Origin of the sequence: Streptomyces sp. NPDC051173 (assembly GCF_040689515.1) — a bacterium.
GTDB lineage: Bacteria > Actinomycetota > Actinomycetes > Streptomycetales > Streptomycetaceae > Streptomyces.
In genome coordinates, this window is record NZ_JBFBBD010000040.1 from 1 (window position 1) to 57,671 (window position 57,671).

At 71.5% G+C, this 57,671-nt stretch carries 49 protein-coding genes, 1 tRNA gene and 1 pseudogene (1 of these 51 running past the window's edge); 16 read left to right on the top strand and 35 right to left on the bottom strand.

From position 1 onward, the window contains the following. Window positions 1-133 precede the first annotated feature (133 nt). Together meaB and AB0435_RS20855 are read right to left on the bottom strand one after the other, a co-directional pair. Window positions 134-1,090: a methylmalonyl Co-A mutase-associated GTPase MeaB gene (gene meaB / locus AB0435_RS20850; RefSeq protein ID WP_366003380.1), complete on the bottom strand. Its 957-nt coding sequence runs from the start codon at window positions 1,088-1,090 to the stop codon at window positions 134-136. Between the two features lie 50 nt (window positions 1,091-1,140). Next, complete coding sequence (locus tag AB0435_RS20855; protein WP_366003384.1) at window positions 1,141-2,316, bottom strand: acetyl-CoA C-acetyltransferase; 1,176 nt, start codon at window positions 2,314-2,316, stop codon at window positions 1,141-1,143. A 175-nt stretch (window positions 2,317-2,491) separates the two neighbouring features. Here AB0435_RS20855 and mce point away from each other — a divergent pair, with 175 nt between their 5' ends. The 8 genes from mce (at window position 2,492) to AB0435_RS20895 (ending at window position 14,118) form a co-directional block, all read left to right on the top strand. Continuing rightward, the gene (gene mce, locus AB0435_RS20860) at window positions 2,492-2,932 is read left to right on the top strand and encodes a methylmalonyl-CoA epimerase (RefSeq protein WP_366003379.1); all 441 of its coding nucleotides are present in this window, start codon (window positions 2,492-2,494) and stop codon (window positions 2,930-2,932) included. A 178-nt stretch (window positions 2,933-3,110) separates the two neighbouring features. After that, window positions 3,111-7,832, top strand: a complete 4,722-nt coding sequence (gene scy / locus AB0435_RS20865) for a polarized growth protein Scy (RefSeq protein ID WP_366427642.1) — start codon at window positions 3,111-3,113, stop codon at window positions 7,830-7,832. Between the two features lie 114 nt (window positions 7,833-7,946). Next, window positions 7,947-8,885 (top strand): cellulose-binding protein, encoded by a 939-nt coding sequence (locus tag AB0435_RS20870; RefSeq protein ID WP_087926230.1) that lies wholly within the window; start codon window positions 7,947-7,949, stop codon window positions 8,883-8,885. A 167-nt stretch (window positions 8,886-9,052) separates the two neighbouring features. Next, window positions 9,053-10,042: an ATP-binding cassette domain-containing protein gene (locus AB0435_RS20875; RefSeq protein WP_366003377.1), complete on the top strand. Its 990-nt coding sequence runs from the start codon at window positions 9,053-9,055 to the stop codon at window positions 10,040-10,042. Window positions 10,043-10,046: 4 nt separating this feature from the next. Further along, on the top strand, window positions 10,047-10,820 hold the full coding sequence (locus AB0435_RS20880; RefSeq protein ID WP_366003376.1) for an ABC transporter permease: 774 nt from the start codon (window positions 10,047-10,049) through the stop codon (window positions 10,818-10,820). Between the two features lie 228 nt (window positions 10,821-11,048). Continuing rightward, on the top strand, window positions 11,049-11,921 hold the full coding sequence (locus tag AB0435_RS20885; protein WP_366427643.1) for a hypothetical protein: 873 nt from the start codon (window positions 11,049-11,051) through the stop codon (window positions 11,919-11,921). An 89-nt stretch (window positions 11,922-12,010) separates the two neighbouring features. Next, window positions 12,011-13,237, top strand: coding sequence for an ATP-binding cassette domain-containing protein (locus AB0435_RS20890; protein ID WP_366427644.1), 1,227 nt, complete (start codon window positions 12,011-12,013; stop codon window positions 13,235-13,237). Continuing rightward, window positions 13,234-14,118, top strand: coding sequence for an ABC transporter permease subunit (locus tag AB0435_RS20895; protein ID WP_366003373.1), 885 nt, complete (start codon window positions 13,234-13,236; stop codon window positions 14,116-14,118). The genes AB0435_RS20890 and AB0435_RS20895 overlap by 4 nt, the downstream gene beginning before the upstream one ends. Before the next feature lie 76 nt (window positions 14,119-14,194). Here AB0435_RS20895 and AB0435_RS20900 read toward each other — a convergent pair whose 3' ends face one another. Further along, window positions 14,195-14,527 (bottom strand): ATP/GTP-binding protein, encoded by a 333-nt coding sequence (locus AB0435_RS20900; RefSeq protein ID WP_366003371.1) that lies wholly within the window; start codon window positions 14,525-14,527, stop codon window positions 14,195-14,197. Between the two features lie 204 nt (window positions 14,528-14,731). Here AB0435_RS20900 and AB0435_RS20905 point away from each other — a divergent pair, with 204 nt between their 5' ends. After that, window positions 14,732-15,757 carry an LLM class flavin-dependent oxidoreductase gene (locus AB0435_RS20905; RefSeq protein WP_366003370.1) on the top strand — a complete coding sequence of 342 codons (1,026 nt, stop codon included), beginning with the start codon at window positions 14,732-14,734 and terminating at the stop codon, window positions 15,755-15,757. 285 nt (window positions 15,758-16,042) lie between these two features. Here the strand turns inward: AB0435_RS20905 and AB0435_RS20910 are convergent, their stop codons facing one another. Beyond that, window positions 16,043-16,435 (bottom strand): SCO5389 family protein, encoded by a 393-nt coding sequence (locus AB0435_RS20910; RefSeq protein ID WP_366003369.1) that lies wholly within the window; start codon window positions 16,433-16,435, stop codon window positions 16,043-16,045. 230 nt (window positions 16,436-16,665) lie between these two features. Between AB0435_RS20910 and nucS the strand changes: the two genes are divergently transcribed. Continuing rightward, complete coding sequence (gene nucS, locus AB0435_RS20915; protein WP_116213924.1) at window positions 16,666-17,328, top strand: endonuclease NucS; 663 nt, start codon at window positions 16,666-16,668, stop codon at window positions 17,326-17,328. A gap of 226 nt (window positions 17,329-17,554) precedes the next feature. On the opposite strand, the gene AB0435_RS20920 is transcribed toward nucS, so the two are convergent. The 3 genes from AB0435_RS20920 to AB0435_RS20930 all read right to left on the bottom strand — a co-directional run bounded on the left by AB0435_RS20920 (window position 17,555) and on the right by AB0435_RS20930 (window position 21,854). Continuing rightward, window positions 17,555-20,209: an ATP-binding protein gene (locus AB0435_RS20920; RefSeq protein WP_366427645.1), complete on the bottom strand. Its 2,655-nt coding sequence runs from the start codon at window positions 20,207-20,209 to the stop codon at window positions 17,555-17,557. A 336-nt stretch (window positions 20,210-20,545) separates the two neighbouring features. Next, on the bottom strand, window positions 20,546-20,869 hold the full coding sequence (locus tag AB0435_RS20925; RefSeq protein WP_361527260.1) for an STAS domain-containing protein: 324 nt from the start codon (window positions 20,867-20,869) through the stop codon (window positions 20,546-20,548). Window positions 20,870-21,005: 136 nt separating this feature from the next. After that, window positions 21,006-21,854 carry a 3-hydroxyacyl-CoA dehydrogenase family protein gene (locus AB0435_RS20930; protein ID WP_366003366.1) on the bottom strand — a complete coding sequence of 283 codons (849 nt, stop codon included), beginning with the start codon at window positions 21,852-21,854 and terminating at the stop codon, window positions 21,006-21,008. 283 nt (window positions 21,855-22,137) lie between these two features. Here AB0435_RS20930 and AB0435_RS20935 point away from each other — a divergent pair, with 283 nt between their 5' ends. After that, window positions 22,138-22,710, top strand: coding sequence for a cob(I)yrinic acid a,c-diamide adenosyltransferase (locus AB0435_RS20935; protein WP_366003364.1), 573 nt, complete (start codon window positions 22,138-22,140; stop codon window positions 22,708-22,710). A gap of 82 nt (window positions 22,711-22,792) precedes the next feature. Here AB0435_RS20935 and AB0435_RS20940 read toward each other — a convergent pair whose 3' ends face one another. After that, a complete protein-coding gene (locus AB0435_RS20940) occupies window positions 22,793-23,338 on the bottom strand; it encodes a hypothetical protein (RefSeq protein WP_366427646.1) in 546 nt (181 codons plus the stop codon). An 809-nt stretch (window positions 23,339-24,147) separates the two neighbouring features. Here AB0435_RS20940 and AB0435_RS20945 point away from each other — a divergent pair. Next, a pseudogene (locus AB0435_RS20945) lies at window positions 24,148-24,495 on the top strand (response regulator transcription factor); the annotation flags it as partial. Between the two features lie 139 nt (window positions 24,496-24,634). Then, a complete protein-coding gene (locus tag AB0435_RS20950) occupies window positions 24,635-26,692 on the top strand; it encodes a glycoside hydrolase family 18 chitinase (protein WP_366003358.1) in 2,058 nt (685 codons plus the stop codon). A 21-nt stretch (window positions 26,693-26,713) separates the two neighbouring features. On the opposite strand, the gene AB0435_RS20955 is transcribed toward AB0435_RS20950, so the two are convergent. The 25 genes from AB0435_RS20955 to AB0435_RS21075 all read right to left on the bottom strand — a co-directional run bounded on the left by AB0435_RS20955 (window position 26,714) and on the right by AB0435_RS21075 (window position 52,717). Beyond that, window positions 26,714-27,160, bottom strand: coding sequence for a DUF2550 domain-containing protein (locus tag AB0435_RS20955; RefSeq protein WP_366003357.1), 447 nt, complete (start codon window positions 27,158-27,160; stop codon window positions 26,714-26,716). A 118-nt stretch (window positions 27,161-27,278) separates the two neighbouring features. Then, window positions 27,279-27,653, bottom strand: coding sequence for a F0F1 ATP synthase subunit epsilon (locus AB0435_RS20960; protein WP_366003356.1), 375 nt, complete (start codon window positions 27,651-27,653; stop codon window positions 27,279-27,281). Window positions 27,654-27,764: 111 nt separating this feature from the next. Then, on the bottom strand, window positions 27,765-29,207 hold the full coding sequence (atpD, locus tag AB0435_RS20965; protein WP_366003355.1) for a F0F1 ATP synthase subunit beta: 1,443 nt from the start codon (window positions 29,205-29,207) through the stop codon (window positions 27,765-27,767). Window positions 29,208-29,212: 5 nt separating this feature from the next. Next, window positions 29,213-30,130: a F0F1 ATP synthase subunit gamma gene (locus AB0435_RS20970; RefSeq protein WP_366003354.1), complete on the bottom strand. Its 918-nt coding sequence runs from the start codon at window positions 30,128-30,130 to the stop codon at window positions 29,213-29,215. 23 nt (window positions 30,131-30,153) lie between these two features. Further along, on the bottom strand, window positions 30,154-31,746 hold the full coding sequence (gene atpA / locus AB0435_RS20975) for a F0F1 ATP synthase subunit alpha (RefSeq protein ID WP_366003353.1): 1,593 nt from the start codon (window positions 31,744-31,746) through the stop codon (window positions 30,154-30,156). A 140-nt stretch (window positions 31,747-31,886) separates the two neighbouring features. Beyond that, complete coding sequence (locus AB0435_RS20980; RefSeq protein WP_366427647.1) at window positions 31,887-32,702, bottom strand: F0F1 ATP synthase subunit delta; 816 nt, start codon at window positions 32,700-32,702, stop codon at window positions 31,887-31,889. Then, window positions 32,699-33,253, bottom strand: a complete 555-nt coding sequence (locus tag AB0435_RS20985) for a F0F1 ATP synthase subunit B (RefSeq protein WP_366003382.1) — start codon at window positions 33,251-33,253, stop codon at window positions 32,699-32,701. The genes AB0435_RS20980 and AB0435_RS20985 overlap by 4 nt, the downstream gene beginning before the upstream one ends. Window positions 33,254-33,310: 57 nt before the next feature. Next, entirely contained in the window at window positions 33,311-33,562 is a 252-nt protein-coding gene (gene atpE, locus AB0435_RS20990) for an ATP synthase F0 subunit C (protein ID WP_087926250.1), read from the bottom strand. A gap of 76 nt (window positions 33,563-33,638) precedes the next feature. Beyond that, window positions 33,639-34,448: a F0F1 ATP synthase subunit A gene (gene atpB / locus AB0435_RS20995; RefSeq protein ID WP_301892291.1), complete on the bottom strand. Its 810-nt coding sequence runs from the start codon at window positions 34,446-34,448 to the stop codon at window positions 33,639-33,641. A 264-nt stretch (window positions 34,449-34,712) separates the two neighbouring features. Next, window positions 34,713-35,150: a hypothetical protein gene (locus AB0435_RS21000; protein WP_366003351.1), complete on the bottom strand. Its 438-nt coding sequence runs from the start codon at window positions 35,148-35,150 to the stop codon at window positions 34,713-34,715. A 252-nt stretch (window positions 35,151-35,402) separates the two neighbouring features. Further along, window positions 35,403-36,728, bottom strand: coding sequence for an MraY family glycosyltransferase (locus tag AB0435_RS21005; protein WP_366003350.1), 1,326 nt, complete (start codon window positions 36,726-36,728; stop codon window positions 35,403-35,405). 112 nt (window positions 36,729-36,840) lie between these two features. Beyond that, entirely contained in the window at window positions 36,841-38,151 is a 1,311-nt protein-coding gene (glyA, locus tag AB0435_RS21010; RefSeq protein WP_366003349.1) for a serine hydroxymethyltransferase, read from the bottom strand. Window positions 38,152-38,312: 161 nt separating this feature from the next. Further along, entirely contained in the window at window positions 38,313-38,972 is a 660-nt protein-coding gene (locus AB0435_RS21015; protein WP_366003348.1) for a protein-tyrosine-phosphatase, read from the bottom strand. Continuing rightward, on the bottom strand, window positions 38,969-39,616 hold the full coding sequence (locus tag AB0435_RS21020) for an L-threonylcarbamoyladenylate synthase (RefSeq protein ID WP_366003346.1): 648 nt from the start codon (window positions 39,614-39,616) through the stop codon (window positions 38,969-38,971). The genes AB0435_RS21015 and AB0435_RS21020 overlap by 4 nt, the downstream gene beginning before the upstream one ends. Window positions 39,617-39,669: 53 nt before the next feature. After that, window positions 39,670-40,515 (bottom strand): peptide chain release factor N(5)-glutamine methyltransferase, encoded by an 846-nt coding sequence (gene prmC / locus AB0435_RS21025; RefSeq protein ID WP_361527223.1) that lies wholly within the window; start codon window positions 40,513-40,515, stop codon window positions 39,670-39,672. 83 nt (window positions 40,516-40,598) lie between these two features. Further along, on the bottom strand, window positions 40,599-41,678 hold the full coding sequence (prfA, locus tag AB0435_RS21030; protein WP_366003345.1) for a peptide chain release factor 1: 1,080 nt from the start codon (window positions 41,676-41,678) through the stop codon (window positions 40,599-40,601). A 100-nt stretch (window positions 41,679-41,778) separates the two neighbouring features. Continuing rightward, window positions 41,779-41,988 carry a 50S ribosomal protein L31 gene (gene rpmE / locus AB0435_RS21035; protein WP_361527219.1) on the bottom strand — a complete coding sequence of 70 codons (210 nt, stop codon included), beginning with the start codon at window positions 41,986-41,988 and terminating at the stop codon, window positions 41,779-41,781. Between the two features lie 157 nt (window positions 41,989-42,145). After that, window positions 42,146-43,264, bottom strand: coding sequence for an LCP family protein (locus AB0435_RS21040; protein ID WP_366427648.1), 1,119 nt, complete (start codon window positions 43,262-43,264; stop codon window positions 42,146-42,148). Window positions 43,265-43,559: 295 nt separating this feature from the next. Further along, window positions 43,560-45,611 (bottom strand): transcription termination factor Rho, encoded by a 2,052-nt coding sequence (gene rho, locus AB0435_RS21045; RefSeq protein WP_366427649.1) that lies wholly within the window; start codon window positions 45,609-45,611, stop codon window positions 43,560-43,562. Window positions 45,612-46,029: 418 nt separating this feature from the next. Next, window positions 46,030-46,944, bottom strand: coding sequence for a homoserine kinase (gene thrB / locus AB0435_RS21050; RefSeq protein ID WP_366003342.1), 915 nt, complete (start codon window positions 46,942-46,944; stop codon window positions 46,030-46,032). Between the two features lie 298 nt (window positions 46,945-47,242). Further along, the gene (gene thrC / locus AB0435_RS21055; RefSeq protein WP_366003341.1) at window positions 47,243-48,331 is read right to left on the bottom strand and encodes a threonine synthase; all 1,089 of its coding nucleotides are present in this window, start codon (window positions 48,329-48,331) and stop codon (window positions 47,243-47,245) included. Between the two features lie 16 nt (window positions 48,332-48,347). Beyond that, a complete protein-coding gene (locus tag AB0435_RS21060) occupies window positions 48,348-49,640 on the bottom strand; it encodes a homoserine dehydrogenase (protein WP_366003340.1) in 1,293 nt (430 codons plus the stop codon). A gap of 145 nt (window positions 49,641-49,785) precedes the next feature. Beyond that, entirely contained in the window at window positions 49,786-51,177 is a 1,392-nt protein-coding gene (lysA, locus tag AB0435_RS21065; RefSeq protein WP_366003339.1) for a diaminopimelate decarboxylase, read from the bottom strand. Between the two features lie 13 nt (window positions 51,178-51,190). Next, window positions 51,191-52,036, bottom strand: a complete 846-nt coding sequence (nrtL, locus tag AB0435_RS21070) for an ArgS-related anticodon-binding protein NrtL (protein ID WP_366003338.1) — start codon at window positions 52,034-52,036, stop codon at window positions 51,191-51,193. A gap of 141 nt (window positions 52,037-52,177) precedes the next feature. After that, entirely contained in the window at window positions 52,178-52,717 is a 540-nt protein-coding gene (locus AB0435_RS21075) for a response regulator (protein WP_366003337.1), read from the bottom strand. Between the two features lie 154 nt (window positions 52,718-52,871). Here AB0435_RS21075 and AB0435_RS21080 point away from each other — a divergent pair. The 3 genes from AB0435_RS21080 (at window position 52,872) to AB0435_RS21090 (ending at window position 55,789) form a co-directional block, all read left to right on the top strand. Continuing rightward, window positions 52,872-52,943, top strand: a tRNA-Arg gene (locus AB0435_RS21080). Window positions 52,944-53,229: 286 nt separating this feature from the next. Beyond that, on the top strand, window positions 53,230-54,153 hold the full coding sequence (locus AB0435_RS21085) for a hypothetical protein (protein WP_366003300.1): 924 nt from the start codon (window positions 53,230-53,232) through the stop codon (window positions 54,151-54,153). Between the two features lie 100 nt (window positions 54,154-54,253). After that, window positions 54,254-55,789 carry an amino acid permease gene (locus AB0435_RS21090; RefSeq protein WP_366003299.1) on the top strand — a complete coding sequence of 512 codons (1,536 nt, stop codon included), beginning with the start codon at window positions 54,254-54,256 and terminating at the stop codon, window positions 55,787-55,789. Window positions 55,790-55,880: 91 nt separating this feature from the next. Here AB0435_RS21090 and AB0435_RS21095 read toward each other — a convergent pair whose 3' ends face one another. Together AB0435_RS21095 and AB0435_RS21100 are read right to left on the bottom strand one after the other, a co-directional pair. Continuing rightward, a complete protein-coding gene (locus AB0435_RS21095; protein WP_366427650.1) occupies window positions 55,881-56,696 on the bottom strand; it encodes a polysaccharide deacetylase family protein in 816 nt (271 codons plus the stop codon). A gap of 150 nt (window positions 56,697-56,846) precedes the next feature. Beyond that, on the bottom strand, window positions 56,847-57,671 hold the 3' portion of the coding sequence (locus AB0435_RS21100) for a ferritin-like domain-containing protein (RefSeq protein WP_366003297.1). The gene runs 309 nt beyond the window's last position; only the last 825 of its 1,134 coding nucleotides appear in the window; its start codon lies beyond the right edge, outside the window — the gene reads right to left on this strand; its stop codon occupies window positions 56,847-56,849.

The window sequence follows — 57,671 nt, forward strand, 5'->3', positions numbered from 1 at the left end:
GGTCCGCACCATCCAGCCCGTCCGGCGTTTGAGGACAGCGCGCGAAGCGTGCTTCGGGGGCCTGGGGGCTCGCCCCCAGTTCGGGAAGGGGCGGGTAGGGGAAAAAGCCCGCCGCAGGCGCAAGCAGCCCGCGTCAGCCCTCCGTCAGGCCCGCGACCAGTTCGTCCGCCGCCGCGTACGGGTCAAGAGAACCGTTCACGATGCGCTCCGCCAGAGCGGAGAGCCGGCGGTCGCCGTGCAGGTCACCGATCCGCTCACGCAGCGCAGTGACGGCGATCGTCTCCACCTCACGCGCCGCGCGGGACGCGCGCCGCTCCGCGAGGACACCCCGCTCCTCCATCCACGCCCGGTGCTTCTCCAGGGCCTCGACCAGCTCGTCCGTGCCCTGGCCGCGGGCGGCGACGGTCTTGACGATGGGCGGCCGCCAGTCGCCGGGGCCGCGGGCCTCGCCGAGGCCCAGCATGTGGTTGAGCTCGCGGGCGGTGGCGTCGGCGCCGTCGCGGTCGGCCTTGTTGACGACGTAGACGTCGCCGATCTCCAGGATCCCGGCCTTGGCCGCCTGGATGCCGTCGCCCATGCCGGGGGCGAGCAGCACCACGCTGGTGTCTGCCTGGGAGGCGATCTCGACCTCGGACTGCCCGACGCCGACGGTCTCCACGAGGATCACCTCGCAGCCGGCCGCGTCGAGGACGCGGATGGCCTGGGGGGCGGCCCAGGCGAGGCCGCCGAGGTGGCCGCGGGTGGCCATGGAGCGGATGTAGACGCCGGGGTCGGAGGCGTGGTCGGACATCCGCACGCGGTCGCCGAGCAGGGCGCCGCCGGAGAAGGGCGAGGAGGGGTCGACGGCGAGCACGCCGACCCGCTTCCCGGCCTTGCGGTAGGCGCTGACCAGGGCCGAGGTGGAGGTCGACTTGCCGACGCCGGGCGAGCCGGTGAGGCCGACGACGTAGGCCCCGCCCGTCAGCGGGGCCAGCGCCGCCATCACCTCGCGCAGCTGCGGGGACGCCCCCTCCACCAGGGAGATCAGCCGGGCGACGGCGCGCGGCCGCCCTTCCCGGGCCTGCTCGACCAGCGCGGGGACGTCCACCATGTCTGCTCCGTTCCGAGGGGTGCTCCGAAGGTCCCGGGGGTGGGTGGGCGTCAGTTGCCGGGGACGCGGATGATCAGGGCGTCGCCCTGACCGCCGCCGCCGCACAGCGCCGCCGCGCCGACCCCGCCGCCGCGCCGCTTGAGCTCCAGGGCGAGGTGGAGGACGGTGCGGGCACCGGACATGCCGATGGGGTGGCCCAGCGCGATGGCCCCACCGTTGACGTTCACCTTTTCGGGGGAAACGCCCAGATCCTTGATCGACTGCACCAGAACGGCGGCGAATGCCTCGTTGATCTCGATCAGGTCGAGGTCGTCGACGGTCAGCCCCTCCTTGCGCAGCGCGTGCTGGATGGCGTTGGAGGGCTGCGAGTGGAGGGAGTTGTCGGGGCCGGCCACATTGCCGTGGGCGCCGATCTCGGCGATCCAGTGCAGGCCCAGCTCCTCGGCCTTGGCCTTGCTCATCACGACCACGGCGGCGGCGCCGTCGGAGATCTGCGAGGAGGTGCCGGGGGTGATCGTGCCGTCCTTGGCGAAGGAGGGGCGGAGCTTGCCGAGGACCTCGACGGTGGTGTCGGCGCGCACGCCCTCGTCCTTGCTGAAGAGGACGGGGTCGCCCTTGCGCTGCGGGATCTCCACGGGGGTGATCTCCGCCTCGAAGAGGCCGTTCTTCTGGGCGGCGGCGGCGCGCTGGTGGGAGCGGGCGCCGATCTCGTCCTGCTCGGCGCGGCCGATGCCGAGGCGGGTGTTGTGCTTCTCGGTGGACTCGCCCATGGCGATGCCCTCGTAGGCGTCCGAGAGGCCGTCGTGGTGCATCGAGTCGAGCATCTCGATGGAGCCGTACTTGTAGCCCTCGCGCGACTTGGGCAGCAGGTGCGGGGCGTTGGTCATCGACTCCTGGCCGCCGGCCACCACGATGTCGAACTCACCGGCGCGGATGAGCTGGTCGGCCAGCGCGATGGCGTCGAGGCCGGACAGGCAGACCTTGTTGACGGTGAGGGCGGGCACGCTCATGGGGATGCCGCCCTTGACGGCCGCCTGGCGGGCCGGGATCTGGCCCGCGCCGGCCTGGAGCACCTGCCCCATGATCACGTACTGCACCTGGTCGCCGCCGATGCCGGCCCGGTCGAGGGCGGCCTTGATGGCGAACCCGCCGAGCTCGGCCGCGGAGAAGGAGCGCAGCGAGCCGAGCAGCCGGCCCATGGGCGTACGGGCGCCCGCGACGATCACGGATGTGGTGCCGGTCGAACCGTTCGTACCAGTCATGAGGCGCGGCCCCTTCGAGGCGGAGAGGTTAACGATGGTTCCCGTCAATGTACTGAGCGGTAGGCGCCCGGGTCACCGGGCCGAAGGTGTGATCGCGCGCACGTTGCGTAACCACGGCGGCGGGCGGTGCACTGGTTCCATGCTGACGCGTATCGACCACATCGGGATCGCTTGTGCGGACCTCGACACGACCGTCGAGTTCTACCGTGCCACGTACGGCTTCGAGGTGTTCCACACCGAGGTCAACGAGGAACAGGGGGTGCGCGAGGCCATGCTCCGGATCAACGGGACGGACGACGGCGGCGCCTCCTACATCCAGCTCCTGGAGCCCACCCGGCCGGATTCCGCGGTCGGCAAGTGGCTGGCGAAGAACGGCGAGGGCGTTCACCACATCGCGTTCGGTACGCCGGATGTCGACGCCGACGCTGCCGAGATCGGCGGCAAGGGCGTACGCGTCCTCTACGAGCAGCCGCGGACGGGATCCATGGGCTCCCGCATCACCTTTCTGCACCCCAAGGACTGCCACGGCGTACTGACCGAACTGGTCACCTCGGCACCCCCCGCGGACCCGGAGCACTGACCCGCACCTCCCCCGGCCGGTAGAGTGCAGGTTCGGCCGGGGTACGGGGTGGGGCCCCGGGCCGGGCTGTACCGATGATCTGACACCATTTCTTCGGAAGGGCAGGCTCCGGGTTCCTCCGGTTTATGCGGGACGGGGCCGGCCGCCAACGCGACCAGGGGACGGATGGGACCGCGCAGTGCGGGGCAACGACCGCTACGAGGCTGACGACCACCTCTCGCAATTCGAAGCCGAGATGGAGCGGCTGAAGAAGGAGCGGGAGAAGGCGGTCCAGCACGCCGACGACCTCGGCTATCAGGTCGAGGTGCTGCGCGCCAAGCTGCACGAGGCGCGCCGCAATCTCGCCCACCGTCCGGCATACGACACCGCCGATATGGGTTACCAGGCGGAGCAGTTGCTCCGTAATGCCCAGATTCAGGCGGAGCAGATGCGGACCGACGCGGAGCGCGAGCTCCGCGAGGCGCGCACCCAGACGCAGCGCCTGCTCCAGGAGCAGGCCGAGCGGCAGGCCCGGATGGAGTCCGAGCTGCACGCGGAGGCCGTCGCCCGCCGCCAGCGCCTGGACGAGGAGCTCAACGAGCGCCGCCAGACCGTCGAATCGCACGTCAACGAGAACGTCGCGTGGGCCGAGCAGTTGCGTGCCCGTACGGAGTCCCAGGCCCGGCGCCTGATGGAGGAGTCCCGGGCGGAGGCCGAGCAGTCCCTCGCGGCGGCCCGCGCGGAGGCCCAGCGGCTCACCGAGCAGGCCCGCGGCCGGCTCAGCGCCGCCGCGGACGAGGCGCGTGCCGAGGCGGAGGCGCTGCTGCGCCGTGCCCGCACCGACGCCGGGCGGCTGCTGGCCGCCGCGTCCGCGCAGGCGCAGGAGGCCACCGACCACGCCGAGCAGCTGCGCACGGCGACCAGCACGGAGTCCGACCAGGCGCGCGCGGCCGCGGCCGAGCTGACGCGGGAGGCGCAGGCGCGCCTCGCGGAGGCCGACTCCGCGCTGCGCGAGGCGCGGGCCGAGGCGGAGAAGGTCGTCACCGAGGCGAACGACTCGGCCGCCCGGAAGCTGACGTCGGCGGAGTCCGAGCACGAGCAGCGCTCCCGTACGGCGAAGGCCGAGATCGCCCGCCTGGTCGGCGAGGCCACCAAGGAGTCCGAGGCCCTGCGGGCCGAGGCCGAGCAGCTGCGCGACGACGCCAAGGCCAAGGCGGACCGCCTGCTGGCCGAGGCCACGGAGAACGCCCGCAGCGCCGCCGCGGAGGACTCCGCCGCGCAGCTCGCGAAGGCCGCGCGCTCGGCCGAGGAGGTGCTGACCAAGGCGTCCGAGGACGCCCAGGCCACCACCAAGGCGGCGGCGGAGGAGGCCGAGCGGATCCGGCGCGAGGCGGAGGCCGAGGCCGAGCGGCTGCGAGAGCAGGCCGCGGACACCGCCGAGCAGCTCAAGGGCGCGGCGAAGGACGACACCAAGGAGTACCGCGCCAAGACCGTCGAACTCCAGGAGGAGGCGCGGCGGCTGCGCGGCGAGGCCGAGCAGCTGCGGTCCGAGGCGGTCGCCGAGGGCGAGCGGCTGCGGTCCGAGGCCCGGCGGCAGGCGCTCCAGCAGATCGAGGAGGCGGCCAGCACCGCCGAGGAGCTGCTCGCGAAGGCGAAGGCCGACGCGGAGGAGACCCGCGCCGGGGCGGGCGCCGAGAGCGAGCGCGTGCGCACCGAGGCCGCCGAGCGCGCGGCGAGCCTGCGCAAGCAGGCCGAGGAGGCGCTGGAGCGGGCCCGCACCGAGGCCGAGGAGATGGCCGAGGAGGCCGAGGACCACGCGGAGCGCACCCGCACGGAGGCCGCCGAGGCCGCCAAGCAGCTGCGCGAGGAGGCCGAGCGGGCCGCGGAGGCGCGGCGTACGGAGGCCGCCGAGGAGCTGGCGCGGCTGCACACCGAGGCGGAGACGCGCGTCGAGTCCGCCGAGGAGGCGCTGCGCGAGGCGCGCGCGGAGGCGGAGCGGCTGCGCCGTGAGGCCGCCGAGGAGACGGAGCGGAGCCGTACGGAGGCCGCGGAGCGCGTGCGCGCGCTCCAGGCGCAGGCCGAGACGGAGGCGGAGCGGCTGCGTGCCGAGGCCGCCGAGGAGGCGTCGGCCGCCCGCGCCGAGGGCGAGAGCGTGTCCGCGCGGCTGCGGAGCGAGGCCGCCGCGGAGGCGGAGCGGCTGAAGTCCGAGGCGCAGGAGACCGCGGACCGGATGCGCGCCGAGGCGAACGCCGCCGCGGAGCGCACGGCCACCGAGGCCGCCGAGGCCCTCGCGGCCGCGCAGGAGGAGGCCGCCCGGCGCCGCCGCGAGGCGGAGGAGCTGCTGGGCGACGCCCGTACGGAAGCGCAGGCGGAGCGCGAGGCGGCGCGCGAGCAGAGCGAGGAGCTGCTGGCTTCGGCGCGCAAGCGGGTCGGCGAGGCGCAGGAGGAGGCCCGGCGACTGGTCGAGGAGGCGGAGCAGCGCGCCTCGGAGCTGGTGACGGCCGCGGAGCAGACCGCCCAGCAGGTGCGGGACTCCGTCGCGGGGCTGCACGAGCAGGCCGAGGAGGAGATCGCCGGGCTGCGTTCGGCCGCCGAGCACAACGCCGAGCGGACGGTCACCGAGGCGCAGGAGGAGGCGGACCGGGTCCGTGCCGACGCCTACGCCGAGCGGGAGCGGGCCGGCGAGGACGCCGCCCGTACGCGCGCGGACGCGCAGGCCGCGTCCGAGGCCGCGAAGTCGCTCGCGGAGCGCACGGTCTCCGAGGCGATCGCCGAGGGGCAGCGCCTGGAGGCGGAGGCCGCCCGGGTGCTGGACGAGGCCCGCGAGGCCGCCAACACCCGCCGCAGCGAGGCCGCGGAGCAGGCCGACGAGCTGCTCGCCGAGGCCATGTCCGAGGCGGAGAAGCTGATCACCGAGGCCGAGGCCGCGGTGGTGACGGCGCAGCAGGAGGCCGACGGCCACCGGGCGGAGGCCGCGGAGGAGGCCGAGCTCCTCAAGGCGGACGCCGAGGCAGAGGCCGGACGGCTGCGCGCCGAGGGCGCCGAAGCCCTGGAAACCGCACAGCGCGAAGCCGCCCGCACCACCGACGAAGCACGCGAAGCCGCCAACGCCCGCCGCACGGAAGCCGCCGGGCAGGCGGACGAGCTGATCGCCGAGGCGACGGCCGAGGCGGAGAAGCTCGTCGCCGAGGCGAAGCGCACGGTGGAGGAGGCGCGCGAGGAGGCCGACGGCCACCGCGCGGAGGCCACCGCCGAGGCGGAGCGGCTGGTCGCCGAGGCGACGCGCACCGTGGAGGAGGCGCGGGCGACCGCGGAGAAGCTGGTCGCGAAGGCCACGGCCGAGGCCGACCGCATGGTCTCCGACGCGTCGGCGAAGGCGCAGCAGATGCGTACGGACGCGTCCGACGCGCTGGCCTCCGCCGAGCAGGACGCGGCGCGGGCGCGGGCCGAGGCCCGCGAGGACGCGAACCGGATGCGCACCGAGGGCCACGCGGAGGCGGAGCGGATCGTCAACGCGGCGGCCGAGCTGACCTCTTCGGCGCAGGACGACGCCGACAAGATCGTGGACGAGGCGCGCGAGGCGGCCAACGCCCGCCGCACGGAAGCCGCCGGGCAGGCGGACGAGCTGATCGCGGAGGCCACGGCCGAGGCGGAGAGGCTCGCCGCCGAGGCCGCCCGCACCGTGGAGAAGGCCCGCGAGGCCGCCGAGGCCCACCGGGCCGAGGCCGCGGAGCAGGCCGGCCGGCTCAAGGCGGACGCCGAGACGGAAGCCGGACGGCTGCGCGCCGAGGGCGCCGAAGCCCTGGAAACCGCACAGCGCGAAGCCGCCCGCACCACCGACGAAGCACGCGAAGCCGCCAACACCCGCCGCACCGAAGCCGCCGAGCAGGCCGACAGCCTGATCGCCGAGGCCACGGCCGAGGCGGAGCGGATGGCCGTCGAGGCGGCGGAGGCGCTGAGCTCCGCGCAGGAGAACGCCAACAGCACGCGCGCGGACTCCGCGAAGCTCAAGGCCGACGCCGTCCTGGAGGCCGAGCGGGTGCTCGCCGAGGCGCGCGCCGAGGGCGACCGGACGGTCGACGCGGCGCGGGACGCGGGCGCGCAGAAGCTGACGGAGGCCGCCGAGAAGGCGGACGCCCTGATCGCCAAGGCGCAGGAGGAGGCCCTACGGACGGCGGCCACCGCCGAGGAGCAGGCCGACACCATGGTCGGTGTGGCCCGCCGCGAGGCGGAGCGCATCGTCACGGAGGCCACCGGCGAGGGCAACGCCCTGGTGGAGCAGGCCCGTACGGACGCCAACACCCTGCTGGCCGAGGCCCGCGGGGACGCGACGGCCATAAGGGACCGCGCGGACGAGCTGCGCACCCGGGTGGAGAGCGAGGTCGAGGAACTGCACGACCGGGCACGCCGGGAGGCGTCCGAGGCGATGCAGTCCGCGGGCGAGCGCTGCGACAAGCTCGTGGCCGCGGCGACCGAACAGCTCGCGGAGGCCGAGGAGAAGGCGAAGAAGCTCGTCTCCGACGCCAACAGCGAGGCCAGCAAGGTCCGTATCGCCGCGGTGAAGAAGGCGGAGGGGCTGCTCAAGGAGACGGAGCAGAAGAAGGCCGCCGTCCAGCGGGAGTCCCAGGCGCTGCTGAAGGACGCCGAGGAGAAGAAGGCCGCCGCCGTACGCGAGGCGGAGCGCCTGCGCACCGAGGGTGCGCAGGAGGCCAAGCGCCTGGTCGAGGACGGAAAGCGGGAGTTGGACGCGCTGGTCCGCCGGCGTGAGGACATCAATGCCGAGATTTCCCGTGTCCAGGACGTGTTGGAAGCGTTGGAATCTTTTGAAGCCCCGGGGGCGGGAAGCGCCAAAGAGGGCGGGGTGAAGGCAGCAGCGGTTGCGGGTGCAACTCGATCGGGTGGCAAGCAGTCCCAGAAGTAGCCACTCAAACGGGGGCCCATTCTCCAGATCTGCCCACCGTCCACTCGATGCCACGCCGCTCGCACCCCTAGGATTCCCTCTATCACCTCACCGGTCTCTTATGACAGGAACCCCATGAGTGACACTTCCTCCCCCTTCGGCTTCGAGCTCGTGCGGCGTGGATACGACCGCGGCCAGGTGGACGACCGCATTACCAAGCTCGTCGCCGACCGTGACAGCGCACTGGCCCGAATCACCTCTCTGGAAAAGCGCATCGAGGAGCTCCACCTCGAAACGCAGAATGCTCAGGCCCAGGTCAACGACGCGGAACCGTCCTACGCGGGCCTGGGTGCGCGGGTCGAGAAGATCCTTCGGCTGGCCGAGGAAGAGGCCAAGGATCTGCGTGAGGAGGCGCGGCGCGCGGCCGAGCAGCACCGTGAGCTGGCCGAGTCCGCCGCTCAGCAGGTGCGCAACGACGCCGAGTCGTTCGCCGCCGACCGCAAGGCGAAGGCGGAGGACGAGGGCGCCCGCATCGTCGAGAAGGCCAAGGGCGACGCCGCGACCCTGCGCGCCGAGGCGCAGAAGGACGCGCAGTCCAAGCGCGAGGAGGCCGACGCCCTCTTCGAGGAGACCCGCGCCAAGGCCGCCCAGGCCGCCGCGGACTTCGAGACCAACCTGGCCAAGCGCCGTGAGCAGTCCGAGCGCGACCTGGCGTCCCGTCAGGCCAAGGCCGAGAAGCGACTGGCGGAGATCGAGCACCGCGCCGAGCAGCTGCGCCTGGAGGCGGAGAAGCTGCGCACGGACGCCGAGCGCCGGGCCCGTCAGACGGTGGAGACCGCGCAGCGCCAGGCCGAGGACATCGTGGCCGACGCCAACGCCAAGGCGGACCGCATCCGCAGCGAGTCCGAGCGCGAGCTGGCGGCGCTGACCAACCGCCGCGACAGCATCAACGCCCAGCTGACCAACGTCCGCGAGATGCTGGCCACGCTGACCGGCGCGGCCGTGGCCGCGGCCGGCGTGCCCGGTGACGACGAGCCGATCTCGCGCGGCGTCCCGGCCCAGCAGAGCCGCTGAGCGCACACGGCACGGCCCCGTACCGACCCCCGTACGCCGACGCCCCGTGTACCGCCGAGAGGCGGGACGCGGGGCGTCGGTGTCTGCCCCTTCCGCTTCCGGGTCCGGGTCATCCGGACGGGCGGCCACCGGTGGCGCCGTGGGAGGCATGCCCTTAACGTGGCGGAATGATCGAGCTCCAGGGTCTGACCAAGCGCTACGGCGACAAGCTCGCCGTGGACGGCCTCACCTGCACCGTACGGCCCGGGATCGTCACCGGCTTCCTGGGGCCCAACGGCGCGGGCAAATCCACGACGATGCGCATGATGCTCGATCTGGACCGGCCCACCGCCGGTTCGGTCCACCTCGACGGCAAGCACTACCGCCAGCTGCGGGATCCGCTGAAGGTCGTCGGCGCGCTGCTGGACGCCAAGGCGATGCACGGCGGCCGCAGCGCCTACAACCACCTGCTGTGCCTGGCGCAGAGCAACGGCATCCCGCGGGCCCGGGTGGCGGAGGTGCTGGACACGGTCGGCCTGACGTCGGTGGCGAAGAAACGTTCCAAGGGCTTCTCCCTGGGCATGGGCCAGCGGCTCGGGATCGCGGGCGCGCTGCTGGGCGACCCGCAGGTGCTGCTCTTCGACGAGCCGGTCAACGGCCTCGACCCCGAGGGCATCCACTGGATCCGCAATCTGATGAAGAACCTCGCCGCCCAGGGGCGTACGGTCTTCGTCTCCTCGCACCTGATGAGCGAGATGGCCCTGACCGCCGAGCACCTCATCGTCATCGGCCAGGGGCGGCTGCTGGCGGACACCTCGATGGCGGACTTCATCGCGCAGAATTCCCGCTCCTACGTGCGGCTGCGCTCGCCCGACCGGGAGCGGCTGCTGGACGTGCTGGCGGGCGCGGGCGTCACCGCCGTGACGGCCGGGGACGGCTCACTGGAGGTGGACGGGGCGGACGGCGCGCGGCTGGGCGAGCTCGCGGCCCGGCACCAGATCGTGCTGCACGAGCTGAGCCCGCAGCGGGCCTCGCTGGAAGAGGCGTTCATGCGGCTCACCGCCGAGTCGGTGGAATACCACGCGCACAGCGCGCCGGTCCTGGGACCCGAAGCCGCACCGGGGCAACAGCTCCCGGGGGCCGGCTGGGGTGCCGACTGGCAGAAGAAGGGATCCTGAAGCGATGGCGGCGGTGGCGACCCAGGTCCTCCAGTCCGAATGGACAAAGATCAAATCCGTTCGTTCCACGGTGTGGACGCTCGGTCTCGCCCTGGTCGTGACGGTCGCGCTGGGGATTTTGATCAGCGCTCTTTCCAAAAGCAACTTCGACAAACTGTCGGCGAAGGAGAAGATCACTTTCGATCCGACCTTCACGAGTTTCGCCGGCATGGGACTCGGCCAGCTCGCGATGATCGTTTTCGGGGTGCTGGTCGTCACCAACGAATACAGCACCGGAATGATCCGCACTTCACTGGCGGCCGTACCGCAGCGCGCCACGTTTCTCTTCAGCAAGATCACCATCGCGACGCTGCTGACACTGGTCGTCAGCATGGCCACGAGTTTCCTGGCGTTCTTCCTCGGCCAGGCGGTGCTGGGCGAACACAGGACGTCGATCGGCGATCCGGGAGTCCTGCGCGCCGTCATCGGCGGCGGGCTCTACATGACCCTGATCACCGTCTTCTCCATGGGCGTCGCCACGATGCTGCGCAGCCCGATGCTCTCGCTGGGCATTCTCATGCCGTTCTTCTTCCTCATCTCCAACATCCTGGGCGCGGTCCCGGCCACGAAGAAAGTCGCGCAGTATTTCCCGGACCAGGCGGGCCGCAAGGTCATGCAGGTGATCACGATCGACGACGACGCCCCGTACGGGCCGTGGGGCGGCTTCGCGATCATGGTGCTCTGGGTGGTGGCGGCGCTGGTGGGGGCGTACGTGGTCCTGCGGGAACGGGACGCTTAGCGCTCGGCGCTCGGCCGGGCGGTGACAGCGGTGCGGGTGGTGCCGTCCGCACCACCGCTACGCGGCGGTGTCCTCAATCGCCGGACGGGCTGAATTGCGCACCCGCATCAGCCAACTCAAGCCCGTGGGGGCACCCCCGGACGAAGCCTGGAGGCCCACAAGATCCGCCGGACAAGCCGTAGGCGTTCCCCGTTTCGGTAAGGGGCAGCGCCGGGCAGGGAATGAGGCGTGACCCGCCACAACCTCGGGCAAGCCCCCGCGGAGCATCCGCTCACCTACCCCGGCCGGCCCGCCACCGGCCCCGTGCTGCTCAGCGGCAGCGAGACCCTCGCCCTCACGCCCCGGCACGGCAAGCGGCTCGGCGACTGGAGAGTCTCCGCCGATGACGGGCCGACGCTCGACGCCGTGCTCGAAGAACTGCGCGCCCCCACCACGGGCCGGCGCCACCCCGTCATCGCCGTCGGCTCCAACGCCTCCCCCGCCCAGCTCCACCACAAGCTCGCCGGCGGCGGCCTGCCCACGACGGCCCCCATGATCCCCGTGCGGGTGCGCGGCATCGGCGTCGGCTGCTCCGGGCACATCGGCCGGCACGGCTACGTGGCGGCCGCCCCGTACGCCGATCCGGGCGCCGAGCTCACGCTGGTGATCAGCTGGCTGGACACCGCGCAGCTGCGGGAGGTGGACCGCACGGAGTTCAACTACCGCCGCGTCCTGCTGCCCGGCGACCGCTTCCCCATGCTCATGCCGTCGGGCGAGGCCCTGGGCGGGGCGTATCTCTACGTCAGCCGGCACGGCGTCCTGACCGACACGGCCGACGGCCGCCCGCTGCCCGGCGGCGGCGACCAGCGCGCCCTGCTCACCCGGCTGCTCACCGCCTCCCCCGCCCTGCGGGACCTGCTCGGAACCGGCCCGGAGAGCTGGGTGGAGCGGGCGCGGGCGGACGAGGCCGTGCGCGACGAGGGCAGGCGGATCTTCCGGGAGCACGGCTGGGTGCTGACGGGCAGCGGCTTTCCCGCGCCGGAGGAGACCTGCGTCACACCCCGCAGCCACGACGAGCTGTCCGCGCCCCGCGACGACACGCCCTACCCACCAGTCACCTGAATCTCACATAAACAGGAACCGTCAGCTCCTCGTTATGCTCCTAACCCTTACGGGGGCTTATGCCCCGAAGAGCTCGCGAGGGGCGGAGAATGATCGAGGCAGTCGGCCTCACGAAGCGCTACGGCGCCAAGACGGCCGTGCACAATCTGTCCTTCCGCGTGCGGCCGGGGGCCGTCACCGGCTTCCTGGGCCCCAACGGATCCGGCAAGTCGACCACGATGCGCATGATCCTCGGCCTGGACGTGCCCACGTCCGGCAGTGTGACCATCGGTGGCCACCCCTTCGCCAAGCTGCCCAACGCGCCCCGCCAGGTCGGCGCCCTGCTCGACGCGAAGGCGGTGCACGGCGGGCGCAGCGCCCGGCTGCACCTGCTCTCCCTCGCCCAGCTCGCGGGCCTGCCCGCGCGCCGGGTGGACGAGGTGCTCGCCGTCGTGGGTCTCCAGGACGTGGCCCGCCGCCGCTCCCGGGGCTTCTCCCTCGGCATGGGCCAGCGCCTGGGCATCGCCGCCGCGCTGCTGGGCGACCCGCAGGTGCTGCTCTTCGACGAGCCGGTCAACGGCCTCGACCCCGAGGGCATCCTCTGGGTCCGGAATCTGATGAAGCAGCTCGCGGCGGAGGGCCGGACCGTCTTCGTCTCCTCGCACCTGATGAGCGAGATGGCCCTCACCGCCGAGCACCTCATCGTCATCGGCCGCGGCCAGCTGCTCGCCGACATGAGCGTGCGGGACTTCATCGCCGCGAACTCCGCCGGCTTCGCCCGCGTACGGACCCCGGACACCGAGCCGGAGGGCCGCGAGAAACTGACGGCCACGCTGGTCGAGGCGGGCGGCCAGGTGCTGGCCGAGCCCGACGGCGCCCTGCGCGTCACCGGCGTGCCGCTCCCCCGGATCAGCGACCTCGCGCACGACGCCGACGTCCGCCTGTGGGAGCTCTCCCCGCACCAGGCCTCCCTGGAGGAGGCGTACATGCGGATGACCCAGGGCGCCGTCGACTACCGCTCGACCGCCGACCAGCGCGCCGGTCTGGCGCAGGCCGACCCGTACGCCCAGCAGTACGGCTACGGCGCGCCGCAGGGCCAGGGCTGGGGGCAGCCCGCGCAGGGCGGTTGGGGTCAGCCCGCGCAGGCCAACCCGTATCCCGTGCTGACGGGCGAGCAGCCGAACCCGTACGCCGCCGCTCCGCAGGCGGCCGCGCAGCCCGCCCCGCCCGCCGAACCCCCCGCGCCTGCCGCACCGACTGCCCCGGCTGTCCCGGCCGAGGCGCCCGCCCCCGCCCCCGCCGACCTGACCAAGCGTGACAGCGAGGACGCCCGATGACCGCCCCCCAGCACCCGCAGCCGCCCGCGCCGCAGGCACCGGCCTTCGCGCCGGAGGCCCCTCAGTGGAGCGGCGGGTACGTCTCCCCCATCCCGGTGCGCAAGGCGAACCTCGCCGACGCGATCGCCTCCGAGTGGACCAAGATCCGCTCCCTGCGCTCCACGATGTGGACGCTGGGCGTCATGGTCGTGCTCGTCTTCGGCATCGGCTGCGCGATCGCGATGGCCGCCGGCAGCGTCGACTCCACCGACGGCGAGCGGAACATGTCGGCCCTGAGCTTCGGCGTCTTCGGCGTGCTGCTCGGCATCATCTGCGTGATCACGCTCGGCGTGCTGACGATCAGCTCCGAGTACGGCACCGGCATGATCCGCACCACCCTGACCGCCTGCCCCGACCGCGCCCGCGTGCTGACGGCGAAGGCGATCGTCTTCTTCCTGCTGGTGTTCACGATCACCCTGGTGTCCACGACGCTGGTCGGCATGGTGGCGGAGTCCCTGCTCCAGGGTCAGTGGACGAGCCGCACCACGGGCGAGATGTGGCTGCGCGCCACGGTCGGTGTCAGCCTCTTCGTCGCGCTGATCGGGCTGCTGGCGCTGGCCGTCGGGACGCTCGTGCGGCACTCCGCGGGCGCGATCACGACGATGCTCGGCCTGATGCTGCTGCCGCTGGTCATGACGACGTTCATGTACGCGAGCGCGCTGTCCGAGCTGCGGAAGTTCCTCCTGCAGTACTCGATCCCCTACGAGCTCTTCGTGCTCTTCGCTTCGGGCTCCGAGCCCGACTCGGGCCCCACGGGCTGGGATCCGGTCTGGATCATGGCGGGCGTGGTGGCGGTCGCCCTGGGCGGCGCCTACGCGGCACTCATGAAGCGGGACGCGTAGGCCTGCCCGGCGGGTCTTGTGGTGGGGTGCGGGCGGTGTCCTCAAGCCCGCCCGGCCATCTCCCCACCGCCAGGCCTCAATACCGAGGTGCGTTACGGGACCGCTGGAGCCGCGCGCTCCGGCGGTCCTTCGCGTTCCAGCACGCCTTGTGCCAGTGCCGCCGGTCCTCCACGCCGCCGCCGTACTGCGGCCACGCGACGAGGTGCGGGACACCGGGCGGGATCTCCTGGTCACAGCCGGGGCAGCGGTAGTGCTTGGCCGCCGCGCCGCCGCCGACCGTGCGGACGGCCCACTCCTCGCCCTGCCAGCTCTCGCTGCTCTCCAGGCCGTAGCGGTCGCCGACGAACTCGCGCGGGGCGTCGGTCTGATGATCTGCGCCGCCTCGCGGGCGGTTTCGGCGCGGGGACACGGGGCACCTCGGAGGTCTGGGGGCTACGGGCCGTAACCAGGTTACGCGTCACGGTGACCGTCCCGGGCGCGCATCCCCCAAGCACCACCCGAGCGTTCTCCGATCATCGTTAAAACTTAACGCGAGGCCGTGCCCATGGCACGTGTCAGCCGTTGATTCCCGTGGGGGATGCCGCGTCGGTCGCCAGCAAGGAGATTGAGAGCGATGCGCGTTGGAGCATTCGTCCTGGCCGCACAGTTCCCCGGCCAGGGACATGGGGAGGCGCTGCACCGGTCCGTCCGGTCGGCGGTGGTCGCCGAGGAGGCCGGACTCGACGCGGTCTGGCTCGCGGAACACCACTTCATTCCGTACGGCGTCTGCCCGTCGGCGGCGACGCTGGCCGGGCTGGTGCTGGGGCGCACCCGGCGGATCGAGGTGGGCACGGCGGTGAGCGTGCTGCCCACGGTGCACCCCGTGGCGCTCGGCGAGCAGGCGGCCCTGCTGCACCTCGCGTCCGAGGGCCGCTTCACCCTGGGCGTGGGCCGCGGCGGCCCCTGGGTGGACCTGGAGGTCTTCGGCACGGGCCTGGAGGCGTACGAGCAGGGCTTCCCCGAATCGCTCGACCTGCTGCTGCGGTGGCTGCGCACACCCCGCGTGAGCGCGGCCGGGCCCCGCTTCCACTTCCGCGAAGTGCCCGTCGTGCCACGCCCGGACGATCTGGAGGATCGTTCCGGCCCGCCGGTGCTGCTCGCCTGCACCTCGCCCGCGAGCGTACGGCTGGCGGCCGCGCGCGGCCTGCCGATGCTGCTCGGGATGCACAACTCCGACGAGGAGAAAGCCGAGATGGTCGCCCTCTGGCGCAAGTGCGCGCTCGAGAGCGGGAGTTCACCCGAGGAGGTGGCGGCCGCCGGCCATGTGTCGGCCGGTGTCGCACAGGTCGGGGACCGGCGGCAGGAGGCCGCGGAGACCTTGCTCAAGGCCATGCCGGGGTGGTTCCACCACGGGCTCGCCGCCTACGAGACGGTCGACGGCAGGCCGCGGCGGATGCGCGATCCGCTCGCCTACACCCAGCAGCTCTGCGAGCTCCATCCGGTGGGGCCGCCACGGCTGTGCGCGGACCGTCTCGCGGCGACGTCCGAGCGTACGGGCATCACCCGCTTCGCCCTCCTCGCCGAGGGCTCCGGCGACCTGGCCGCCACGGAGGACAACCTCCGCCGGCTGGGCTCCGAGGTGCTGCCGCTGCTCGCGTGATCGCTGCGGGTCGCTTGCGCGCTGTCCTCAATCGCCGGACGGGCTGGATGGCGCGGACCGTAGCCCGTGTATTCAGCCCGTCCGGCGTTTGAGGACGCGCCCGAAGGGCGCCCCCGCCGCAGGCGGCGAACCGGCCCGCAGCTCGGGGTCTGGGGCAGCGCCCCAGTTCCGGGAAGGGGCGGGGCTGGGGAAAAAGCCCGCCGCAGGCGCACACAACCCGCACCCAAGCGCCGCACCCCCCAGCGCTGCCGCCCACACTGATCGCTGAGCGGCAGCACGGATGCCTCAGCAGTCCCGCAGGAGCGGGGACTGGTTGAGCAGCTGGCCACGGATCGAGGTGAAGCGGGCGAGACGGTCGTCGGCCGCCGGGTCGAGCGGGAAGACCGCCACCCGGTGGCAGTTCTGGAACGCCAGGCGGACACCGAAGTGCCGCTCCAGCGAACCACGGATCGCGTCACTCGCCAGGGCTCGCAGCAGCTGGCCACGGGCCTGCTCATCCGGCGGAGGCGTCTGGTTGTCGGCGAACTCGCCACCGTCGATCTTGAGCCGGGCCACCAGGGAGCTGATCATCTCCCACGCGTACGGCAGGGAGGTCCGGACGCAGTCGACGAAAGCCGCTTCGTCGACCTCGCCTCGCTCGGCCTGTTCAAGGAGGGCCGGTGAGACGTCGAGCGACATGAGTTCTCCTCTCGCGACCCCGCGAGCGGGGTCTCAGGGATGGGCGAGCGGACGACGACGCCCTGTGCCCGTACGACGACCGCCCGCTTCAACGGTAATTCGGCCACTGCGGGGGCACCAGGAGAACGCATCAACAACCGGCCACGGCCCAGGGCGTTCGGCGGTCCACCGAAGGGGTTCATCAAGGGCGAATCGCGTGGAGGGGCGGGAGTCGAGTAGCGTGACTGACCATGCGTCTCGTCATCGCCCGTTGCTCCGTGGACTACGCGGGCCGGCTCACCGCCCACCTCCCCTCCGCCCCGCGACTGATCCTCGTCAAGGCGGACGGCAGTGTCTCCATCCACGCGGACGACAGGGCCTACAAACCCCTCAACTGGATGTCCCCGCCGTGCACCCTCAAGGAGGGCGACGGCTCGGTGTGGACGGTGGTCAACAAGGCGGGCGAGAAGCTGATCATCACTATGGAGGAAGTGCTGCACGATTCCTCCCACGAACTCGGCGTCGACCCGGGTCTGATCAAGGACGGTGTGGAAGCGCACCTCCAGGAGCTGCTCGCCGACCGGATCGAGACGCTCGGTGAGGGCTACACCCTGATCCGCCGGGAGTACCCCACGGCGATCGGGCCCGTGGACATCCTCTGCCGTGACGCGGACGGGGCGACGGTGGCCGTGGAGCTGAAGCGGCGCGGCGACATCGACGGTGTCGAGCAGCTCACGCGCTATCTGGAGCTGCTCAACCGCGACCCGCACCTCGCCCCTGTCCGCGGCGTCTTCGCCGCCCAGGAGATCAAGCCGCAGGCCCGCGTCCTCGCGACGGACCGCGGCATCGGCTGCCTCGTCCTCGACTACGACGCGATGCGCGGCATCGAGGACGACAAGCTTCGCCTGTTCTGACCTGAGGGTGAAGGTGGGTGGGGTGTTCCTGGGGGCTGCGCCCCCAGCCCCCGCTGACGCAGCGGATCCAGCTCCGGCCCACGACCGCTGACCCCGACAACGGCGCCCCACCCCCTCAGGGGGCGCGGGGAACTGCGCGACAAACCCCCACCGACCCGCACCCGCCACACCCCATTCAAGCGGCACCCCGGTGGGCGCCACCCCGGCCCACACAACGGCGCCCCGGTCAAGCCGTCGGGCTGCCCGCCCCGCCGTCCGACGGCCGGCTGCCCGACGAGCCCGTCGTCGCCGGGCCACCGGCCACCGAGCTCGAACCGCCTCCGCCCGCCGGCGGCTGCGACGGCGTCCCCGGCGAAGTGGGGGGCTGCTTCGTCGGATCCTTCGTCGGGTCCTTGGACGGCGACGCGGGCGCGGAGCTCGGTTCCTTCGACGGCGACTTGGAAGGCGACTCCGGCGCAGTGGAGGGCTGCGAGGGCCCACCGGACGGCTTGCCCCCACCACTCGCCCCCGCGCTCGGCGACGCGCTGCCCGAAGCGCCGGGGGACGGCGCGCCCGACGCCCCCGGGGAAGCCGACTGACCGGGCGTCCCCGGCTTGCCCGGCACGTGCGCGTGCCCCTCTTCGCCCGGACCCGGGTGGTCCGCGGTGAGCCCGTTGTCACCGTCCTGCTGCGACGCGGAGCGGTCGGGGGTCACCTTGCCGTCGGAGGCGTCCCCGTCGTGGCTGCGGGACGTCGCGCCGAGCGTCACGACGGTGCCGAGCACCGCGGCGAGCAGCGCGCCGGCGCCCGCGGCGGCGAGGTTGCGCCGGGTGCCGCTGACCATCAGCTTCCTCGCCCACGGCTGGGACGGCCGGCGCTTCTCCGCGCCACCGCCCGGAGCCGCGCCCGGACCGATCCGGCTGAAGGACTCGGTCGCGATGCGGTCCTGGTCGACGGGCGTGGCGAAGGGCGACGGCACCGCGACGGGCGGCGTCGCCGACTCCTCGCGGCGCGCGTCCGGGACCTCCTCGCCGAAGGCCGCCCTCGCGGCCACCGGCCCGGCGGGCGGGGGCGGGAAGGCGGGGGCCGGCGCCGACGACGGGACCGACGGCACCGAGGACGGCTGAGCCGCCGGGGCCGCGCCCGGTTCGTTCCGTGGCGCCGCGGGCCCGTTCGCCGTCCGGCCGGAGAGGTCGGCGACGAGGGCGAGGGCGCGACGGCCCGCTATGGCACCGCGCTTGTCCGCGAGCACCCCGCGCATCCCGACCGACGCCTCCAGCTCGGCGCGGGCCCGGTCGACGTTGCCGGTGCACAGGGCGAGCACGCCCAACTCGTGGTGGAAGTACGCCTCTTCGCCGACCTCACCGCTGCGCCGGGCCGCGGCCTGGCCGTGCCGCAGGCAGCGCTCCCAGGCGCTCCAGTGCAGGGCCGCCGCGAAGGCGGGCGCCGCCGTGCGGGCCAGCAGCACCGCCGCCTGCGCGCGCCCGTCCTCGCCGTCGGCGGCCGTGGCCGCGAGCGCGGCGAGGATCGCGTCGGCCTCCAGGGCGGCGCGCTCGGGGGTGACGGAGGGGTGCCCGGTCCACCAGGCGTAGTGCTGGGCCGCGGCGTGCGCCAGCTCGGCGGAGTCCCGCCCGTACCCCTCGGCGAGCAGTTGGTCGGCGACGCCCGCGGCCAGCCGGTAGTGCGCGCCGGCGGCGGTGATCAGCCCGGCGGCGAGGAGTTCGCCGAGCGCGGCGTCCGCGTGGGTGTCGCCCACGAGGGCCGGCAGGTGCGCCTGGTGCGGGACCTCGCCGCCGAGGGCGACGGCGATGCGCAGGGTGTCGCGGGCGGCCTCGCCGAGCCGGGAGGCGAGCCGGGGCGCGGGGGCCGTGGCCGAGGCGAGGGCGGGCAGCGGCACGTCGGACCCCGCGGCGGCGGGCTCCGGTTCGGCGGGCTCGGCGGCGGTGACGTACGGCCGCTCGGCGACGACGCCGAACTCGTCGGCCGCGGCGGTCTCCGCGCCCGGCGGGTTGTCGCGCTGCCGCAGCAGCGCCCCGGCCTGGACGAAGCGCAGCGGCAGCCCCTCGGAGGCGAACCACAGGTCCGCCGCCCAGTCGGCCTCCTCGTCGGCGAGCGGGCGGCCGACGGCGTGCTCCAGCAGCTCCAGGCAGCCGGTGCGGTCGAGCCCGCCGAGGAAGACCTCTTCGAGGTGCGAGTCGGCGGAGGGCGCGGCGATGTCGGGCGTGGCCGCGAGCAGGAAGGCGCACTCGGGGGTGGCGTCGAGGAGCTCGTCGAGCGCGGCGCCGCCGAATTCGAGGTCGTCCAGGACGACGACCGCGCCGATCTCGTGGACCAGCGACAGGAGTTCGGCACGGTCCGGCCGGTGCAGCGGCGCGTCGTGGACGGCGGCGAAGAGCTCGTGGAGCAGGTCGGTGGTGGTGCGGTGGTGGCCGCTCAGGCGCACGACACCGTCCGGCGCGAGGTCCGCGCAGTCCGCGGCGACGGCGTCGAGCAGGGCACTGCGGCCGGAGCCGGAGGGGCCGGTGAGGCGTACGGAGCGGCCGCGCGACAGCAGGCGGACGAGTCTCTCGCGCTCCTCCTGCCGTTCCAGCAAGGGGAGTTCGGGTCCCGCTGCGCGGGCGGGCGGCGGCGGCTGGGTGGCGCGGAGCCGCTCGGCGCGCTCGGCGGGGCCGCGCTTGCCGGGGTGCGCGGGCCGCTGTCCGGGCAGGCAGGGCTCGATCTCGCTGCCGTCGAGCGGATTGACGGTGAGGACGTAGTCGCCGGCGACGAGCCGGACGACGCGGACGGGCGCGGGCCCCTGCCCGCCGCTCTCCTGACCCTGCGTCTCCCGCGCCGGGCCGCCGTCGGTGGCGGGCTCGTGGGCGCCGTCGCCGAATTCCTCGGATCGGTTCGTCGGGTCCATGGTGAAAGCCCCCAAAAGCGTGGCGTGCCGTCGTGCCCTCCCGGCCTGTCCGCACTCCCTCGCCCCCGGCCGGGTACCGCCCGGTCGGCGCTCAGGGTCCGGTGCCCGCCGTGTGGGCATGGTTGTACGGCCTTATGCGGCGGGAAAACCGAACCTCAGACCTCCGGACAGTATCCATGAATCCAGGGGGGACTCGCCGCCCGGGGGAGGTCACAGTCCCATGAGGGTGAAGGGACGAAGCGGACGAAAGACGGAGCGGGGCACGGACGCCCCAACAGCCCCGGGCCTGGGCCTTCCCCGCAATTCCCCGCAAGCCTCCGACGCCGCGCGCGCCGGTCACACTCCGGGCAGGGACTCGGCCTCGATGCCGCCCTCGATGGCGAGGATGCGGTGCAGGCGGGTGGCGACCAGCAGCCGCTGCATCCGGTCGGGCACTCCGCGCAGGACCAGCCGCCGGCCGGTGCGGCCGGCGCGGCGGTGGGCGCCCATGATGACGCCCAGCCCCGTCGCGTCCCAGGAGTCCAGCTCGGTGAGGTCGAGCACGAGGTCACCGCGGCCCGCGTCGAGCGCGGAGTGCAGGACCGTACGGGCGTCCGCCGCGCTGCGGACGTCGAGGCGCCCCCCGACGACCAGTTCGGCGTGGTCGCCCCTGATGTGCATATGCGCTCCCGGGAGTGGTGCGTGATGTGGATGAGGTCCTAAAGAACTGACTGCCTTTCACACGACAAGGTTGCCGCTTGCTGGCCAACCGATACCTAATTCACCCTGGCGGGTGAGGCAGATAGCGGAGACAGCGTCAGTGCTGGTAAAAGCCCTGGCCGCTCTTGCGGCCGAGGTCCCCCGCGTCGACCATGCGGCGCATGATCTCCGGCGGCGCGAACTTCTCGTCCTGGCACTCGGCGTAGATGTTCCCGGTGGCGTGCGTCAGGATGTCCACGCCGGTGAGGTCGGCGGTGGCCAGCGGGCCCATCGCGTGGCCGAAGCCCAGCTTGCACGCGATGTCGATGTCCTCGGCGGTGGCCACGCCCGATTCGTAGAGCTTCGCCGCCTCGACGACGAGCGCCGAGATGAGGCGGGTGGTGACGAAGCCCGCGACGTCGCGGTTGACGACGATGCACGTCTTGCCGACGCCCTCCGCGAACTCCCGGGCGGTGGCGAGGGTTTCGTCGCCGGTCTTGTGGCCGCGGACCAGCTCGCAGAGCTGCATCATCGGCACCGGCGAGAAGAAGTGCGTGCCGACGACCCGCTCGGGCCGCCGCGTGGCGGCCGCGATCTTGGTGATCGGGATGGCGGAGGTGTTGGAGGCGAGGACCGTATCGTCCTTCACCAGCCCGTCCAGGGTGCGGAAGATGTCCCGCTTGGTGTCGACGTCCTCGAAGACGGCCTCGACGACGATGTCGGCGTCCGCGGCACCGTCGAGGTCGGTGGTGGTGGTGATCCGGGCCAGCGCCCGCTCGGCCGCGTCCGCGTCGAGCTTGCCCTTGGAGACGAACTTGTCGTAGGAGGACTTGATGCCGTCCGTGCCCCGGCGCAGCGCCGCGTCGGTGACGTCCCGAAGCACGACGTCCCAGCCGGCCTGGGCGGAGACCTGCGCGATCCCCGACCCCATCAGTCCGGCACCGATGACGGCGAGCTTCTTGGCCACGGCTGTCCCCTTACTCCCTGTGCACAACGCTGTTCTGTTCCGTACGCACTCTCTCGGGCGGACATTAGCGCCCATGGGGGCGGCTTTGGGAGGTTAGAGATGCGCGTCACGTCCCACATGACGGACATCACACCGAGACGGCTACCAGCCGCGCCCCACGCACCAGTTGAGTATCTCCAGCATCAGTGTTCACAGTTGCAGGTCGCGCGGGCGGTACGCGAAACCGGTGCGTCCGGCGGCCGGGAACCCCCGGCGCGGCCGCCGCACGGCCTACGCTCCTCCCATGGTCAATCTGACGCGTATCTACACCCGCACCGGCGACAGCGGCACCACCGCCCTCGGTGACATGAGCCGCACCGTGAAGACCGACACCCGCATCGCCGCCTACGCCGACGCCAACGAGGCCAACGCCGCCATCGGCGTCGCGATCGCGCTCGGGCAGCTGCCGGAGGAGGTCGTCAAGGTGCTCGTCCGCATCCAGAACGACCTCTTCGACGTGGGCGCGGACCTCGCGACCCCGGTCGCGGAGAACCCCAAGTACCCCCCGCTGCGCGTCGAGCAGTCGTACGTCGACAAGCTGGAGGCGGACTGCGACCACTTCCTGGAGGGCCTGGAGAAGCTCCGCAGCTTCATCCTCCCCGGCGGCACCCCGGGCGCGGCCCTGCTGCACCAGGCGTGCACGGTGGTACGCCGCGCGGAACGCTCCACCTGGGCGGCGATGGAGCTGCACACCGACATCATGAACCCGCTGGCGGCGACCTACCTCAACCGCCTCTCCGACCTGCTCTTCATTTTGGCGCGGACGGCGAACAAGGAGGTCGGGGACATCCTCTGGGTGCCGGGCGAGAACCGGTGAAGTACGGCGCGGAACCGGGCCCCGCCAGGGGCGCGGGGAACTGCGCGCCAAGCCCCCACCGGCCTGCGGCTGCCGGACGGACTCAGCCGTCCTGCCCCTTGGGCTGTTTCGGCCAGATCGTATAGCTCACCGCGATGACCAGATTGATCCCGATCACCAGGAGCATCTTCGTCTGCCAGTCCCGCAGCGAGCTGGTGTCGCCCGAGTCGCCGACGTACCAGACCGCCGCCTGAAGCAGCCCCGCCGCGACGGCCGCCGCGAGGCACCAGCGGCCCGCCGTCCGCCATTCGTGCACCGTGCGCGCCCGCCCGTACTCCGGCTTCGCCGGCGGCGGCGGGCCGCCCGCGAAGCGGTGCGCGAAGCGCTGGTCGGCCCAGGTGATCGTGGAGTGGCCGAGGCCCACCGAGAAGCCGATGCAGACCGCCGCCAGGCCGTGCTTCCAGTCGGCCTGGGCACCGTTCTTCAGATCGACCGCGGTCGCGACCAGCAGGATCAGCTCCAGCACCGGTTCCAGCAGCAGCACCGCGAGGCCCGCGCGCGGCATCCGGGCCAGATAGCGCAGGCTCAGCCCGCCGGCCAGCAGCACCCAGAAGCCGGCCTCGCACACGATGATCAACGACACGATCACGGGGGTTCTCCCTTCCCTCCCCACCAGCGTCGCCCCCGCTCGCGCCCCTTTCCTCGTCGGCGGCGACGATCCTCCACTGCATCCTTCGATGTAGCGCCGCCGGCCCACGCCGCCCCGGCAGGGGGCGCCCGTACCCCCTCCGACGTGCTGTGATGGAGCCATGTCCCGTTCCCCCCGCGAAGAGGCGCTCATCGCCGCCGCCGGGCTGCTCGGCGGCGTGGCGCTGTACGCGCTGGGGCTGACCGGCTCGCCGGTGGCGGCGGTGCCCAAGCGGCTCGCGCTGGTGGCGCTGGCGGTCATGGCCGGTGCCGAACTGCTGCGCCGCAGGGCCCCGCTGACGGGCCTCGCCGTCGGGGTGGGCGCGCTGACGCTCGACGTGCTCTCGGGCAGCATCATGGCGAACGTCGCGATGTTCACCGACCTCGTCTACGCGGCGGTGCTGTACGGGCCCCCGGCCGCGTACCGCTTCATCCCGCGCGCCACCGAGGTGCTCACCGTCGTGGGGACGCTGCTGGCCGCCGCGATCGTCCGCTCCCCCTCCGCGCTGCTGGTCGGCATCGGCCTCGGCGTGATCACCATCACCCCCGCGTGGACGGGGGTGGGCGTCCGGGTGCACCGGGACGCCGCCCGGTCCGCCCGGCTGGAGGCCGAGCGGACCGCGCTGCTGGCCGAGTTGGACCGCCGGGAGGCGGTCGGCGCGGAGCGCGCCCGGATGGCACGCGAGCTGCACGACGTGGTGGCCGGGCACCTGTCCGCCATCGCGATCCACTCCACGGCCGCGCTGTCGATCGGCGACCCGAAGGCGTCCGGACAGCGAGGCCGCCGATCTGGTCGCGGCGGTGCGGACGGTGGCGCGGGGCGAGGGCCTGATCTCCCCGGCGGTGACGCGGCGGCTGATCGCGGAGTTCGCACGGCCCGCCTCCGTACGGCCGGGGGCGCCGGACCCGCGGATCCTGGAGCCGCTCACCCGCCGGGAGCGGGAGGTGCTGGCGTGTCTGGGCGAGGGGCTGTCCAACGCGGACATCGCGGTGCGCCTGACGATGGCGGAGGCGACGGTGAAGACCCATGTCAGCCGTCTGCTGGGCAAGTTGGAGCTGCGCAGCCGGGTGCAGGCGGCGGTCCTGGCGCGGGAACTGGGGCTGGTCCAGACCTCTTGACCATTGGTACGGACCTTTTTACTCTCCCCACCACAGCCGCGCGGAACGTGTCCGGATAGCGCACGCTCACCGGTCGCACCACGGCCCCCGCGCACCACCCCCCACACCCCCACCACAAGGCCCCACTCGAGGAGCTCCCTTGAGCACAGGATCCTCAACCCGCAGCAGACACCCCCTGTCCCGAGCCGTCGCGGCCTTCTCCGCGCTGCTCCTCCCGGCCGCCGCGCTCGTCGGCCTGGCCACCGCCCCCTCGCACGCGGACCCCGCCCCGAAGGCGGCCTCGCTCACCGCCGTCTTCGCCAAGACATCGGACTGGGGCACGGGCTTCCAGGGCGAGTGGACGGTCAAGAACACCGGCACCACCGCCGTCAACGGCTGGACCGTGGAGTGGGACTTCCCCGCGACCACCACGGTCGGCTCCTTCTGGGACACCCTGCTCACCAGCTCGGGCACCCATGTCACGGCCAAGAACCGGGAGTACAACGGCGCCATCGCCCCCGGCGCCGCCGTCACCTTCGGCTTCGTCGCCACCGGCGACGGCGCCCCGGGCGGCTGCAGGATCAACGGCGGCGGCTGTGACGGCGGCACACCCCCGGGCGACAACCCGCCGTCCGCGCCCGGCACCCCGCAGGCGACGGCCGTCACGGACACCTCCGTCTCCCTGAAGTGGCCGGCGGCCACGGACGACAAGGGCATCAAGAACTACGACGTGTACCGCGGCACGGCCAAGGTCACCACCGTCGCCAAGCTCGCGTACACCGACACGGGCCTGACGCCGGGCACCGACTACACCTACACCGTCGTCGCCCGCGACACCGCGGACCAGACCGGCAAGGCGAGCCCGCCGCTGACCGTGCGCACCACCGGCGGCGGCACGAAGCCACCGGCCGGCGACTACGCCAAGGTCGGCTACTTCGTGCAGTGGGGCATCTACGGGCGCGCGTACACCGTGAAGTCGCTGGAGGACTCCGGCGCGGCCGCGAAGCTCACGCACCTCAACTACGCCTTCTCCAACATCGACCCGAACAACCTCACCTGTCTCAACGGCGTCACCAAGGCCACCTCGTCCAACCCCGAGGACCCCAGCCAGGGCGACGGCGCGGGCGACTCCTGGGCGGACTACGAGAAGGGGTTCGCGGCCGGTGAGTCCGTCGACGGCGTCGGGGACACCTGGGACCAGCCGCTGGCGGGCAACTTCAACCAGCTGAAGAAGCTCAAGGCCAAGCACCCCGACCTCAAGGTCATCATGTCGGTGGGCGGCTGGACCTACAGCAAGTACTTCTCCGACGTGGCCAGGACGGACGCGTCCCGGCAGAAGTTCGTGAAGTCCTGCATCGACATGTACATCAAGGGCAACCTGCCGGTCAGCAACGGGCGCGGCGGCGACGGCTCGGCGGCCGGCATCTTCGACGGCTTCGACATCGACTGGGAGTGGCCCGGCTCCGACGGCCACCCGGGCAACCACGTCTCGAAGGACGACAAGGCGAACAACACCCTGCTGTTCGCGGAGTTCCGCAAGCAGCTCGACGCGCTGTCCTCGACCACCGGGAAGAAGTACCTCGTCACCGCCTTCACCCCGGCGGACCCGGCCAAGATCGACGCGGGCTGGGACATCACCACCAAGGACGGCACGCCCAGCGTCTTCGACTACATGGACTACGCCAACGTCCAGGGCTACGACTTCCACGGCTCGGGCAGCGACAACAGCTGGGAACCCAACCTCACCGGGCACCAGGGCAACCTCTACACCGACCCCAAGGACCCGTACGCCACGAAGTTCAGCGTGGACAGGACCGTGCAGACCTACCTCGACGCGGGCGTCGACCCGCGCAAGGTGATGCTCGGCCTGGCGTTCTACGGGCGCGGCTGGCAGCAGGTCGCCGACGGCGGCGCGCACGGCGCGTGGCAGAAGGCGAACGGGGCGGCGCCGGGGCAGTTCCCCGAGGAGGCGGGGACGCGCGGCTACGCCAACCTGATCGCGTCCGTGCCGGACCTGACCGTCTACCACGACGAACAGGCCGTCGCCACGTACGGCTACACCGGTGACAACGGCCAGTGGTGGACCTTCGACGACGCCTGGTCCATCGGCCAGAAGGCCGCCTGGCTGCGCGGAAAGGGCCTGGGCGGCGTGATGATCTGGGAGATGTCGGGTGACACGGGACCGCTGATGACTGCCGTCAGCAGCGGTCTGAGCTGACCGCCGGCAAAGCGCCAAGCACTAAGCCACGTTGACGCGCTGCCCGGGAGGCGCCGCCTCCAGCCACGCCAGGAACCCGGTCAGCGCGTCCTCGCTCATGGCCAGTTCGAGCCGCGTCCCCTGATGGACACAGATCAGCACGACGGCGTCGGAGAGCAGCGCCAGCTCCTCGTCACCGAACGGCGCGCGCCGCTCCAGCACCTCGATCGACGCCCGCTCCAGCACGCGCCGCGGGCGCACCGCGTAGGAGAAGACCCGGAACCACTCGATCCGGTCACTGTTGTAGCGGGCGACGCCGTAGACCCACCCCTTGCCGTCCAGCGGGGCGTCCTCCGGGACGCTCCAGCGCAGACTGCAGTCGAAGGTGCCACCCGACCGCTGGATGAGCCGCCTGCGCAGCCCGAAGACAAAGAGCCCGATCAACACCAGCAAGACGACGATGCCGCTCACGAGCAGAGCGAGGACCATCTCCACCGACCTCCTCGCATCATCTAGAGCAACCGCACCTGTATTGCCTCAGCCGCGGACCGCCCTGGAGTGATCCAGTGCGGTCCGCGGCTGAGGGACGATCTCTGTGGGTCGCGGGCTAGTGAACGCCCGTGACCGCACGCAGCCGGATGTCCGCGCGACGCTCGGCGGCCGCGTCGGCCTCCGACTGTGCACGCTCCAGCGCGCGCTCGGCGCGCTGGACATCGATCTCGTCGGCGAGCTCCGCCATCTCGGCGACGAGCGAGAGCTTGTCGTCCGCGAAGGAGATGAACCCACCGTGCACCGCGGCGATGACATTGCCGCCGGCGGTCTTGATGGTCACCGGGCCGGACTCCAGCACACCGAGCAGCGGCTGGTGGCCGGGCATGACGCCGATGTCACCCGATGTGGTACGCGCGATGACCAGAGTGGCCTCGCCGGACCAGACGCTTCGGTCCGCCGCGACCAGCTCGACGTGCAGCTCAGCAGCCAACGTGGCTCCTCGGGTCTGTCACCCGCCAGATCCGACGGGTGTTGGGTCAAAGAATAGGGGACGTGACGACCGGGGGCGGGATCGCCCCACCCCCGGCCGTGAGCACGGGGCTCAGGAGACGCCCAGCTCCTTGGCGTTGGCCTTCAGGTCCTCGATGCCACCGCACATGAAGAACGCCTGCTCGGGGAAGTGGTCGTACTCACCGTCGCAGATCGCGTTGAACGCGGCGATGGACTCGTCCAGCGGCACGTCCGAGCCGTCGACACCGGTGAACTGCTTCGCCACGTGGGTGTTCTGCGACAGGAAGCGCTCGACGCGACGGGCACGGTGGACGACGAGCTTGTCCTCCTCGCCCAGCTCGTCGATACCGAGGATCGCGATGATGTCCTGGAGATCCTTGTACTTCTGCAGGATCGTCTTGACGCGCATCGCGGCGTCGTAGTGCTCCCGCGCGATGTAGCGCGGGTCCAGGATGCGGGACGTCGAGTCCAGCGGGTCGACCGCCGGGTAGATGCCCTTCTCCGAGATCGGACGCGACAGCACGGTCGTCGCGTCGAGGTGCGCGAAGGTCGTGGCCGGGGCCGGGTCGGTCAGGTCGTCCGCGGGGACGTAGATCGCCTGCATCGAGGTGATCGAGTGACCGCGGGTCGAGGTGATGCGCTCCTGGAGCAGACCCATCTCGTCCGCCAGGTTCGGCTGGTAACCCACCGCGGACGGCATACGGCCGAGCAGGGTGGACACCTCGGAACCGGCCTGGGTGTAACGGAAGATGTTGTCGATGAAGAAGAGCACGTCCTGCTTCTGCACATCGCGGAAGTACTCCGCCATGGTCAGACCGGCCAGGGCGACGCGCAGACGGGTGCCCGGCGGCTCGTCCATCTGGCCGAAGACGAGCGCCGTCTTGTCGATGACGCCCGAGTCGGTCATTTCCTCGATGAGGTCGTTGCCCTCACGGGTGCGCTCACCGACACCGGCGAACACCGACACACCGTCGTGGTTGTTGGCCACGCGGTAGATCATTTCCTGGATCAGCACGGTCTTGCCGACACCGGCACCACCGAACAGACCGATCTTGCCGCCCTTGACGTACGGGGTCAGCAGGTCGATGACCTTGACGCCGGTCTCGAACATCTCGGTCTTCGACTCGAGCTGGTCGAAGCTGGGGGCCTTGCGGTGGATCGCCCAGCGCTCGGAGACCTCGGACTCGGCCTCCGGCTTGTTCAGGATCTCACCGAGGGTGTTGAACACCTTGCCCTTGGTGACGTCGCCGACGGGGACGGTGATGCCCGTGCCCGTGTCGGTGACGGCGGCCTGGCGGACCAGACCGTCGGTGGGCTGCATCGAGATGGCGCGGACCAGGCCCTCGCCCAGGTGCTGCGCGACCTCGAGGGTCAGCGTCTTGAGCTTGCCGTCCTCGGCCGGGTCGGCGACCTGGACGTGCAGCGCGTTGTAGATCTCCGGCATCGCGTCGACGGGGAACTCCACGTCGACGACCGGGCCGATGACCCGCGCGACGCGGCCGGTGGCCGTGGCGGTTTCAACAGTCGTGGTCATAGTGGTCAGTCACTCCCCGCGTTAGCGTCGGCCAGGGCACTGGAGCCACCGACGATCTCGCTGATTTCCTGGGTGATTTCGGCCTGTCGGGCCGCATTGGCAAGGCGCGACAGCGTCTTGATGAGTTCGCCGGCGTTGTCGGTCGCCGACTTCATCGCGCGGCGGCGGGCGGCGTGCTCGGAAGCGGCCGACTGCAGCAGCGCGTTGTAGATACGGCTCTCGACGTACCGCGGCAGCAGCGCGTCGAGGACGTCCTCCGCCGACGGCTCGAAGTCGAAGAGCGGAAGGATCTTGCCCTTCGCGGCCTCCTCGGGCTCCTCCGCCGCGTCGAGGGTGAGCGGCAGCAGCCGCTTCTCGACGGGCGACTGCGTCATCATCGAGACGAACTCGGTGAAGACGATGTGCAGCTCGTCGACGCCGCCCTCGGCCGTGTCCAGCTGGACCGCCTCGATCAGCGGACCCGCGACGCGCTTGGCGTCGGCGTACGTCGGGCTGTCGGTGAAGCCGGTCCACGACTCCGCCACCGGACGCTCCCGGAAGCCGTAGTACGCAACGCCCTTGCGGCCGATGATGTACGTGACGACGTCCTTGCCCTCCGAGCGCAGGCGCTCGGTGAGGCGGTCCGCGGCCTTGATGGCGTTGGAGGAGTAGCCGCCGGCCAGACCGCGATCGCTCGTGACGAGCAGGACCGCGGCCCGGACCGGGCGCTCGACCTCGGTGGTCAGCGCGTGCTTGGTGTTCGAACCGGTCGCAACCGCCGTCACCGCGCGGGTGAGTTCACTCGCGTACGGCGTCGATGCCGCCACCTGGCGCTGCGCCTTGACGATGCGCGAGGCGGCGATCATCTCCATCGCCTTGGTGATCTTCTTGGTCGCGGTGACGGAGCGGATGCGACGCTTGTAGACCCGGAGCTGGGCTCCCATGGATCAGGTCCCTTCCGTCGTCGTCACTTCGCGGAGCCGGCCGTGGCGTCGTCACCGAGAAGCTTGCCGTCCGAGGTCTCGAACTGCTTCTTGAAGGTGGCGATGGCGTCGGCGAGCGCCTGGAGGGTGTCGTCGGACATCTTGCCGCCCTCGACGATGCTGGTCATCAGGCCCTTGTGCTCGCGGCCCAGGTAGTCGAGCATCTCGCGCTCGAAGCGCTGGATGTCCTCGACCGGCACGTCGTCCATCTTGCCGGTGGTGCCGGCCCAGACGGAGACGACCTGGTCCTCGACCGAGTACGGGGCGTACTGGCCCTGCTTCAGCAGCTCGACCATGCGCTTGCCGCGCTCCAGCTGCGACTTCGAGGCCGCGTCCAGGTCGGAACCGAAGGCGGCGAACGCCTCCAGCTCGCGGTACTGGGCGAGGTCCACGCGAAGCCGGCCGGAGACCTGCTTCATGGCCTTGTGCTGGGCGGAGCCACCGACACGGGAGACCGAGATACCGACGTTCAGCGCCGGGCGCTGGCCCGCGTTGAAGAGGTCGGACTCCAGGAAGCACTGGCCGTCGGTGATGGAGATGACGTTGGTCGGGATGAACGCCGACACGTCGTTGGCCTTGGTCTCGACGATCGGCAGACCGGTCATCGAGCCGGCACCCATCTCGTCGGAGAGCTTGGCGCAGCGCTCCAGCAGACGCGAGTGCAGGTAGAAGACGTCGCCCGGGTACGCCTCACGGCCCGGCGGGCGGCGCAGCAGCAGGGAGACGGCGCGGTAGGCGTCGGCCTGCTTCGACAGGTCGTCGAAGACGATCAGGACGTGCTTGCCCTGGTACATCCAGTGCTGACCGATGGCCGAGCCGGTGTACGGGGCGAGGTACTTGAAGCCGGCCGGGTCGGACGCGGGAGCGGCGACGATCGTCGTGTACTCCAGGGCGCCCGCCTCCTCCAGCGCGCCGCGCACGGACGCGATGGTGGAGCCCTTCTGGCCGACGGCGACGTAGATGCAGCGGACCTGCTTCTTCGGGTCGCCGGAGCGCCAGTTGTCGCGCTGGTTGATGATCGTGTCGACGGCCAGCGCGGTCTTGCCGGTCTGGCGGTCGCCGATGATCAGCTGTCGCTGGCCACGGCCGATCGGCACCATCGCGTCGACGGCCTTGAGGCCGGTCTGCATCGGCTCGTGGACCGACTTGCGGACCATGACGCCCGGGGCCTGCAGCTCCAGGGCGCGGCGACCTTCGGTCGCGATCTCGCCGAGGCCGTCGATCGGGTTGCCCAGCGGGTCGACGACGCGGCCGAGGTAGCCCTCGCCCACCGCGACGGAGAGCACCTCACCGGTGCGCTGCACCGGCTGGCCCTCCTCGATGCCGCTGAACTCGCCGAGGACGACCGCACCGATCTCGCGCTCCTCGAGGTTGAGGGCGAGACCGAGGGTTCCGTCCTCGAACCGCAGCAGCTCGTTCGCCATGGCCGAGGGAAGACCCTCGACCTTAGCGATGCCGTCGCCGGCAACGCTGACCGTACCGACCTCCTCGCGCGAGGCCGCGTCCGGCTTGTACGCCTGGACAAAGTTCTCCAGCGCGTCCCGGATCTCCTCCGGCCGGATCGTGAGCTCCGCCATCTGGGTTCCCTGCTCTCCTTGTTGGGCCCGAAGTATTTCTTCTCCGGGGGCCGGTTTCCGCAGCGGTCGCGCTGCGGGCCCCCGGAGGACACCGTCGGCCCAACTCGGGCCGTCAGTCATGCTCTTGAGTTGGTGGCCGGTCAGCCGGCCATCCGCCGCTCCGCCTCGGCGAGGCGGTCGGCGATGCTGCCGTTGATGACCTCGTCGCCGATCCGCACCTGGACGCCACCGAGGATCTCGGGGTCGACGTCCATGTTGAGGTGGACCCGGCGCCCGTACAGCTTCGCCAGCGTGTCACCGAGGCGCTGCTTCTGCGCATCGCTCAGCGGCACCGCGGAGGTGACCACCGCGACCATCCGGTCCCGGCGGTCGGCGGCCAGCTTGGACAGGGCGTTCAGCCCTGCCTCCAGGCTACGACCACGCGGCTGTCCCACCAGGCGGACCACGAGCCGCTCGGTGACCGGGTTGGCCCGGCCGCCCAGCAGCTCGCTCACCAGTCCGGTCTTGGCCGTACGCCCGGCGACCTTGTCGGTCAGCGCGGAGCGCAGCTCGGGGCTGGCGCCCACGATCCGGCCGAAGCGGAACAGCTCGTCCTCGACGTCGTCCAGGACACCGGCCCGCTCGGCGGCGACGAGGTCGGCCGTCGCGGCCAGCTCCTCGAGCGCGTCCACCAGGTCGCGCGAGCGCGACCAGCGGGAGCGGACCGTGCCGGTCACCAGGTCGGCGGTCTCGCCGCCCACCTGGCCACCGATCAGGCGGCGCGCCAGCTCGGCCTTGGCCTCACCGGACTGCGCCGGGTCGGTCAGGACCCGACGCAGCGACACCTCGCGGTCGAGCAGCCCCGTCACGGCGGCCAGCTCCTCGGCGAGCTTCGCCGCGTCGACGGAGGTGTTGTCCGCCAGCGCGTCGAGGCGCTCCCGTGCGGAGGCCAGGGCCTCCCGGCTCGCTCCGCTCATCGGGTGGCCTCGACCTTCGTCACGTCGGCCGCCTTGACCTCGAGGTCGTCGAGGAAGCGGTCGATGGTGCGGCTCTGCCGGCCGGCGTCCACGAGGGACTCGGCGACGATCCTGCCGGCCAGGTCGGTGGCGAGCTTGCCCACGTCCTGGCGGAGCGAGGCCGAGGCGGCCTTGCGGTCGGCCTCGATCTGGGCGTGGCCGGCAGCGATGATCTCGTCGCGCTGACGCTGTCCCTCGGACCGCATCTCGGCGATCACCGCGACACCCTGCTCCTGCGCCTCCTGGCGCATCCGAGCGGCCTCGTGGCGGGCATCGGCGAGCTGGGCCCGGTAGTCCTCAAGGACCTGCTGGGCCTCGGCCTGGGCGGCCTCCGCCTTCTCCATACCGCCTTCGATGGCCGCGCGACGCTCCTCCAGCGTCTTGTTGATGACCGGGAGGAGCTTCTTGGCCAGGAAGATGAAGACGATGGCGAAGGCGATCAGACCGATGACGAGCTCGGGGATCGGCGGGAGAAGCGGGTTCTCCACCTCGCCCTCGGACGCCAACTGCATCAAGGCGTCTTTCACATCAATGCCTTCCGTCGAAAACTGTGGTCGTCAGGCTGCGGATCAGGCAGACGGGTAGACGAACGGCATGACCAGACCGATCAGGGCGAGCGCCTCACAGAAGGCGAAGCCGAGGATCTGGTTGGCGCGGATCAGGCCGGCGGCCTCGGGCTGACGGGCCAGCGCCTGGGTGCCGTTACCGAAGACGATGCCGACGCCGACGCCGGGGCCGATCGCGGCGAGGCCGTAGCCGATCGAGCCCAGGTTGCCCTTGATCTCGACACCAGCGGCGATGGTCTGGAGAGCAGCAGACATGCTCGTTCTTCCTTCTCTTTCACGGACCGGTGGGGGTTGGCCACCGGACGATTGTTGGTCTGGGGAGCGGGGGTGCTCAGTGGTGCTCGGCGAGCGCGCCCTGGACGTAGTTGGTGGCCAGCAGCACGAAGACGTACGCCTGGACGGCCTGGATGAAGAGCTCGAACGCGGTCATGACGACGGTCATCACGAACGAGACGCCGGCGTAGGCGAAGCCGATGCCGTTCATCAGGTACCAGCTGGCGATGGTGAACATCAGGATCAGCACGTGACCGGCGAACATGTTCGCGAAGAGTCGCACCGCGTGAGTGAAGGGCCGGACCAGGACGTTCGAGAAGAACTCGATGGTCATGGCGAGCGGCAGCACCGGGCCGAGGGACTTGTCGTAGCCGGTGATGTTCTTCAGACCGCCGACGAAGCCGTGCTTCTTGAAGGTCAGGTACATCCAGAGGACGTAGACGATCAGGGCGAGGGCCGCCGGGAAGGCGATGATCGACGTCACGGGGAACTGGGCGACCGGAATGATCGACCACAGGTTCATGATCCACACGAAGAAGAACAGCGAGACCATGAGGGGGACGTACTTCTCGCCCTCCTTCTTGCCGAGCGCCTCGTAGACGATGCCGCGGCGGACGAAGTCGTAACCCGCCTCACCGACCATCTGAAGCTTGCCGGGGACCACCTTGGCCCGGCCGAACGCCGCCCAGAAGAAACCGATGACGATGACCGTGGTGAGCACGGCCAGCAGCATGGGCTTGTTGAAGTCGTAGCCGCCGACAGTGAAGAGCGGTTCAAACAAGAACGAGTGGAGCCCTGGGGCTGGGAAGCCGCACCCATCGAAGATGTGGCAATCGGTCTCGAAGGCGAGCATCTGGTCAGCACTCACCGCGAGCTCCTTCAGCGTGGCGCATAGGTACGGCAACCTCGTTGTGTCGGCGCGGCGCACAGCCGCGGAACGGCACTGGACTGGTCTTGCGGATGGGGGGGCAGGTGATCGGCGCGGGGCCGGTCTGGGTATTCGGCATCAGCTGCATGGACTGCCGATTCCGTCCCGGGATTCTCGGGTGTTCAGCTGCCTGCGCCCACTGTGCCTCAGATGGCACCGGACGATAGCAGGTGAGCGCCGGCACCTTTATCGCGGCCCTACCGGTCACGTCGGGGACCCGGCGGGCGCGGACTTCTTCGCCTCGGCGGATTCCGGATCGACGTACAGGATCTTGGCCTTCAGGTAGGCACGGGTCTGCGCGGCGGTCCACACGAGGACCGCGCCGAGGAGCGCGAAGGCGAAGGCCCGGGTGTTGAAGAGCGTGGTGTCCCGGAAGATCGCCAACACGACGGCGGAGATCAGGAACTGCGTCACGTAGAGCACCAGTCCCATGGCCTGAAACAGGTGCGGGAAGGACTTGGCGGTGCGCTGGAGAACGTAGAGGCCCAAGGCCATGACGCCGCCCGCGACCAACGTGCCGACGGCGGCGCCGACCGCGCCCTTGCCACCGGCCAGCACACCGCTGACGACGACTGCGACAACGCCCGCGACGGCGGTCGGGACGGCGCACTGCAGGAGTGTTCGGGCGTCGTTGGACTGCATGAAGGGTTTCTCCGGCGAGAGGTCGGAAGCAACGATTCGTCGTGGACGAGCGTATCCCCGGGAGTGAGACATGACTCTCGACAAAGGACCGCCGCACTACGGTCCTTCGGCTCTAGCACCGGGTTTCGTGAACGGTATCACAAACTATTTGATGAGGTCTTTACCTACATCGTGTGCCGGACGTCACACGGACGTGTCAACCCGCTGGTCATTGGGCTGACGCGGCCGCATTTCCTCTGCTAATGCGGGCCTTCAGCGCTGATTGCTGATCTTCCTGACGTGATGGAAACGGGACCGGTCGCCGATGGCGGTCGCCCCGTGGATCCCCGCGGGCACGGGCTCGCGCTCCTCGGGGGCGGTCTCCTCCACGGTGGCCGCGCCCCGCGCGGCCGCCGCGCCCGCCAGGGCTCCCTTGCGCCGGTAGCGCGGCGGGACGAACGCCTCCGCCCAGCGCGGTGCACGCGGCTTGAAGCGCGGCAGCAGCAGGAGGACCAGGCCGACGGCGCTGAGCACCACGATCAGCAGGACGATCCAGACGCTCGCCGAGTGCACGGAGTAGGCCACCGTGCCGAAGCCGATGAGCGCCGACCAGAAGTACATGATCAGCACGGCGCGGCTGTGCGAGTGCCCCAGCTCCAGCAGCCGGTGGTGGAGGTGTCCGCGGTCCGCGGCGAAGGGCGACTGGCCGTTCCAGGTGCGCCGCACGATCGCCAGCAGCAGGTCGGCGACCGGCACGGCGATGACCGTCAGCGGGAGCAGCAGGGGGATGTAGACCGGCACCATCGCCTGCACGGCCTGCCGCTCGCCGCCGACCTGCTGGTAGAGCAGGTCCGGGTCGACCTGGCCGGTGATGGAGATCGCGCCCGCGGCCAGCACGAGGCCGATGAGCATGGAGCCGGAGTCGCCCATGAAGATGCGGGCGGGGTGCATGTTGTGCGGCAGGAAGCCCAGGCACATGCCCATCAGGACCGCGGCGAAGAGCGTCGCGGGCGCGGCCGCCTCGATGTTGTGCCCGAACCAGAGGCGGTAGGCGTAGAGGAAGAACGCCGCGGCGGCGATGCAGACCATGCCCGAGGCCAGGCCGTCCAGGCCGTCGACGAAGTTCACCGCGTTGATGGTGATCACGACGAGGGCGACCGTGAGGAGGGTGCCCTGCATGGAGGTGAGCGCGACCGTCCCCACGCCGGGGATCGGGATCCACAGGATCGTCAGACCCTGGAGCACCATCACACCGGCGGCGATCATCTGGCCGCCGAGCTTCACCAGGGCGTCGACGCCCCACTTGTCGTCCAGCACGCCGAGCAGCCAGATCAGCCCGGCGCCGGAGAGCAGGGCTCTGGGCTCGTTGCCGAGCTCGAAGACCTTCCCGAGGTTCGACAGGTGGGCGGCGACGAGCAGGCCCGCGCAGAGCCCGCCGAACATGGCGATGCCGCCGAGCCGCGGCGTGGGCTCACGGTGCACGTCGCGCGCGCGGATCTCCGGCATCGCGCCGGCGACGATCGCGAACTTCCGCACCGGTCCCGTCAGCAGATAGGTGACCGCCGCGGTGACGCACAGCGTCAGGAGGTATTCACGCACGGGCCGCCCCAGAGGTCGCGCTGGTCATCACAGCCCCACACCATATTCTCGTCCGCCCCCGATACGTGAATACAGCCGGAGACGTCCGGCCGTCCCGAGATGGTTGCAGCCCTCAGATGAGGGCGGCATAAGGAGGGAAGGCCCGCACCAGCTCGGTGACCGCCGCGCGTGGCCCGCCGTCGGGGCCGCTCCCGCCCAGCGCCGCGCCGAGCAGCACGGCGATCCGGGCCATCTCCGTCTCGCGCATGCCCTGGGTGGTCACCGCGGCGGTGCCCAGCCGCAGGCCGTGCGCGGTGCCGTGGGGCAGGCCGCAGATGTCCAGGACGATGCCCGCGGCGGCGAGCCGGGCGCGGGCCGTGAGGGCGTCCAGGGCGAGCGCGGAGACGCCGCCGGTGACAATGTGCGTGTCGGTGCCGCCCGTGGTCACAGCGACGCCCTCAGCGGCCAGGGCGGCGGCGAGGAGGCGAGCGTTGGCCACGACTTGGTGGGCGTACGCGGTGAAGGCGGGCGTCGCGGCCTCGCCGAAGGCCACGGCCTTGGCCGCGACGGTGTGCATCTGCGCCCCGCCCTGCGTGAAGGGGAAGACCGCTCGGTCGATCCGGCCCGCCAGTCCCGCGCGGCACAGGATCAGCCCGCCGCGCGGCCCGCGCAGCACCTTGTGGGTGGTGGCGCAGACGACGTCGGCGTACGGCACCGGGCTGGGGGCCGCTCCCCCGGCGATCAGCCCGATGGGGTGGGCGGCGTCGGCGACGAGGTAGGCGCCCACGTCGTCGGCGATCTCCCGGAAGGCGGCGTAGTCGGGGTGGCGGGGGTAGGAGATCGAGCCGCAGACGATCGCCTGGGGGCGGTGCTCCCGGGCGAGGGCGCGCACCTGGTCGTAGTCGATCAGGCCGGTGTCGCGGCGCACCCCGTAGCCGACGAAGTCGAACCAGCGGCCGGAGAAGTTCGCCGGGGAGCCGTGGGTGAGGTGGCCGCCGTGCGGGAGGGCCATGGCGAGCACGGTGTCGCCGGGGCGCAGCAGGGCCGCGTAGGCGGCGAGGACAGCGGAGGAGCCGGAGTGCGGCTGGACGTTGGCGTGCTCGGCGCCGAAGAGCGCCTTGGCCCGCTCGATCGCGGTGCGCTCGACGAGGTCGACCACTTCGCAGCCGCCGTGGTGGCGGGCGCCGGGGTAGCCCTCGGCGTATTTGTTGGCGAGCGGGGAGCCGAGGGCGGCGAGGACGGCGGGTGAGGTGAAGTTCTCGGCGGCGATCAGCTGGAGGCAGCCGGCCTGCCGGTCGGCCTCGCCGAGGAGGAGGCCGGCGATCTCCGGGTCCTGCCGCGTCAGCGCGTCCAGGCCGGTGGGCCGGTCGCCGCGTGGCCGGTCCGGGGCCGCGGCGCCGGTGGCCGCGGCGCTGACGCCCTGGGTGGGCAGTGGGGTGGACATCGCGGACTCCGACCTGTGCGGTGCGACGGACTCAGCAGAGTCAGCGGACTCAGCACCAATGTAGGCCCGCATCGCTCCGAATGCCCGGTTTTCTGGCGATTATTCCCGCACTGTTCCGGAAGGCCGCTCCGGAACGGGGTGTTCCGGCGGGGGCCCGTCTCTCAGGGGCGGCCCGGCACCCCGGTGAGGGCGGTGAGGACCGGGTCGAGCGCCTGGTTGATCTCGTCGCCGATGGAACGGAAGAAGGTGATGGGGGCGCCGTAGGGGTCGTGGACCTCGTCGGCCTCCGCGTTGGGCGCCAGCAGCCAGCCGCGCAGCGCGGCCGCGGCCTGCACCAGGGCGCGGGCGCGGTCGATCACCCCGCCGGCCCGCTCGGGGTCCGGGAGGGTCGCGGGGTCTATGGCCCGCACGAGCCGGGTGAACTCCTTCAGGGTGAAGGTGCGCAGGCCCGCCGAGTGGCCCATGGAGATGACCTGGGCGCGGTGGTCACGGGTGGCGGTGAGCACCAGGTCGGCACGGATGACGTGCTCGTCCAGGAGCTCACGGCCGATGAAACCGTGCGGGTCCGCGCCGAGGTCGGCCAGGACGGTGGCGGCGTGCGCCTCCATCGGGGCGCCCTCGTGGCCCCAGGTGCCCGCGCTCTCCACCACCAGGCCGCCCGTGAAGGGGTCGCCGAGGCGGTCGGAGAGGGCATGGCGGGTCAGCCGCTCGGTGATGGGCGAGCGGCAGACGTTGCCGGTGCTGACGTGGAGGATGCGGAAGGTGTCGGTGGAACTGTCCGTGCCCGGTCCCGCTATGCCACGCCCCTGCGGGGCGATCAATTCGCCACCTCGAGGTCGGGTACTACCTCGCGGAGCTGCTCGGCGCTGATGGCACCGGCGCGCAGCAGGACGGGGACCTTGCCGGTGACGTCCACGATGGAGGACGGCACGTCGGCGGGGGTGGACCCGCCGTCGAGGTAGACGGAGACGGAGTCGCCGAGCATGCCCTGGGCGGCGTCGCAGTCCTGCGGCGCCGGGTGGCCGGTGAGGTTGGCGCTGGAGACGGCCATCGGGCCGAACTCGGTGAGCAGCTCGATGGCGACCGGGTGCAGCGGCATCCGGACCGCGACGGTGCCGCGGGTCTCCCCCAGGTCCCAGGTCAGCGACGGCTGGTGGGTGGCGACGAGGGTGAGCGCGCCGGGCCAGAAGGCGTCGACGAGCTCCCACGCCTGCTCGGAGAAGTCCGTGACGAGCCCGTGCAGGGTGTTCGGGGAGCCGACCAGGACGGGCGAGGGCATGCCCCGGCCGCGGCCCTTGGCCTCCAGGAGGTCGCCCACGGCGTCCCGGCTGAAGGCATCCGCACCGATGCCGTACACCGTGTCGGTGGGCAGCACGACCAGCTCACCGCGGCGGACCGCGGCGACGGCCTCGCGCAGACCGGTCTTGCGGTCGGTCGCGTCGCTGCAGTCGTATCGCCGTGCCATCTACGAGACCTCCTCGTGCGGAACAAACAGGACAAGAGTGCGGGCCGCCGTGCTCACGGCATCGCCTTCCGGGCGGTGGCGAACCGCGGCCGGTTGTTGAGGTCGGGGTGGTCGGCCGCGTCGGCCCAGCCCCGCTCCTCGGTGAAGATCCACGGCACCTGGCCGCCCTGGGTGTCGGCGTGCTCGATGACGACGACGCCGCCCGGGCGCAGCAGCCGGTGGGCGGTGCGCTCGATGCCGCGGATGGTGTCGAGGCCGTCCTCGCCGGAGAAGAGCGCGAGCTCGGGGTCGTGGTCGCGGGCCTCGGGGGCGACGTACTCCCACTCGGTGAGCGGGATGTACGGCGGGTTGGAGATCACCAGGTCGACCTGGCCGTCGAGTTCGGGGAGCGCGGTGAGGGCGTTGCCGTGGTGCAGGGTGACGCGCGAGCCCTCGACGTTCTTGCGGGCCCAGCCGAGGGCGCCCTCGTCGAGCTCGACGGCGTGCACGCGCGAGCGCGGCACCTCCTGGGCGAGGGCGAGGGCGATGGCCCCGGAGCCGGTGCACAGGTCGACGATGAGGGGCTCGACGACGTCCATGGCGCGCACGGCGTCTATGGCCCAGCCGACGACCGACTCGGTCTCGGGGCGGGGCACGAAGACGCCGGGGCCGACCTGGAGTTCCAGGTAGCGGAAGAAGGCGCGGCCGGTGATGTGCTGGAGCGGTTCGCGGGCCTCGCGGCGGGCGACGGCCTCCCAGTAGCGGGCGTCGAAGTCGGCGTCCGCCACGTTGTGCAGCTCACCCCGCTTGACGCCGTGGACGAAGGCGGCGAGCTCCTCCGCGTCGAAGCGCGGAGAAGGTACGCCGGCGTCGGCCAGCCGCTGAGTGGCTTGCGCCACCTCGGCGAGCAGCAGATTCACAGTGGTCCTCTCGCGCGTTCGTTACGGTCGTTCCATCGCCGGGGCGGGCCGGGGCCGGCCCGCCTGGCGCTCGGTTCCTCGGGTCAGCTCGCGTCGGCGAGCTTCGCCGCGGAGTCCGCGTCGACGCACGCCTGGATCACCGCGTCCAGGTCGCCGTCGAGCACCTGGTCCAAGTTGTACGCCTTGAAGCCGACCCGGTGGTCCGAGATGCGGTTTTCGGGGAAGTTGTACGTCCGGATCTTTTCGGAGCGGTCCACGGTGCGGACCTGGCTGCGGCGGGCGTCCGCGGCGTTCTTCTCGGCCTCCTCCTGGGCGGCGGCGAGCAGCCGGGACCGCAGGATGCGCAGGGCCTGCTCCTTGTTCTGGAGCTGGCTCTTCTCGTTCTGGCAGGAGGCGACGATGCCGGTCGGCAGGTGGGTGATGCGGACGGCGGAGTCGGTGGTGTTGACGGACTGGCCGCCGGGGCCCGACGAGCGGTAGACGTCGATGCGCAGGTCGTTGGCGTGGATCTCGACGTCGATCTCCTCGGCCTCGGGCGTGACGAGCACGCCGGCGGCGGAGGTGTGGATCCGGCCCTGGGACTCGGTGGCGGGCACGCGCTGGACGCGGTGGACGCCGCCCTCGTACTTCAGCCGGGCCCAGACGCCCTGGCCGGGCTCGGTGGCGCCCTGGCCGCCCTTGGTCTTCACCGCGACCTGGACGTCCTTGTAGCCGCCCAGCTCCGACTCGGTGGAGTCGATGATCTCGGTCTTCCAGCCGACGCGCTCGGCGTAGCGGAGGTACATCCGCAGCAGGTCGCCCGCGAAGAGCGCGGACTCGTCGCCGCCGGCGCCCGCCTTGACCTCGAGGATGACGTCCTTGTCGTCGCTGGGGTCGCGCGGGACGAGCAGCAGGCGGAGCTTCTCGGTGAGCTGCTCGCGCTGCTTCTCCAGGTCCTTGACCTCGGCGGCGAAGTCGGGGTCGTCGGCCGCGAACTCGCGCGCGGTCGCGATGTCCTCGCCGGTCTGCTTCCAGGAGCGGTACGTCCCGACGATCGGGGTCAGCTCGGCATAGCGCTTGTTGAGCTTTCGGGCGTTCGCCTGGTCCGCGTGCACGGCGGGGTCGGCGAGCCGCTTCTCGAGGTCGGCGTGCTCGCCGATCAGTTCCTCGACTGCCTCGAACATCAAGATTCCTTCAGCGGAAGTGACGGGCCTGCTGGACGACAAAGCGCCGGTCCGGTCACCCTCGCAACGAGGGCGACCGAGGACCGGCGCCTGCGGGTCGCTACTTCTTCGCGCCGTAGCGGGCCTCGAACCGCGCCACACGGCCACCGGTGTCGAGGATCTTCTGCTTGCCCGTGTAGAACGGGTGGCACTCGGAGCACACGTCGGCACGGATGGTGCCGTCCGCGACGGTGCTACGCGTGGTGAACGAGGCGCCACAGGTGCAGCTGACCTGCGTCTCGACGTAATCCGGGTGGATTTCGCGCTTCAAGGGGATCTCCTAGGTTCGGGAGGGCTCCGGGTCGCAGAGGCGGGATTGCCTTACGTGAACCGGGGCCGACGTACCAGTTTGCCAGCACTGGCCGTATCCCCCAAAACGAGAGGTGGCGGCCGGTTATTCCAGCGGGTCCTGCGGGGCTGCCGGGGCCCTATTTGACGACGTCGTCGGCCTCGGTCTTGGTCCCCGCCCCGTCCTTGACGGCGGAGTCCGGGATCGGCTGGTCGGCGCGCAGGGCGTTCCAGATCTGCTGGGACGCATCGGCGAGCGGGATCACCCGGTTCTTGTCGAGGGGGTCGTCGCCGACCGGCAGCGTCACCATGTGCATGTCGCCGGAGCCGATGCCCTTGAGCCCGTTCGAGAACGAGTAGAGCTTGTTCAGCGAGTTGAGGTCGGAGTCGGTGGTGAGCGCCTTGGTGGCGGTGTCCGCGATTCCGTAGAGCTTGGTGGGGCTGGTGAAGACGCCCACGTGCTTGACCTGGTCCAGCAGCGCCTTGATGAACGCCTGCTGGAGCTTGATCCGGCCCAGGTCGCTGCCGTCACCGACGCCGTGCCGGGTCCGTACGAGCCCGAGGGACTGCTCACCGTTGAGGGTGTGGGTGCCCGCGTCGAGGTCGAGGTGGCTGAACTTGTCGCGGATCGGCTTGGTGGTGGTGACCTGCACCCCGCCGAGCTTGTCGATCAGCTTCTGGAAGCCGGCGAAGTCGACCTCCAGATAGTGGTCCATCCGGATGTTGGTCATCTGCTCGACCGTGGCGACCGCGCAGGCGGCGCCGCCGACCGAGTACGCGTCGTTGAACTGCGCGCGCTTGACGGCCGGGCTGGTCTTGCCGTCCGGCATTTTGCACTGCGGCCGCGGCACCATCGTGTCGCGCGGGATGCTGACGACGCTGGCCTTCTTGTGACCCGCGTAGACGTGGACGATCATCGCGGTGTCGGAGCGGGAGCTGCCCTCGTCGCGGCCGTACTTGCTGTTGGCGCCGGCACGGGAGTCGGAGCCGAGGACGAGGATGTCCTGCGAGCCGTTGTCGATGTTCTCCGGGCGGTTCTTGCCCAGCGCCGCGTTGATGTCGACGCTGTTGAGGTTGCCGTTGAACTTGAAGTAGAGGAAACCGGCACCGGCGCCTCCGGCGACGACCACACCGGCCGTCGTCCACGCGGCTATTCGCCAGCCCTTGGGGCGGGCACGGACCTTGCGGCGCCGGCCACGCCCACCACCGGCACGGCGGCGGTGCGAACCCGTCGGCGTACCCCTGCTGTCGTCGCCCATGCGCTCCTCAGTCCTTCGTTGTCTGTCTACCCCTTGCTGGTTGACGGGGAAGTCTGCGTCAGGGTTGCACAGCGCGATCTGAGGACCTTCTTAGAAAAGCTCAGCCCAGTGGCCTCTACAGTCACCCTCTTCGCCACTGCCACCTGCGGTTTCGGTCATCCACGGGGGCTCGGTTCCGGCCAGGTCCGGACGGCGGTCCCGTGACGCAGATCTCAGAAGATCACAAGCGGATAACGAAAGGCACGGGCCCTCCCCGCCGGGTGGCGGGGAGGGCCCGTGCCGCGAGCTGCCGCGATCAGTCGTTGCCGTTGCCCGAGGAGGGCGTGGTCTTCGCGATCTGCATCAGGAACTCGGCGTTGGACTTCGTCTGCTTCATCTTGTCGAGGAGCAGCTCGATGGCCTGCTGCGAGTCCAGCGCGTGCAGCACCCGGCGGAGCTTCCAGACGATGGCCAGCTCCTCGCCGCCCAGGAGGATCTCCTCCTTGCGGGTGCCGGAGGCATCCACGTCGACGGCCGGGAAGATGCGCTTGTCGGCGAGCTTCCGGTCGAGCTTGAGCTCCATGTTGCCGGTGCCCTTGAACTCCTCGAAGATCACCTCGTCCATGCGCGAGCCGGTCTCGACGAGCGCGGTGGCCAGGATGGTCAGCGAGCCGCCGTCCTCGATGTTGCGCGCCGCGCCGAAGAACTTCTTCGGGGGGTAGAGCGCGGTCGAGTCGACACCACCGGACAGGATGCGGCCCGAGGCCGGGGCGGCCAGGTTGTAGGCGCGGCCCAGACGGGTGATCGAGTCCAGCAGGACGACCACGTCGTGACCCAGCTCCACGAGGCGCTTGGCACGCTCGATGGCCAGCTCGGCGACGGTGGTGTGGTCCTCGGCCGGGCGGTCGAAGGTCGAGGAGATGACCTCGCCCTTGACCGACCGCTGCATGTCGGTGACCTCTTCCGGACGCTCGTCGACCAGGACGACCATCAGGTGGCACTCGGGGTTGTTGATGGTGATCGCGTTGGCGATCGCCTGCATGATCATGGTCTTGCCGGTCTTCGGCGGGGCCACGATCAGACCGCGCTGGCCCTTGCCGATCGGCGCGACCAGGTCGATGATCCGGGTCGTCAGCACGCCCGGGTCCGACTCCAACCGCAGGCGGTCCTGCGGGTAGAGCGGGGTGAGCTTGTTGAACTCGGGCCGCCCGCGCCCGGATTCGGCCGACATGCCGTTCGCCGAGTCAAGGCGGACAAGGGCGTTGAACTTCTCGCGCCGCTCGCCGTCCTTCGGCTGCCGGACCGCACCGGTGACGTGGTCACCCTTGCGCAGGCCGTTCTTGCGGACCTGGGCGAGGGAGACGTAGACGTCGTTCGGACCGGGGAGGTAGCCGGACGTCCGGATGAAGGCGTAGTTGTCGAGGATGTCCAGGATGCCCGCGACGGGGATCAGGACGTCGTCGTCCGAGACCTGCGGCTCGTTGCCGAAGTCGTCGCGGCCACGGCGGCCACGGCGGTCGCGGTAGCGGCCACGGCGGCCACGGCGGCCGCCCGCCTCATCGTCGTAGCCCTCGTCCTGCGGGCCGCCCTGGGGGCCCTGCGGCGCACCGCGGTTGTCGCGCTGCTGACGGTTGCCGCCCTGCTGGCCGGCCTCCTCGCCGCGGTTGCCCCGGCGGTCGCGGTCGCGCTCGCCGCGCTCACCGCGGTCGCCCCGCTGGCCGCGCTCGCCGCGGTCACGGCGCTCGCCCTTCTGACCGCGGTCGCCGCGCTCGCCGGTCTTGGCGGCCTTGCCCTCGGCGGTGTCCGCCGAGGCCTCGGCCCGCTCCTCGGCACGCGCCTCGGCCGCGGCCGGGGCGGCCTGCTCGGGGCTGCCCGAGGGCGCGGTCGCCCGGCGGCGACGGCGCTCGCCGGCCGGCTGCTCATCGCTGCTCGGCTGGCCGGGGATCTCGATCTGCTGCTGCGTGGCGGCCTTCTCGGCCTTGTCGGCCGCGGCCGACTCACCCGTACGCGCCTTGGAGGTGGCGCGGCGCTTGGGCTTGGTCTCGGTGTCGGACGCCGCCTTGGCGGGCTCGGCGGTCGTGGCCTTGGCAGGCGCGGCGGAGCCGGCCTGCTTCTCCTTGATGACCTCGATCAGCTGGCCTTTGCGCATCCGCGCGGTGCCCTTGATGCCGAGGCTGGAGGCGAGCTGCTGGAGCTCCGCCAGCACCATGGCGTCGAGGCCCGTGCCCGAGCGTCGCCGCTTGGGGGCAGTGGCAGCACCGGTGGCAGGCGCGGCGGGAGCGTCCGTGGCGGGCGCGGCGGCATTGCCGGCGGCACTGCTGGCAGTGCCGGAGGCGGTCACGCCCATCAGATCGGTGGTGTCGCTCACGAAGGGGTCCTTCCCTGGAGCGGGCGTCGGCCTGTCTGGCTCGGCGACCGGTTGTGCTGTCCGGCTGCGGTCTGGCTGTGCGGACCGGGCCGGGGCGGTGGTCCGCCGGTACGGCGGAAGAATCAGTTCATTGGTTCCGGCGTGAAGAAATGAGGTGAAGACATGACGTATCAACTTCACTCATGTCGCCCACGCCGATTCCGGAGCGTGCTCGAATCTGCTCAGGCAGGCTGCTCAGGCAGTTTGGGAGGCTCCCGGAAGAAAAGCGGTCCCTGATCGGGACACAGCGCACCGAGCCGATGTGGCTTCGAGTGCAGACTTGAGGTTAACACTACCGGATCCCACAAACATTCCCCCTCTCAAAGACCGGCAACCGCTATTTTTCGCGGGTCCCGGGAAGTGCCAGGCTCCGCGCTGGTCAGGCGAGCGGAAGCACACTCGTCCCCCCGGCGTCGAGGGCCAGCCGGTTGGCCGCCCACCCCTCGCCCGCCAGTCGTGCGACCTGGACGGCCGCACCGTTCTCGGCCAGCGCGAGCACCGTGGGGCCCGCGCCGGAGATGACCGCGGGGACGCCGTCCGCGCGCAGTCGGTTGACCAGGGCCACGCTCTCGGGCATCGCCGGGGCCCGGTATTCCTGGTGGAGCCGGTCCTCGGTGGCCGCGAGCAGCAGCTCGGGGCGCCTGGTCAGCGCCTCGACGAGCAGCGCCGCGCGCCCGGCGTTGGCCGCGGCGTCCACATGGGGGACGCTGCGCGGCAACAGCCCGCGCGCGGTCTCGGTCAGTACGGGCTTCGCCGGGACGAAGACCACCGGAACGATGGAATCCGCAGGGTCCATCCGAATGGCCCGTGCCACGCCCGACTCCATCCACGCCAGGGTGAATCCGCCGAGCAGGCAGGCCGCGACGTTGTCCGGGTGGCCCTCGATCTCCGTGGCGAGCTCCAGCAGCGCCGCGTCGTCGAGCTTCTCGGCCCCGCCTATCGTCACGGCGCGGGCGGCGACTATGCCCGCGCAGATGGCGGCGGACGACGAGCCCAGGCCCCGGCCGTGCGGGATCCGGTTGGCACAGACGACCTCCAGGCCGCGCGGCTGGCCGCCGAGCAGGTCGAAGGCGGTGCGCAGGGACCGCACGAGCAGGTGGCGCTCGTCGCGCGGGAGGCTCTCGGCGCCCTCGCCCGCGATGTCGATGTGCAGCCCGGATTCGGCCACCCGGACCACGACGTCGTCGTAGAGCCCCAGCGACAGGCCCAGGGCGTCGAAGCCGGGGCCGAGGTTCGCGCTGGTGGCGGGGGTGCGCACGCGGACAGCGGCGGCGCGGAAGGCGGGACCGGCCATCGCTCGATGACTCTCCTTGGTGTGGCCTCGGTAGGGCGTGCAACGTCCGCAAGGGCCGCGACGAGATGCCGCGCGGTGACGGCGGGGGTCTGCGACGGGGCGGAGTGAGTACAGCCTATCGAAGGAAGGTTCAGCGGCGACATAGGGCATGGGAGGCGCGTCGCCCACGCCGGACGGACTTTTCCCGGAACGAAGGAATCCGGCAATCCAGAATCCAGGAATCCGGCAACCCGGCCCGTCCGGCGGTACGGAGGAACAAGCGGAGGAGCGATCCGGGGCGGGGCCCCGGACCATGACGTCAGGCCAGGCCGAGGCGCTCGGCGGCGGCGTCCGCGTCCACCGGCACGGTGAACGGCTGCGGGGCGCCCGCCACCGCCCAGTCGGGGTCCTTGAGGCCGTTGCCGGTGACCGTGCAGACGATGCGCTGACCGGGGTCCACCAGGCCCTGTTCGGCGGCCTTGAGCAGACCGGCGACGCTCGCGGCCGAGGCCGGCTCGACGAAGACGCCCTCCTGGGAGGCCAACAGGCGGTAGGCGGCCAGGATCTGTCGGTCGGTCACCTCGTCGATGAGACCGCCCGATTCGTCGCGCGCCTCCTCGGCGAACCGCCACGAGGCGGGATTGCCGATGCGGATCGCGGTGGCGATGGTGTGCGGGTCCTTGACCGGCTCGCCGCGCACGATGGGCGCGGAACCGGACGCCTGGAAGCCCCACATCCGCGGCTTGCGGGTGGCGATCCCGTCCGTGGCGTACTCGCGGTAACCCCGCCAGTAGGCCGTGATGTTGCCCGCGTTGCCGACCGGCAGGACGTGGATGTCGGGCGCGTCGCCGAGCGCGTCCACGATCTCGAAGGCGGCGGTCTTCTGGCCCTCGATCCGCACCGGGTTCACGGAGTTGACCAGTGCGACGGGGTACTTCTCGGACAGGCCGCGCGCCAGCGTCAGGCAGTCGTCGAAGTTGCCGTCGACCTGGAGGATGCGCGCGCCGTGCACCAGCGCCTGGCCCATCTTGCCGAGCGCGATCTTGCCCTGCGGCACCAGGACGGCGCAGACCATCCCGGCACGCACGGCGTAGGCGGCGGCCGAGGCGGAGGTGTTGCCGGTGGAGGCGCAGATGACGGCCTTCGCGCCCTCCTCCTTGGCCCGGGTGATGGCCATGGTCATCCCGCGGTCCTTGAAGGACCCGGTGGGGTTGGCGCCCTCGACCTTGAGATGGACGTCACACCCGGTGCGCTCCGAGAGCACCTGGGCGGGGACGAGCGGCGTGCCGCCCTCGCGCAGGGTGACGACCGGCGTGTCGGCCGAGACGGGGAGCCGGTCGCGGTACTCCTCGATGATGCCGCGCCACTGATGGGTGCCGGAGGTCCGCGGACCGTTGTTGGCAGACATTGCTTCGTTGCTCCCCTTATTCGCCTTCGACCCGCATGATGCTCGCGACACCGCGGACCGTGTCCAGCTTGCGCAGCGCCTCGACGGTCGCCGAGAGGGCGGCGTCGGGGGCCCGGTGCGTCACGACGACGAGGGACGCCTCGCCGTCCTTGCCCGTCTGGCGGACCGTGTCGATCGACACGTCGTGCCCGGCGAAGACCGTGGCGACCTGCGCCAGGACACCGGGCTTGTCGGCCACGTCGAGGCTGATGTGGTAGCGCGTGACCACATCGCCCATCGGGCTCACGGGCAGCCGGGTGTAAGCGGATTCGCCGGGTCCGGTGGTCTCCGCGACCTTGTTGCGGCACACGGCGACGAGGTCGCCGAGGACCGCGGACGCGGTCGGGGAGCCACCGGCGCCGGGCCCGTAGAACATCAGCTGACCGGCCGCCTCGGCCTCCACGAACACCGCGTTGTACGCCTCGCGCACCGACGCCAGCGGGTGGGTCAGCGGGATCATCGCCGGGTGGACGCGGGCGGTGACGGACTTGCCGTCCGCGGCGCGCTCGCAGATGGCCAGCAGCTTGATGGTGCAGCCCATCTGCTTCGCGGACGCGAAGTCCGCGGCGGTGACCTCCGTCATGCCCTCGCGATAGACGTCGTCGAGGCGCACGCGGGTGTGGAACGCGATCCCGGCCAGGATCGCGGCCTTCGCGGCGGCGTCGAAGCCCTCGACGTCGGCGGTCGGGTCGGCCTCCGCGTAACCGAGCGCGGTGGCCTCGTCCAGCGCCTCGGAGTAACCCGCGCCGCTGGTGTCCATCTTGTCGAGGATGAAGTTGGTCGTGCCGTTGACGATGCCGAGCACCCGGTTGACCTTGTCGCCCGCGAGGGACTCGCGCAGCGGCCGTACGAGCGGGATGGCACCGGCCACGGCCGCCTCGTAGTAGAGGTCCGCGCCCTGGGCCTCGGCCGCGGCGTGCAGTGCCGCGCCGTCCCCGGCGAGCAGCGCCTTGTTGGCGGACACGACGCTCGCGCCGTGCTCGAAGGCGGTGGTGATCAGGGTGCGGGCCGGCTCGATGCCTCCGATGACCTCGACGACCACGTCGATGTCACCGCGCTTGACCAGCTCGGTGGCGTCGGTGGTGATCAGCTCCTCCGGCACCCCCGCGCGCACCCGGCCCGGACGGCGCACGGCGATGCCCGCGAGCTCGACGGGCGCACCGATGCGCGCCGTGAGGTCGTCCGCGTGCGTCGTCATGATGCGCGCCACCTCTGAGCCGACCACTCCACAGCCCAGCAGCGCCACTTTCAGCGGACGCGTACGCATCATCCGACCCCTGCTTCTCACTCGTCTAAGCCCTGTACATCTTCGGTGGTACACCAGTCTCACTCACCGGACGGGGGATTCCCTCCCCCGTCCAGTATCCGAGATTTTTACTTCCGTTTTTACCTCGGGCGGCCGACTTTCCCGTCGGTCAGCCGACGTCGAGACGGAAGAGGTCCTCTTCCGTCTCCCGCCGGACGATCACGCGCGCCGTGCCGTCCTTGACCGCGACGACCGGCGGGCGCAGCGCGTGGTTGTAGTTGCTGGCCATCGAACGGCAGTAGGCGCCGGTCGCGGGCACGGCGAGCAGGTCGCCGGGGGCCACGTCGGCGGGGAGGAAGGCGTCGCGCACGATGATGTCGCCGGACTCGCAGTGCTTGCCGACGACGCGGGAGAGCATCGGCTCGGCGGTGGAGGCCCGGGAGACCAGGGCGACGCTGTACTCGGCGTCGTAGAGCGCGGTGCGGATGTTGTCCGACATGCCGCCGTCCACGCTCACGTACGTGCGCAGGCCCGGCAGTTCCTTGACCGTGCCGACCTCGTAGAGGGTGAAGGCCGGCGGCCCGGCGATGGCGCGGCCCGGCTCCACGGACAGCCGCGGCACGGCGAGCCCGGCGGCCGCGCACTCGCGGGTGACGATGTCGCGGAGCGCCCTGGCGATCTCGCGCGGCTCGCGCGGGTCGTCCTCCGAGGTGTAGGCGATGCCGAGGCCGCCGCCGAGGTCGATCTCGGGCAGCTCGACGCCGTGCTCGTCGCGGACGTCCTTCAGCAGGCCCACGACGCGGTGCGCGGCCACCTCGAAGCCCGAGGTGTCGAAGATCTGCGAGCCGATGTGGGAGTGGATGCCGATGAGCTCCAGGCCGTCGAGCTTGAGCGCGCGGCGGACGGCCTCGGCGGCCTGTCCCCCGGCGAGCGCGAGCCCGAACTTCTGGTCCTCGTGGGCGGTCGCGATGAATTCGTGCGTGTGCGCCTCGACGCCGACGGTCACCCGGATCTGGACGCGCTGGCGCTTGCCGAGCCGCTCGGCGATGTGCGCGACGCGCACGATCTCCTGGAAGGAGTCCAGGACGATGCGGCCCACCCCGGCCTCGACGGCGCGGGTGATCTCCTCGGTGGACTTGTTGTTGCCGTGCAGCGCGATGCGCTCGGCCGGCATCCCCGCGTCGAGGGCGGTGGCCAGTTCGCCGGCGGAGCAGACGTCGAGGTTGAGCCCCTCCTCGTGCAGCCAGCGGACGATGGCGCGGGAGAGGAACGCCTTGCCCGCGTAGAAGACATCGGCCTCGGTGCCGAAGGCGTCGCGCCAGGCGCGGCAGCGCGCCCGGAAGTCGTCCTCGTCGAGGAAGTAGGCGGGCGTCCCGAACTCCTCGGCGAGCTCGGTGACCTTGATCCCGCCGACGGTGGCCACGCCGTCGGCATCCCGCGTGACCGTACGGGCCCACACGCGCGGGTCCAGGGCGTTGAGATCGGTGGGCGGCGCGGCGTAGTGACCTTCGGGCAGCACGTCGGCGTAGCGGGGCCCGGCGGGGTGTGCGGAACGGCTCATGGCTCTGATCTCCTCAGAGGTGTGCGGGTGCGGTGATGCCGAGCTGGTGGAGGCCGTCGGCCAGCACCTTGCCCGTGGCCTCGGCGAGGGCCAGTCGGGCGCGGTGGACGGCCAAGGGTTTCTCGTCACCGCGCGGCAGCGTGGGACACGCCGCCTGCCAGCGGAGGAAGGCGTCGGCGAGACGTTCGAGGTGCCGGGCGAGCCGGTCGGGAGCGCGGGCGGCGCTCACCCGGGGATGGTCGCCGAGGGCGGCGAGCACGGGGGTGGCGCTCTCGTCCGGCACGTCCCCCGGCTCCGGGCCGAAGCCCAGGTCGCGGGCGTTGCGCAGCAGGGCCCGGGTGCGGGCGTGGGCGTACCGGACGCGGAAGAGGGGGTTGCTCTCGCGCTGCACGAGCAGCAGGTCGCGGTCGAGGCCCGGCGGGCAGAGGAGGCTCCAGCGGGCGGCGTCGGCGCCGAGTCTGCGTACGAGATCGGGCGGCGGCTCGGGCAGGACCTGCGGTGCGCTCCGCACTCCCCCGTCTGCTCCCCCGCTCTCTCCCGGGTCGAGCACGTCCCGTACGAGGCGGACGTAGGAAGCGCCCTCAAGAGTGATGTTGAGGAACCCCGGTCCGGCGATGTCGACCCGGGCGATGCCGGGTTCGGCGGCGAGTCTGCGCCGCAGCACCTCCGCGACCTCGGCGGCGGGGCGTCCGCTCTGCTGGGCGATCCGCAGGGCGACATTGGTGGCGTAGTCCCCGCAGCCCGGCCGGGGCGGGACCCGCACGGTGACCCGGTCGGGCACGACGGCGCTCAGCTCATCGGCCTCGACGGCACGACGCACCGTGTGCAGAACGGTGCGGGAGAGATCGGCGGGGGTCACGGGGCCAAGCCTAGGCGAGAAGGGGGGAGGCTCGGCGAACAGGTTTCAGAAGGTGGGACGCGCCACCGGTGCGCGGCGGTCCTCTGCGTCGCGTCCACCGTCGCGTCCTCGGTGCGGCGCCGGTGCGTCCTCGGTGCGCCCTCAGTCGCCGGACGGTCTCGACGTGGCCGATGTGGGCGCGCGCCGCCGCCCGTTGTGGACGGTGTCCGCGTCCCCGGGGGCCGGGGCCCCCGGCAACCCGTCGTCGCCCTCTGCCTTGCGGTGCCGCACCAGCCGCCGGACGAGCCGGACCATCTCCGTCGGCTCGAAGGGCTTCGCCAGGAAGGCGTCGACCCCGGCGGAGCGCCCGCTGTCGACCTCCGGCCGGGTGCAGGCGCTGATGATCGCGATCGGTATGTCCCGGGTCCGGGCGTCGGCCCGCAGCCGCGCGGCCGTCAGCAGCCCGTCGAGACGGGGCATGACGACATCCAGGGTCACGACGTCGGGACGCACGCGGTGCACGATCTCCAGGCACTCGGCACCATCGGCCGCGGTCACGACCTCGAAGCCCTCCAGCTCGAGGTTGACCCTGATCAGCTGCCGGATGACCTTGTTGTCGTCGACGACAAGGACCCGGCCGGACAAGCCAGGCACAACCCGAGAGTAAGCGCGACCGCCACGCTGCGTCCGGGTTTTCCCCACTTCCACCCCGTGCGGGCGACCCCTTCTCGCCCTCGCCCTCCCCTCGTTCTCGCCCCGCTGTTCCCGCGCCCCCGCCCCCACCTCCAACGACGTTGCGGGACACCCGTCCGGAGCTGGTAATGTTCTACCCGTCGCCGCGACAAGCGGCGGACACGCCCCCGTAGCTCAGGGGATAGAGCAACGGCCTCCGGAGCCGTGTGCGCAGGTTCGAATCCTGCCGGGGGCACTTCGCTTCCATCAGCGCCGCAAGGCCGCTGACCAGCCGAAGTGCCGGACATCGAGAGCCGGACCCAGTTCCACTGGGTCCGGCTCTTTGTCGTATCCGGGAGTTCCGGGAGTTCCCGGCCGCGTTCTCACGCGTCCCAGCACTCTCCCGTGTGGGTCCCCGCGGGGTATCGTGCGGCCGTCGAGAAGCCATCTCCGGTCATCCGGCGGCGGATTGACGTGACGTCAGGCACATCCGGCGGCGAGAAGGTGGGCGGGCCGTGAGGTTTCGGCGGGGTGGGGAGCAGGTGCTTCGGACGCATCCCGCCCGGGACGATCCCGCCCTGCGCTCCGTGCTGGAGGACGCCTCGATGGGGCGGTGGGAAGGGCCCCGGGATCTGCTCGCCGCGACCGGGGGCGACTGGGACCGGCGGGTCTTCCGGCTCCAGGTGCTGGCGCGGGCCGGCGCGCCGTTGCGGTTCGCGGACACCTGGGCGCGGGCCGAGCCCGGGTCCGCCGACGCGCTCGCGCTGCTGGCGCACGTGCAAGCGCTGCGGTCGATGATCCGTGGGGTGGACGGTGGCCGCGCGGAGATGGAGCGGTCCTGGACCACGTGCCTGGCCGCGGCCGAAGCCGCCCCGGCGGACCCCTCCCCCTGGGTGGTGATGCTCGCCCTGATCCGGGTGCACGCCCCCGGCCGGGAGATGCTGCGGCAGGTGTGGGCCGAGGTGGTGGCCCGCGATCCGTACAACCGGGAGGCGCACCACGAGGTCCTCACCTACCTCTTCGCGCGGAACCACGGTTCGGGCGCGGAGATGTTCCACTGGGCGCAGGAGCGGGCGGACACCGCGCCCAAGGGGCTGCCGATCGCGGTGCTGCCGCTGGTGGCGGTGGCGGAGTCGCACCGGCAGCGGACACGGACCGGGGCGGACGGCCACGGCCCGAGCATCCACCCCTGGATCGACTGCCCGCACATCGACCAGGTGCTGGAGAACTGGTGGCGCCGCCGGCCGCCACGCCCGCACGCGCAGTTCATGGACGACGCGAACTATCTGGCGCACGCGCTCGCCTTCGCCGGGCGCCATGCCGAGGCGTACGACGTCTTCCGGGCGATCGGGCCGTACGCCGCCGATGTGCCCTGGTCGTACTGCGGGGACGCGCCGGAGCTCTTCCTCCGGCACCGGGAGTGGGCCGCTCGCGCCGTCCGGCCGAGGAGCGGACAGGACACCTGAGGACAGGGCACCTGAGGAACGACGCACCTGAAGAACGAAGAAGCGCACCGCACATTCCTTGACCGCCGTTCATCGGAACGATCACGAGAGAGAGAATCGCGTGCCACTCGACGTACCCGGCGTTTCCGACGAAGAGCGCCTGCGACAGCTCGGCTATACCCAGGTGCTGGCCCGGCGGATGTCCGGGTTCGCGAATTTCGCCGTATCGTTCACGATCATCTCGGTCCTCTCCGGGTGCATGACGATGTACGGCTTCGGCATGCGGACCGGCGGCCCGGCGATGCTCATGTGGGGCTGGGTCGGTGTCGGTGCCATGACGCTGGTCGTCGGGCTGGCGATGGCGGAGGTGTGCTCCTCCTATCCGACCTCGGCGGGGCTGTATTTCTGGGCGCACCGGATGGCGCCGGAGCGGTCGCGGGCGGCGTGGGCGTGGTTCACCGGGTGGTTCAACGTGCTGGGGCAGATCGCGTGCACGGCGGGCGTCGATTTCGGTGCGGCGTCCTTCCTCAACGCTTATCTGGACCTCCAATTCGGATTCGCGGCGACGCCCGGCCACACGATCGCCCTTTTCGGTGCCGTGCTCGTGCTGCACGCGCTGCTGAACACCTTCGGCGTCCGGCTGGTCGCCTTTCTGAATTCCGTGAGCGTGTGGTGGCACCTGCTGGGCGTGCTGCTGATCGTCGGCGCGCTGGCCTTCGTGCCGGACGGGCACCGGTCGACGTCCTTCGTCTTCACCCACTTCGTGAACGACACGGGCTGGGGCTCTGGCCTCTACGTGGGGCTGCTGTCGTTGCTGGTGGCGCAGTACACCTTCACCGGCTACGACGCGTCCGCCCATATGACGGAGGAGACGAACGACGCCTCGGTGGCCGGGCCGCGGGGCATCGTGCGCTCGATCTGGGTGTCGTGGATCGCGGGTTTCGTGCTGCTGGCCGGGATGACGTACGCGATCCAGGACTGGGCGGGCTCGGTGGGCACCGGGACCGGGGTGCCGCCGGCGCAGATCTTCATGGACGCGCTCGGCGCCTCGGCGGGGAAGCTGCTGCTGCTCGTGGTGATCGTCGCGCAGCTCTTCTGCGGGATGGCGTCGGTGACGGCCAACTCCCGGATGATCTACGCGTTCTCGCGGGACGGCGCGCTGCCCTTCTCGCGGGTCTGGCACCGGATCAACCCGCAGACGCGCACGCCCACCAACGCGGTGTGGCTGGCGGCGCTCGGCGCCTTCCTGCTGGGGCTGCCCTATCTGGTCAACTCCACGGCGTACGCGGCGGTCACCTCGATCGCCACGATCGGCCTCTACATCGCCTACGCGGTGCCGACGCTGCTGCGGCTCCGCAAGGGTGCGGCGTTCGAGCGCGGGCCGTGGCACCTGGGGCGGTGGTCGAGGCCGGTCGGGGTCACCGCGATCTCCTGGGTGGCCGTGATCACGGTGCTGTTCATGCTGCCGCAGTCCGGCCCCGTCACGGTCGACACCTTCAACTACGCGCCGATCGCGGTGGCCGCGGTCGTGGGCTTCGCGGGCGTGTGGTGGCTGGTGTCGGCCCGCCACTGGTTCCTGGACCCGCGGCACCCGCGGCACGCGGCGCCCGTCGGGCGGCAGGCCGATCCGCCGCCGATGGACGCCTTCCGCTGGTAGCCCCGGTCGTGGACGGGTCGTGGACGGACCCGCCGCGTGCGGTGCGGCGGGTCCGCAGGATCGGTTCCGCGCGCGGGCGGAGCGAAGGGTGTCAGATCTTGGGGTAGCCGAAGACGTAGCCCTGGCTCTTGAGCCAGGGCAGGATCTGGTCGAGGGCGGCCACGGTCTGGCCGCGGTTGCCGCCTCCGTCGTGGAAGAGGATGGTGGGGCCGTCCCGGAGGCCCTGGTGGACGGCGTCGACGATCCGCTCGACGCCGGGGTTGGTCCAGTCCCTGGTGTCGACGCTCCAGCCGAGCGGGCGCATGCCGTGGGAGGCGGCGACCTCGCGGCTGTACGGGGTGAACGCGCCGCCGGGGGCGCGGTAGTAGAGCACCCGGGCGCCGGGTCCCGCCGCGTCCAGGATCATCTCCTGGGCGTCGAGGACCTGTTGCCGCTGGTAGGGCTCGGGGCGCTGGTCCATGGCGGTGTTGTGGTCCACGGAGTGGTCGCAGAGCCGGTGGCCGGCGGCGACGACTTTTTTGACGAGCTCGGGATACTCCTTCGCGCGCGAGCCGATGATGCAGAAGGTGGCCTTCGCGTCGTACTTCTTCAGTACGTCCAGCACCTTCAGCGTCCAGATGGGTTCCGGACCGTCGTCTATGGTCAGGTTGACCGCCTTGCCCGGGGTCTCCGACTCGTGGGTGATCCCGTCCGACACCCGGGCCGGTGCGGACGGCGCAGATGGCGCGGCCGACGGCTGTGACGAGGACGGCGCCCGCGCCGGGCTCCGCTCGGCGTTCTGGCGGTGTGCCGGTTTTCCCGAGTCCTCCGTGGCCATGGCCACGCAACCCGGTATGGTCGCGGCGAGCGCCAGGATCGACATCGCCGTCATCGCGGCGTGCCGCGCACGGGCATGGAGTCGTGCCATGAAGTTCCCCTCCCTCGGTACGAATTGCCCCGCTGGTGCACAGCAAGGACGCCCATACCGAAAAGAAGGTTCCAACCGGTCACAAGACCTACACATCGCGTTATCGGCCCCATCGCCCGCCTCGGGCGAAATGGACCGACACCTTCCGGATCAGTTCCCGGCCGTCTCCCCCGCACCGTCGGCGATCACCGCCGCCACCTCCGCCCGGCGCGCCGCCTCCTCGGCGGCGAAGCGCCGGGCGTCGAGCCGCTCGGCGGCCTCCTCGTCCTGGGCCATGAGGAGATCCAGGCTGCTGTCGCCGAGTTCGAGCACACCCATGTCGACGTACGCGCGCTGAAGCCGCTCGCCCCACAGGCCGATGTCGCGCACGCAGGGGACGATGCGACTGAAGAGCAGCTTCCGGAAGAGCCGCAGGAACTCGGACCGCTCGCTGAGCTCGACGGCGTCGGCCTCCGGTATGCCGAAGTCGGTGAGCACCACCTCGCCGCGCAGCCTGTCCCGCATCAAGTAGCAGCCCTCGATGACGAATTCCTCGCGCTCGCGGCGCTCGGCGTCGGTCAGCTGCCGGTAGTGGTCGCGCAGCGCCAGGCGGCCGAAGGCGACGTGGCGGGCCTCGTCCTGCATGACGTACGCGAGGATCTGCTTCGGCAGCGGCTTGTCCGTGGTGTCGCGCAGCATGCCGAAGGCGGCGAGGGCGAGGCCCTCGATGAGCACCTGCATCCCCAGGACGGGCATGTCCCAGCGCGAGTCCCGCAGGGTGTCGTCCAGCAGCGAGCGGAGGTTGCCGTCGACGGGGTAGAGCAGCCCGACCTTCTCCCTCAGGAAGCGGCTGTAGATCTCCGCGTGGCGCGCCTCGTCCATGGCCTGGGTCGCGGAGTAGAACTTCGCGTCCAGGTCGGGTACGGACTCCACGATGCGCGCCGCGCACACCATGGCGCCCTGCTCGCCGTGCAGGAACTGGCTGAACTGCCAGGA

Excerpts from the sequence above, each read along its gene's own strand:
- lysA (WP_366003339.1), bottom strand. The coding sequence starts at position 51,177 with ATGAGCCGTTCCGCACACCCCGCCGGGCCCCGCTACGCCGACGTGCTG.
- thrC (WP_366003341.1), bottom strand. The coding sequence starts at position 48,331 with ATGTCTGCCAACAACGGTCCGCGGACCTCCGGCACCCATCAGTGGCGC.
- AB0435_RS20935 (WP_366003364.1), top strand. The coding sequence starts at position 22,138 with ATGGTCAATCTGACGCGTATCTACACCCGCACCGGCGACAGCGGCACC.
- thrB (WP_366003342.1), bottom strand. The coding sequence starts at position 46,944 with ATGGCCGGTCCCGCCTTCCGCGCCGCCGCTGTCCGCGTGCGCACCCCC.
- prfA (WP_366003345.1), bottom strand. The coding sequence starts at position 41,678 with ATGTTCGAGGCAGTCGAGGAACTGATCGGCGAGCACGCCGACCTCGAG.
- AB0435_RS21040 (WP_366427648.1), bottom strand. The coding sequence starts at position 43,264 with ATGGGCGACGACAGCAGGGGTACGCCGACGGGTTCGCACCGCCGCCGT.
- glyA (WP_366003349.1), bottom strand. The coding sequence starts at position 38,151 with ATGTCCACCCCACTGCCCACCCAGGGCGTCAGCGCCGCGGCCACCGGC.
- AB0435_RS20870 (WP_087926230.1), top strand. The coding sequence starts at position 7,947 with ATGAGTGACACTTCCTCCCCCTTCGGCTTCGAGCTCGTGCGGCGTGGA.
- AB0435_RS21060 (WP_366003340.1), bottom strand. The coding sequence starts at position 49,640 with ATGATGCGTACGCGTCCGCTGAAAGTGGCGCTGCTGGGCTGTGGAGTG.
- AB0435_RS20910 (WP_366003369.1), bottom strand. The coding sequence starts at position 16,435 with ATGTCGCTCGACGTCTCACCGGCCCTCCTTGAACAGGCCGAGCGAGGC.
- atpE (WP_087926250.1), bottom strand. The coding sequence starts at position 33,562 with ATGTCTGCTGCTCTCCAGACCATCGCCGCTGGTGTCGAGATCAAGGGC.
- AB0435_RS20890 (WP_366427644.1), top strand. The coding sequence starts at position 12,011 with ATGATCGAGGCAGTCGGCCTCACGAAGCGCTACGGCGCCAAGACGGCC.
- AB0435_RS20875 (WP_366003377.1), top strand. The coding sequence starts at position 9,053 with ATGATCGAGCTCCAGGGTCTGACCAAGCGCTACGGCGACAAGCTCGCC.
- meaB (WP_366003380.1), bottom strand. The coding sequence starts at position 1,090 with ATGGTGGACGTCCCCGCGCTGGTCGAGCAGGCCCGGGAAGGGCGGCCG.
- AB0435_RS20970 (WP_366003354.1), bottom strand. The coding sequence starts at position 30,130 with ATGGGAGCCCAGCTCCGGGTCTACAAGCGTCGCATCCGCTCCGTCACC.
- atpD (WP_366003355.1), bottom strand. The coding sequence starts at position 29,207 with ATGACCACGACTGTTGAAACCGCCACGGCCACCGGCCGCGTCGCGCGG.
- AB0435_RS20920 (WP_366427645.1), bottom strand. The coding sequence starts at position 20,209 with ATGGACCCGACGAACCGATCCGAGGAATTCGGCGACGGCGCCCACGAG.
- mce (WP_366003379.1), top strand. The coding sequence starts at position 2,492 with ATGCTGACGCGTATCGACCACATCGGGATCGCTTGTGCGGACCTCGAC.
- AB0435_RS20905 (WP_366003370.1), top strand. The coding sequence starts at position 14,732 with ATGCGCGTTGGAGCATTCGTCCTGGCCGCACAGTTCCCCGGCCAGGGA.
- AB0435_RS20880 (WP_366003376.1), top strand. The coding sequence starts at position 10,047 with ATGGCGGCGGTGGCGACCCAGGTCCTCCAGTCCGAATGGACAAAGATC.
- AB0435_RS20985 (WP_366003382.1), bottom strand. The coding sequence starts at position 33,253 with ATGCAGTTGGCGTCCGAGGGCGAGGTGGAGAACCCGCTTCTCCCGCCG.
- AB0435_RS20925 (WP_361527260.1), bottom strand. The coding sequence starts at position 20,869 with ATGCACATCAGGGGCGACCACGCCGAACTGGTCGTCGGGGGGCGCCTC.
- AB0435_RS21000 (WP_366003351.1), bottom strand. The coding sequence starts at position 35,150 with ATGCAGTCCAACGACGCCCGAACACTCCTGCAGTGCGCCGTCCCGACC.
- AB0435_RS21095 (WP_366427650.1), bottom strand. The coding sequence starts at position 56,696 with ATGGCACGACTCCATGCCCGTGCGCGGCACGCCGCGATGACGGCGATG.
- AB0435_RS20895 (WP_366003373.1), top strand. The coding sequence starts at position 13,234 with ATGACCGCCCCCCAGCACCCGCAGCCGCCCGCGCCGCAGGCACCGGCC.
- AB0435_RS20955 (WP_366003357.1), bottom strand. The coding sequence starts at position 27,160 with ATGGTCCTCGCTCTGCTCGTGAGCGGCATCGTCGTCTTGCTGGTGTTG.
- AB0435_RS21020 (WP_366003346.1), bottom strand. The coding sequence starts at position 39,616 with ATGGCACGGCGATACGACTGCAGCGACGCGACCGACCGCAAGACCGGT.
- AB0435_RS20980 (WP_366427647.1), bottom strand. The coding sequence starts at position 32,702 with ATGAGCGGAGCGAGCCGGGAGGCCCTGGCCTCCGCACGGGAGCGCCTC.
- nucS (WP_116213924.1), top strand. The coding sequence starts at position 16,666 with ATGCGTCTCGTCATCGCCCGTTGCTCCGTGGACTACGCGGGCCGGCTC.
- atpA (WP_366003353.1), bottom strand. The coding sequence starts at position 31,746 with ATGGCGGAGCTCACGATCCGGCCGGAGGAGATCCGGGACGCGCTGGAG.